This window comes from Bradyrhizobium sp. USDA 4486, assembly GCF_054057995.1.
In genome coordinates this window covers 564869-621364 of sequence record NZ_JBSRZV010000001.1, presented here as the reverse complement: position 1 = coordinate 621364, position 56496 = coordinate 564869, and the positions used below count along the sequence as shown (strand labels likewise).

Sequence of the window (56496 nt, the reverse complement as noted above, 5' to 3'; positions counted from 1 at the left end):
CGAACTGCGCCCTACGTTCTGCGTCGACGAGAGCGGAGGCGACATCCGGAAAGGTATCCGGGGGATAGGCGCCGGCCGAGTGGCGCTGGGCCTCGACGAATATCGCCCAAGCGGAGCCCAGACGACGGACTGCGTTGTTCAGGCGCCCCGCGACTGCGACAAGTTCGGCCGGCACGGCGCTGTCGAGATCCGGTCCCCGAAACCTTGCCGTCCGTTGAAACGAGCCATCCTTGTTGAGGATGATCCCCTCATCGACGAGCGCAGCCCACGGCAGGAAGTCAGCAAGGCGGGTGTTCGAATGGCGATATTCGGAGAGGTTCATCATGGAGAGTTCACGTGTTGAGGAGACCGGGAATGCGAACGTGCCGGCGCACGACCTCGACGAAGTTAGGATCGCGCTTGGCGGCCCAAACGGCCGCTAAGTGGCCGATGAACCAGAGCAGAAGGCCGGCCAGCCAAAGGCGAAGCCCGAGGCCGAGTGCCGCGGCCAATGTGCCGTTGACGATCGCGACCGAGCGTGGAGCGCCGCCCAGCAGGATCGGCTCGGTGAGCGCGCGGTGCACGGTCGCGACAAAGCCTGGTACTTGCTCGTCCATCAGATCACCACGCCGCCGCCGAAGGAGAAAAACGAGAGGAAGAAGCTCGATGCGGCGAAGGCGATTGACAGACCAAACACGATCTGGATCAGCCGCCGGAAGCCGCCTGACGTATCGCCGAATGCGAGCGAGAGCCCAGTCACGATGATGATGATGACAGCGATGATCTTGGCTACCGGTCCTTCAACCGATTGCAGGATCTGGTTGAGCGGCTGCTCCCAGGGCATGTTGGAGCCGGCGGCCCAAGCCGGAACACTGAGCGAGCAGAACGCTGCAATCGCCGTGGCCGAACGGATGCCGAGCCCGGGAAAGGATCGAACGCTCATGACCGATCTCCAATTGCTGAAAGGCTGTAGTCGCCCGACGCCCCTAACCCGGCTACACAGGCGAGTTCGGCGAGGCGGCGCTCGGCACCACGGCCAGCGAGCACGGCAATCACGTTGACGGTTTCGGCGATCAGCGCGCGCGGTACAGTGACGACGGCTTCCTGGATGAGTTGCTCAAGACGGCGCAATGCACCAAGCGCAGTACCCGCGTGGATGGTACCGATTCCGCCGGGGTGGCCGGTGCCCCAGGCCTTAAGCAGGTCGAGCGCTTCAGCCCCGCGGACCTCGCCAATCGGAATGCGATCGGGCCGCAGGCGAAGCGAGGAACGGACAAGATCGGACAGCGAGACCACGCCGTCCTTGGTGCGCAGAGCCACCAGGTTCGGCGTCTTGCACTGAAGCTCGCGTGTATCTTCGATAAGAACGACTCGGTCGCCGGTCTTGGCGACTTCGGCAAGGAGCGCGTTCGTCAGCGTCGTCTTCCCTGTCGATGTACCGCCGGCCACCAGAATGTTCCGTCGCGCCATGACTGCAGTTCGCAAGGCGGCGGCCTGATCTGCGGTCATGATCCCGGCCGCGACGTAGTCTTCGAGCGTGAACACCGCCACTGCCGGCTTGCGGATCGCGAACACTGGCGCGGCAACCACCGGCGGCAGCAAACCCTCAAATCGTTCCCCGGTCTCCGGCAATTCGGCCGAGACGCGAGGCGCCCCAGCATAAACCTCGGCGCCAACGTGGTGCGCGACCAACCGAATGATCCGCTCACCGTCGGAGGCGGTCAGGGTTTCGCCAGTGTCGCTCAACCCGCTCGACAGCCGATCAATCCATAGCCGGCCATCGGGATTGAGCATCACCTCGACAATTGACGGGTCTTCCAAGAATCGCGCGATTGCGGGCCCAAGCGCCGTGCGCAGCATGCGTGCTCCGCGCGAGCTGACCTCCGGCTGAAACGAATGGATTGTCACCCAGACCCCCAAGGAGCTGAGGGTCCCAAAGCGCCCTCAGATGGGGATCATTAGAAAAAGCAGACACTCGATTGGCGCAACAAGGGCGTGCGGTGTTCGCAGGCTAGCGTAGGAAAAGAAAGGTCCGCCAAGATGCGCTGTGCGGGCGCGTGAGCTGCGCCATTGGTGACGATTGTGAACGAGGTAGCGAGGCTTTCCTCACCACTCGCCGCTTTCATGCGGTTCGAACATACCAATCTCAGTCGAGGCAATAAGTGCCTCAACTGGGACTGTGTTACTCACAAGATCGCGAAGAAAGTATGCCCGCGCTCGCCAATCCATAGAACGAAGCCATGGGACCACGAACCAAGCCAATGCCATGATCTGTACAGCAACGCTGACAGCGAATGCGACCTGATAGGCGATGGCGGGATAGTGGCCGTCCTGGGGAGTCCACTGCTCCAGAATGAGCCCGGTTGCGTACTGGACCACGAACGCCCACCCGAAATGAAGCACGTTCAAGCTGCCATTGGCCCGAGCGGCGAGTTCGCTTGGGAAGTATTCCGCCATGATCGCAAAGCTGAGGACTGTTGCCGCGCTGACAATCGAAATGACAAACCACGGCAATTGGGACGGCAACGACAGGCGCACGATCAATGCGAGTTCGGCAATCACAAACAACCCTACGACCGCCGCGAACAAGTTCTCCATCGCTATCCCACGTCTGCGCAATCGGTCAGCTATCGTCCCGAGCAACAAGGCACCGAAACAAATTCCGATTGCCATCAGAAAGAGCTGGATAATCAAGGCTTCGCGGTTGAGACCTTCGACGTCCGTAAGCCAAGGGGCGGCCCACAGGCCCTGCAACGACCAGGCGGACCCGATACAGCTTGCGGAAAGCGGTGCTATTCGCCAGAAGCGGGGATCCCTGTAGATCGCTCTCAGGGGCGGCCGCCGCGTCACTACTGGACGCGCAGCTTCGGGGACCGCCAGGAAGATCAGGAGAGCCGCAGCGAGCGTCGCGGCTGCCGAAAGCTCGAACAGCCCGCGCCAGCCTGTGTGGGCCATTAGCCATTCGGCCGGCGCCGTTGCCGTCACCCCACCCAGTGCGCCCAGCATGATCATGTAGCCATTGATAAGGGGGACGCGTTCTCGTGGGAACCAGGTGACGATAGCCTTGAGCCCGGCCATCAATGCGGCAGCCACCCCAAGCCCGATCAATGCGCGGGCAATCAGAAGCCCCAGAAGGTTCGTTGACGTCGCAAACAGTGCCGCCCCGGCGGCGGCCACAATCAGGAGCATACTCTGTACGCGACGTGGGCCAAAACGGTCCAACAGCGCCCCGATTGGAATCTGAACCGCTCCAAACACCAGAAAGTATACCGACGTCAGCAGCCCAAGGTTGGCTGCATCGAGTCCCAATTCAGCTGAGAGCGACCCAGAGATCAACGTGTTGATCGTGCGGAACAGGTAGGAGAGATAGTACCCCGCGGCGAAAGGAAGAAAGACACACGCGATCAGGCGCCAAGTCGGAAGTCGCTCGCATTCGGGGTGACTTTGCTTGAGCGGTGAAGCCCTCATCGCGGCGCGCGCGATGCAATCGGAAGCGCTCGCCGATTTAGCAGAATGCGTTTGGCAGATGCCGAAAGTTGCGGTTGCTGCCGTCCTCCTCGACGGCAGCGTTCAGGTCGGCAGTTGCGTAGGGGACGGTAGCAGGGGGCGCCTCCTGGTCGCTATGAGCCGACACAAGCGAAGCGTTGTCAATCGGAGAGGCATCAGGTCCAGGCGCATTGACCTGCTCAATCGCCTCCCGCATCAAGGATCTTCCCGACCGAACGCGCCGGTCGACCTGCTCGGCCAAGGCAATGAACCGTTCCTGGCCGACCGCACACGCCTCTCGCTGTTGTGGTTGAGGCATGGTGGGCGTAACGGTCAGGTGATATCGGGCGTGTAGCGAGACCGTTTCGGCAATGGTCCGGAGGTCGCCGTCCAGACGCTCGAGCTGGCTTGTGATACGCGCGAGAGCCTCGTGAATGAGCCCTTCGATTGGTGGGGCCGGATCAAGAAACCGCTCGAGAGCAGCTTCCACCACCATGCTTTTGCCAACGCCAGGACGGTCGGTGGCAGCTTCCAGCCGCTTGATAAGTTGTTCGGTGAGCTTAACCGTGACCTTTTTGGTTACAGCAGGGCTCTCCTGTGCTGGTCGCACGGCTAGAGTGGCTAGTCCCAAACTTGCCCCGTTTATTCCGTCGAGTTCAGCGTCGATACCCACGGTCGACCTCCCCGAATGCACGAAGATCTTGCGCCCGCATGCGAAGCGTGCGCTCGAAACTCGCGACAGATGACAGTGATTGCCCCAGCGACGATGGGACGACAGAAGGAGCAGGAAGGCCGCTACTTCAACTGCAGGAAGTCCGAGGGCGTAGTCTGGCGTAACGAAAGAAGGAAATGGCGGGTTGATCCTTGGCGCGGCGAAGACTTCTTGCCTGCCAAGCAGCTCGCTGCCGAAATCGCCTACTCGGGCGTGCCAGACGCCTGCAAGTCGCTGCTCACTTCCTTCAGGACGGTTGATCCGCTGGAGAGCCGCCGTCCAAGTGCTTCAACAAAGTGATCGTAGCGCTCGGCGCCCTTCGCGCGCGCGGGGGCACTAGACTGCTCGGGCAAGGCTGGCGTCGACGTCAGCCAGAAGCGTATGAACAGCGCGATCGTCTCAAGCGTCACGGTGTCGTTGCGTTCGAGACGTTCGAGCAGCCGCGCAATCCGATCCAGACGCTTGGCAATGGCGGCCTCGCGCCGGTCGGACTCGTCAGGCGAAAGGAATGAGCCGATCGCGGCCTCGGCGACCAGCGACTTGGGTTGGCCACGGCGCTTTGCGAAGGCATCCAGCGTCCTGAAGGTCTCGGGATCGAGGTAGATGCTGAGCTGGACCTTTTTCATCTCGATCCGCTCAAAGCTCCATACCATCATCGGGGTCGAGGCTGACAGCACGCGCGATGCCTTGCATGGACCGGTTCAGCGCCAGTGCCTGCACAGTATCGGCGTCTCCGTCATGAGGGCCGGCGTCAAACTCGTGTTCGGCGAGGGGTGTCTCGATCACGACCTCCTCATGCTGCGGCAATTCCGGCTCGCGGCGAAGACCGCCATTCGGGTCGCCGCCCCTGCCCTTCTGCCGCGTGAGCAACTCCATTGAAGGCAGAATTGGAGGACGGCTCGACCAGTCGTCCTGTCGTGCAGGCAAGATGATCAATTCGGAGCGTGGTGGGTTCAACACCCTTTGCTGAAACTGCGGATCCTCGTAGTAGCGCACCTTGGTGGCGCGCACCGGGTGCACCCCGGAAATCATCACGATGGCCTCTTTGGGTGAGAGCTGCATGACCTCACCCGGCGTGAGCAGCGGCCGAGAGGTCTCCTGACGGCTCACCATCAGATGTCCAAGCCATGGGCTTAAGCGATGCCCCGCATAATTCTTCATCGCGCGCAACTCGGTCGCGGTCCCCAGAGCATCCGACACACGCTTGGCGGTCCGTTCGTCGTTGGTCGAGAAAGCGATTCGAACATGGCAATTGTCGAGGATTGCGTGATTTGGCCCATAGGCGCGTTCGAGTTGATTCAAGCTCTGAGTAATCATGAAGCTGCGAATCCCGTAGCCTGCCATAAAGGCGAGCTGGGTTTCGAAGAAATCGAGCCGGCCAAGCGCAGGGAACTCATCGAGCATCAGCAGGAGTTTTTGCCGGCGCCGGTCGGGATCCAGGCTCTCGGTCAATCGCCGCCCGATCTGATTGAGGATGAGCCGCATCAGGGGTTTTGTGCGGACAATGTCGGACGGCGGCACGACGAGGTAGAGCGAGACGGGTCGAGGTCCGTCCATCAGATCGCGGATGCGCCAGTCGCAGCGACCAGTGACTTTGGCGGCGACGGGATCCCGATAGAGCCCAAGGAAGCTCATCGTGGTTGATAGCACACCTGAGCGCTCGTTCTCGCTCTTGTTGAGAAGCTCGCGGGCAGCCGACGCGACGACGGGATGAACGCTGATCCCAAGATGCGGGGTCGCCAGCATCGCGTTGAGCGTCGCCTCGATCGGGCGGGACGGGTCGGAGAGAAAATTGGCGACGCCGGCGAGCGTCCTGTCGGCTTCGGCGTAGAGGACATGCAGGATCGCGCCCACCAGCAGCGAATGGCTGGTCTTCTCCCAATGATTGCGGCGCTCAAGTGCGCCCTCGGGGTCAACCAGGATGTCGGCGATGTTCTGGGCGTCACGCACCTCGCAGTCGCCGCGTCGGATCTCGAGCAGCGGATTGTAGGCGGCGCTCGCCCCGTTCGTCGGATCGAAGAGAAGCACGGGCCCGAAACGAGCCCGCCAACCCGCGGTAATGGCAAAATTCTCACCCTTGATGTCGTGGACAATCGTCGAGCCGGGCCAGGTCAGAAGGGTTGGGATGACCAGGCCGACACCCTTGCCCGAGCGCGTTGGAGCAAAGCAGAGCACATGTTCTGGCCCGTCATGCCTGATATACCGGCCCTGAAACCGGCCAAGCACGACGCCATCGTTTCCCAAGAGTCCTGCGCGCCTGACCTCGCGGGCATCCGCCCACCGAGCCGAGCCGTAGGTGGTGACGTCCCTCGCCTCCTTCGCCCGCAACACCGAAAGCACGATTGCGATAGCGATGGCGGCGAACCCACCGCTTGCGGCAATGACCCCACCCTGCAGGAAGATCGCCGGAGCGTAGGCGTCGAACTTGAACCACCAGGCAAAGAAGCTGAACGGCTGATATATCGGCCAAGGCCCGATCATGAACCAAGGTGGTCCAAGCTGCGGCTGAAAGGCGAGGCGCCAGGCGGTCCACTCGGTCGCTACCCACAGGAACGTGAACACGACTATCGAGACTGATATCAGCTGGCCCCAGAGGATCTTGGTTGCGGACATGGCGGAGCTGTTGGGGCCATTCGCAAGGGGCGACAAGCATAGCGTCCTCGGCATCGTATTCGCGCGCACCGTAGCGCGGAGATCGGCGGATTCAGAGCGATAGCCCACGTTTGCGCCCAAAACTCCAGTCGACACTGCCGGGACCGGCGATGCCGCTCACCTGTTTCCCCAGTTCGCGCTCGAGCGAAGGCGCCCAAGGGACAAGCTGGAAGCCGAGACCATTGTCGATCATGGCGAAACGGCCAGAGGCCAAGGACAGCCTGCGCTGGTAAACTCCAGACGCCGGCGCGCCGGGCTCGCTTGGCAAGTGCGCAAGCCCCGTCTCCTCGGCCAGACGCCGTCCGACCGCATCAAGCTCACGGCGCCGCAGGGTCTCGATCAGGCTGCGGCCAAGCGTAACCTTTCCACCTGCCCGGCGAGCGAGCCCCTGCTCAGCCAACGCGTCAATCCGCCGGTCGAGCGCGGTGCGGACCTCGGCGCCAAAGCCAGCGCGCGACAGCCCGGCAGGCTCGCGGGCCACGAGTTGCCGGTCCAGCCAGGTGGCGCCCTCCGCCGCGACCTGCTGATCGATGTTCAGGTCCGAGCGCACGGCGAGCGCGATACGTGTTCGGCCGCGCGAGTCCTCGAAGCGCCGAAGTTCCACGATCCCGCCGATCGGCCCGTCGCCGGCCGCGTCAATGTCGGGGAGTTTGAGGTGATGCACGCGCCCGTCGATGCCGTCGACAATGGCAAAGGCGGTGCCCTTGAGCTCGTCGCCGAGCCCGCGCGCGATAAGCCGGCCGATCACCGGCTCTCCATGCCGTTCGCCTTCGAGCGCCCAGGATGAGGGCGCACGGGTCGCACCATCATTGGCCAAGCTCTTGTGCAGCCGCTTGATGATATCACCGCGTTCGCCGAGCGCACGCAGGCGCAGCTCCGCATCCGCGGGCAGCACCCAGCGCGCGGGACCAGCGGGTTCGGCCAGGCCCAATCTTTCAAGTGTCCGCATCCGCCCGATCCGGATCTCCCGGAATGGGTCGCGCGCTGCATCCCGGTTCGGCCTGAAATCGATCACTCCGTCCGCCGCCCCCGCTTCCCGGTCTAATGCCCGGTCGAGCCTGGTCCAGCGCTCAGTAGTCACCTCTGCTTCAAGGCTGCGGCGGACCTCGAGTTCCGACCGTGGGCCGAGTTCGCGGGTAACGAGATCGCCGGCGCGGGCGCGCAAGCCCGTCGCGATATAGTCGCGACTGATGACGAGGTCTTTTCCGTCGTCGGCGCGGCCGTGCACGAGGACGTGGATATGCGGATGCTCAGTATTCCAATGGTCGATCGCCACCCAGTCGAGCCGGGTGCCGAGATCGCGGGAGGCCTGATCCATGAGCTCGCGGGTGAAACTGCGCAAGCTCGTGAGCTCGGAAGCATCGTCGGGAGACACGATAAACCTGAAATGATGCCGGTCACCCTCGCAACGTTCGGCGAACGCGCGGCCGTCCGCATTATCGCCTGCTGCGTCAAAGAGCCGGCCGGGCGCTCCGTCGCGGGTGACGCCGTCGCGCTGGAGGTAACCGATATGGGCCCTTAGTGCGCCTGGCGATCGCATCCGGCGCACCACCCGCCCCTTGACCATTGCGGTCCGGGCGCGGTTGTTGAGGAGCCGGGTGGCGGCAAGGCTCGCCGCGCGACCGCGCCCGAACTTGCTGCCACGGCTGCGGCTCCCCCGTGAGAGGCCGCCGGCCTTCTGCGCGGCCTTGAGTGCCTGCGCCAAGAACGATTTTGCCCGTGGCGCGCGGGTCGAGCGGATGCGGCCCGGACGGATGCGGAAATCGTCGTTACCGGTCATCGTATCTGACGCAAGGTGTCAAAAGCTGAGTAGCAACGACGCGTTGGCGAGGTTCGCAAGTTGTGCCGGCTTCTCGCAATGTTTGTCGCGTCGTAGGAATTTGCTGACGTTTCCTGCGCCAACCGACCGGCCGCACCTTGCGGCTTTTATCCTGCCCTCTTAATCGGTCGTGTCGTCTCTCTGATCTCACCCATTCTCGCTTCCTTTCTCGCTTGCGACAAGGCCCTCTGCGCCACGCTTGAACGCGCTGCGCCACCACAGCCACGAGTCCCGGTGCGCCGTGCACTCTTCCGTGCTCAGCGACGGCATAATCTCGCTGCAGCAGGGCAGCGCGGACGCCGTCGCGGCGCATCTTTCCATCGGCATGACGGAGCCACATCACAGGCAGTCCGGCGTGGTCCACGTTGCACGTCACGTGCGTGGCCACAGGCAAGATAGCGTGCGTTCCGTCGTCGTTGATCTGCACCAGGTCTCTTCCGCTTGTGGCGGAGCTCCGTGTTCAAAGCCTTGCGGTCATCGGGTCATTGATCTGCCACTGGCTCGGGCTGGTCATGCATGGGCTCCGAGCAGCTTGCGGTCCTTGGCGGCGGCACGGGCGCTCACGTCCGCCCTCGATGCGCCCGGATCGCCACAATAAAACGTGCCATCGACCCACATCGCATGCATGATCACCGCAAGCTTGCGTGCCACCGCAACGACCGCCTTGCGGTGGCTGGTGCGCTTGGCGATCGCAAGCCCCCAGGTCTTGATCTTGTCCTTGCGCTTGAAGCGGGTCAGCAACGCACTGGCCGCCTCATAGAGCGCCCGCCGCACGTCGGCATCGCCCGCCTTGCTGATCCGCCCCTGCACGTCGATCGACGTGCCGGACTGCCAGCGCCGCGAGGTCAGGCCAAAATACGCCGCCACATCGCGCGACCTTTTGAAGCGCGAAGGATCATCGACTGCTGTCATGAAGCTCAGGGCGGCCACCGGCCCCACGCCGGGGATCTGCATGAAGCGCCGGCACAGTTCATGGCTCGCCACCAGCTTGACCATGAGATCGTGCAGCCGGCAGTACTCCTTCCACAGCGCCGCGCGCGCGTTCAGCATGGCGTCGATCAGCTCGCTGACCAGCGCATCACCCGCCACCGCCTCGCGCACGGCTTGCGCGAATCCGCCGCGGCCAACATGGCTGAGGCGAATGCCAAACACCTTCAGCGAATGTCGGATCGCGTTCTCCAGATCCAAAAACTTGCGCTTCAGATTGCGCCGGTGCGTCAACAACAGCCGCAGCCGGTAGCACGCCGCGCTCTTGATGTGCGCCTTGCGGAACCAACCGGTGCGCATCAAATGCGCCAGGCCGAGCGCGTCGGTCCGGTCGGTCTTGTTGCGCTGCGCCTTCAGCGCGGCGCGGACGTGGAAGGTCTCCAGGCAAACAGCCGGCAAGCCGAGCTTCAACAGTTCCGGGTGCAGCCAGGGCGACAGCGACCCCGCCTCGTGGCCGAGCCGCCGCAAGCGGCCACGATACGGCTCGAGCGCCGTCTTGATCGCGTCCGGATCGGTCACCACCGCGACTTCCAGCGCCACCTTGCCGGTGCCGTCCACTAGGCAGATTGCCGTCTCGTCCATGCCGACATCCAAACCAAAGAAGAATTCCATCACACGCCTCCCGCGTTGCTCAAGGCGCGCAGTGTGCGCTTCATTCATCGCGCAGACCACTTGCGCTGCGGCCGCACATCCCGCTGCAGACCGATTACGCGCGGCCCTCCTCGGTCGCTGGTTGCCAGGGCCCAACTTCCGCGTTTACGATAGCGATCGTTACCCGAAGGGCCGAGACACCCGCAGGGTGGCTCGGTGAGGAGCGAAGCGACGAGTAGAGCGCGGGCCGAAGGCGTCGCCCATATGCCATCAGCACGTTGATATCGCACTCCTCCGTTGACCCGCCCTGGTCTCTCCGAACCTACGAAGATCCGACAGCACGGACGAACTGCGAGGGTTGGTCAGCATTGCGCGGGGCCACAACAACACGCGTGCGAGACTCCTGCGCGAGAACTCATTGCAGAGGCGTCCCTGGCCTTGCAAAGCATCGAGCCGAATAGTTTCAGTTCGACTGCTATTGCGAGCATGTTCATTCTCCGTCAGTCCATACCGGGATCGCTTGGCCGACAACGGCGGATGCAGGAATGGGTCCGAAATATCGCCCGTCAAAAGAGTCTGCCGATTGCCCGTTCATGACAAAGATTTCGCCGGCACCAAGGATGCGGCAGCCCTGCCAGACCAGCAGTGGTCGGCCGCGGCCATCGCGCTCTCGCGCCTGGCCCATCTCGATGCCGTCGACGGCGATTGTGAGTCCCGTTCTGCAGACGGTTTGTCCTGGCAGTGCCAGCACACGCTTGAGCATCGGAAGACCGTTCGGCAAATAGCCGTTAAGGTCGAGGAAGGTCGCCAACGGCTCGGGTGGCCGAACGGCCACGAGCCGAGTGACATCCAATCTTCCAACGTCTTGCAAGCGATACAGACCGATCGGTACGCTCTCCGACGCGTTCCAGATGTACCACGGTGAGGTGTTTTCGACTGGCCACAGAGCCAAAGCTGTGGCGCCACACATGGCAAGAATGATCACGAGCCGTTGCATCAGAATGCCACTCTTCGCCGCTGCAGCCACGCCCGGTGACGCCCAACGGTGTAGATTCGAGGCGCTTCGTTGACTGACAGACGGTTGTGAACGTGATGCCAATACTCAGGCGCCGCTTCGGCGGGATTGATGCCAAGCGCCTCCACCGCGTCGATCAACTGGAGGACGCGCTCGACCTTTGGCCACCCCGATAAGCGCAGCAGGCTTTCACCGCCGGGATGAACCCAAGGAACGGTCGAATAGCGCTGGCCAGGCCTGGGCGCGCGCAAGATATCGATGCGAGATAGCACCGTCCCGAAGTCATTGGAGGTCCAACGCACAAAGGCGAAGATGCTGCCTGGCGCGAACGAAAGGACACGGCGGTGACGGTCAATGACCCTTTCCGAAGCGGGCTTGCCGAACCGAATTCGGTTCTCGATCCGCTTCTCGAGCCACAATACTTCAACGGTTGTGAGATCGCTCACCGGACCGCTCCGTGTTGTTGAGAGAGATTTGTGGGAAGTGCCAACCGGTGCGCTGTCGCTGCACCTGGAAGGCAATGCATTGCTTGCGAGAGAACAGCTGTGGTGAGCCGTCGACCGGCCGGCATCGCCAAAGCGCATTCCCGCTGACGATCGCGGTTCAACAGACTCCGACCCGTTAGAAGGAATCCGAAGGATTCCTGGTCAGCCGGGGTACTGACCGGTGCCCCCTCGCCGGCCGTGCCGCTGCGAAAATGCCTCGCAACGATTCGCGAACGGAATGCATGGTGTGTTCCGGCGATCGGCAGCGGAGGCGCATGATGGACGTCTATGCAGGGCTCGACGTGTCGCTGGAGGCGACGAACATTTGCGTGGTGGACGGCGACGGCAAGGTCGTCCGGGAGACGAAACTCGAGACCGATCCGGACGCGATCGAGCTGTTCCTGGCGGAGTGGGGAATCCACCTCAAGCGCGTCGGGCTGGAGGCGTTCTCGTACTCGGCCTGGCTGTTCACGGCGCTTTCCGAAAAGGGCCTCCCGGTGATCTGCATCGAGACCCGGCATGCCAAGGCGGCGCTGAACGCGATGCTGAACAAGACCGACCGCAACGACGCCAAAGGCATTGCGCAGATGATGCGGACCGGCTGGTTCCGTGCGGTCCACGTCAAGTCGGAAGCCGCGCAAACGCTGCGGGCGCTGCTGGTCGGGCGCAAGGCGCTGCTTGGCAAGGTGCTCGACATGGAGAACATGATCCGCGGCCTGCTCAAGCCATTTGGCCTCAAGGTCGGCGAGATCTCGGTCGGCCGTTTTGCAACTCGGGTGCACGAGATCGTTGCCGGGAAGAAGGAGTTGGAAGCCATCGTCACGCCGTTGCTGGACGCCCGCAACGCGATGCGGCTGCAGCTGGCAAAACTGCACCGCCTGGTCCTTGTGGCGGCGCGGAGCGACAGCGCGGTGCAACGGATGATGACCGTGCCCGGTGTCGGCGCGCTGGTCGCGCTGACATTCCGCGCCACCGTCGACGATCCGGCGCGATTCAAGAAGTCGACCAACGTCGGCGCGCATTTTGGCCTGACGCCGCGGCGCTATCAATCCGGCCAGACCGATCGGATCGGCAGCATCTCCAAATGTGGCGACGAGCTGACGCGGGCGATGCTGTACGAGGCGGCGATCGCGATCCTCACCCGCATTCCGAAGAACTTTAAGCTGCGGCTGTGGGGCCTGCGGCTGGCCAGGAAGAAGGGTCTGAAGCGCGCGGCGACCGCGGTGGCGCGTGCGCTCGCCGTGCTGCTGCACAAGATCTGGATGGATGGCACGACCTTCCGGTTCGGCGCCGGCGGCAAGCGCGGCCGGGTCGCTGCGGCGATGTAAGGGCCTCCGCGACCCGGCCGCTTCCACGCGCGCCTTTTCCTTCCGCCACGGCGGAGCGGCGTCTCCCGGGGAGACGGGGATTTGGGTGAGATCGCAACTTTTCTTGCCGGCGGCTTCATGACGAATTTTGAAGCTATCAGGCACGGCGCTGGTTAGCCTGACCGCCCATTCTCCAGATTCCGGCTTGTGGTGGCCGTCGTGCCAACCACGGATGTTAGCGAGTTCTCCTCGACGAGCGAGCGGCCGAACAGGAAAGCGACGAGCGTGATGCGGTGATGCCGATGCTGGTGATCGCGTAGATTTGCGCGCGATCGCGCCCGCGCGCGTGCGTTGGCGGCAAGAATCGCATTGCAGCGAAGCGTTGCGCGTGAGAGAGTCGTCGCGTGAGGCGTCCTCGATGCACGCGCAGCCAGCTTGTTCACAATGTACTGATTCACAACAAGAAGTTAGTGTCAGTATGTTAGTAAAGTTACGGGCGTGGAAAATCTTGGCGCAGCAGAGCGTTAGCTCTGATTCCCGTCCCCGATAGCACGTGGATCGGGTCCTCGATGGCACGAGGGTTCTGGTCCCTGATAGCACGATGGAACTCACAGCTTATCCCCCTCAGGAGAGGCAAGGCCACGCTTGCGCAGTCGCCGCGTAAGCGGGCCGGCCGGGACAGGTGCGAAATTCAATCGTTCTGCGCCATTCGGATCGTGCGTGATGACGAGCCGATAACCCGGCAATGTCTGGCAGTGCGCGATCTGGCGCAGGTCGTAGGCAAAGTGTTTGAGCGGCGACAAGCTGCCTGACTTGGCGTGCAGGTGCACACATCAAAACTCCAGCCGCCATGCTGGTGGCCGCCGTGCTTACGTACGAGGCGATACAACCAGCGCTCCAATCCGCCGGTGAGATCGAAATACGCCCGATCAATCGTCAGCACGAGCGCTTCATTGAGAACGCCCGTGTAGAACCAATCGGGCAAGATCAGCTCCAGTCCACGCGGATTGCCGTGGGCATCAGCCGTCTCTTTCCACTCGTTAATCCACGAGAAGCGATGCCGCCGGCGCTCCGTCGGTTGGCGAATCGACGTCATGACGGTCGTCGATTGCAGCCGGTCGAGTGCAGCCTTGAGGCGGTCGTAATCACGCGCGCTGGTGCCACGACCGACGAAGGTCAGGATCTCGTAGGGCGTGGCGGCCATCAGCCGTGACGTCTTCAGGCCGGCGTCACGGGCTTCCACAATCTGCGAAGCGGCCCAGATCAAGACGTCCGCGTCCCAGATCGTCGCCATGCCATGTTCCGGTACTGACTCCACCCGGATCGTTACCGTCCCGGCGTGGAAATCGATGGGCACAATTCGCCTGGATTTAGCCAGCGAGAAGAACGGATAGGCCATTAGGTCTTGCGCGTCGCGCGGTGCCAGATCGCCGGGCAGCGCACGAAACAAATCGAGCTGATCGCGCTCCGATCGACGCCGATTGTGTGCAGGAGAGTTTCCGTCTGCCATCATCAGCGCCGCTCCTTGCCCGCATAGGGGATCGGCGTGTGCCGCTTGGCAGGCAAAACCGTGCCCCTGCCGGGATCGCTCGTCGACGTCTTGGCGCCGCGGTCTACCCAGGCTTTCAGATCGTCGAGAGCATAGACGACGCGGCCACCGAGCTTCCGGTAGGTCGGGCCCGTGCCATAGGTGCGGTGCTTTTCCAGTGTCCGGCCAGACAGGCCGAGAAAGCGCGCAGCCTCGGGCGTGCGCAGGTACCGCGGCGGCAAGCCGGCGTTCGGATCGGGCATTTGAGAGGCTCCGTGGTCGTCTGGCGCGCGAACGAGTTGGAATGCGCGTCGAGGGAGACGATGGCGGAGTAAAAGTGCCTAGGGGGATGCCGAAGATGGGCAGATGATTTTCGGCACCCCTATTCCTTGCGAGATGACGGGCGGAGCAATGCGCGATAGCCGCCGCGCATCAACGCCATACCAGCCTGCACCAGGCGGATCGTCCGGCTGCGCAGCTCGTGAGTTTTCCAGGCGCGCTCAGGGATGCGTTTTCGGCCGAACAGCACCTCGGCGATGACGCGATAGGAGGCGCCCTCCATGTGCCCGTCTAGGGCGCGCAGAGCCAAGGCTATTCGTTGGCGCCTTTGCGACGAAAGCTGATGAAAGGGAGGTCCTGGTGGACGACCGTTGATAGCGCGCCACAGCCGATGTGAGGCATGCGCACGGATCTCAAAGTCCGGATCGAGCGGCAGCTCAGCCGCGTAAGAGGCACCCACCTGCGGGGCCTCTTTCAGCCATAGCTGATGTTGCGCTCCCTGAATGCGCAGCACGGCATGCCAGCCGTCCGATGCCTGTCTAATGCTGCCCGATGCAAGCTCGGTAAGCGGGAGCATCGGGCCGGCGGCTTGTGAGACAGACGCGCTCCGAGCGACCGGCACCACGGTAGGACAGGCCTCGGGCGCCCAGAAGATCGTCTGTTCGTAGAAGGACGCCTTCGGATCATGAGCGAAAGCAGACGCCCCATCTCCTTCGGAATTCGGAGGTCACCTGCCCGGCCTTCGACCGCGCATCCCGGTAGGCGGCTCGATAGCTCGGACTCCGCCGAAGCGACTCCCAAGCGAAATCCGCCATCTCCCCTGACTTGATGGCGTGCTGATACGCTGCCGGCGAGCGCCAGTCGAACTCGGACATTGCTTATGATCCCCTGACGTAAGGCGATAGCGACGCAATGTCTATGAAGCCTTGGGTTGTTAGGGAAGTCACCAATTGTGCATTGCGTGATGCGTCGAGGCGATCACGCTGGCAGAGGAGAAGTCCATTCTCAATTGCGAATTCCCATCGACAGATTCTTGCTATTTTGTCGCACCGCCACGAAGCAAATCGCGATAGCCGTGTTCTGCCATCCATTTTGCGCGCGCCAGATGACTATCAAACGCCTTCCGGGCGCGCGCTGGTTCTCGATCTGCATCGATATGCAAGAGGATCCGAGCCACTTCTTTCCAATCCGCGCCGTCGGCCTCGGCATCAAGAAGCCGCCAATAAGTCACCAGATGCTTCTCGTCATAAGCCGTGAGCGCCGTATCGGTAGGCGCCAGATCTGCGACATCGGGATCGAGCGGCGGTGTCTGCATCGAAATCCTGTTAGAACGGTTGTAAGCGCGAGCCATCGTGCGCTCAGCAGACGTTCGCTGAAAGCCGCACTTTAGCCCTATTCCCATATCAGTCGCCAGCTTGGGAATACATACTATAGGAGATAAACCTCATAGTATGTAAAGACGCAACTTGCGCAGATGGATATGCGCAAGTTGGTGGGCCGTAATTTCGCTAGACTGCGGAAGCAGAAGCGCTTCACGCAGGAGAAATTTGCCGAAGTATCCGGTTTCACCCAACAATATATCAGCGATTTGGAACGTGGTCGGCGCAATCCCACTGTGGTGACGCTGTTTGAACTCGCAGGCACTTTAGGCGTCAGCCACGTCGACCTTGTTTTGCCTGACGAAGAATTCGGCAAGCAGCGCCCGAAAGCTCCGAAGCGAAAATCATAGGCTTAGGAAAAAGCCCGGACCGTCTGGCCGCGTTGGCGTTGTCTTGCTTGAGGGCTCAAAAAAGTACCCCGCCCGAGCAGTTCGGGCGGGGTTTGGCGGAGATGAGTCTCACTCGCCGTTCTTGCGCGGCCGCGACCACAGGAGGGTGTAGCCTTCACCGTCCTCATCGTCGAACAGGTTCGCGTAGATCGGCGCGTTGAACGAGGGGTCATCGAGCTTGAGCGAGAGGTAGTCCCGGCCCTCTTCGGAGCGCTTCGACCAGGCCGCGCCGATCTCCGCCCGACCCACATAGATGCGGTGGCTGGGAGCGTTGTCGTTGGATCGGTTGGTCTCGGCGACGATGCGGACGCCCTTGGCCTTCAGGCTCAGGGTCACGATCTCGCCCTGGAATTCGTTACCGACCTTCTTGAAAGAACCGATGTTAGCCATGTCACTTCTCCCGTTGTGTTTCGAGCCCGCGACCACCGCGGCCTCGATGGCGATCTGAACGCCGAGGACGATCGGCGACGCACCCGCTCGGGCCGGAGCGCAGCGGAGGACGCTGTTGTAGCGACTTTCTTGTCTCGCGAGGAATGGGCGAAGCCCAGGGGAAGAAAGTCGCATCAACGGCGTTGCGGCTCGGACGATCGAGGCGAAGCCGGTCTTCGGCCAGATCACGCCATCAACGAGGCCACGTGTGTCCGCGTGCTGAACCACAATCTTACGGAGAAGCATGGCTATCTCGGTTTTGATGAACAAGAGGTCGGAACGATTCAGCGCGGGAAGAGAAACAATCTGCTGCAAAGGGCGGCATCGTCTCTCAAGAACCGATCGAGATAGGATCGCTCTGGCGCGGTTGCGTGGACCAGACCTTGCCGGCAGCTTGGTCGAGGAGTTCCGAGGAGGACTCTCCCGCGCTCAGGTTTCGATCATCTCCCGTTCGCCGCGCCGATCTACGCGAACCTGTTCGATGAAGGCGAGAAACGGTCATCGCTCGGCCAATGCGGCCGTAAGAAGCGGTTAGGACGGCTTCTCCACCACCCCGCCCGGCTCCAACGGGCGGGGCTCCGCCAAAACCATCAAGCGCGTCCATGACGTGACGCCAATGCAAACCGCGCCTAGGCAAGCGAAGACCTCAGGCCAAGCCAGCGAAGGCCCCCCGATCTGGGACAGGGCGACACCACATGATAGCCAGCGGCGGCGGCGGCGGGAACAGCGAATGCCGTCGCGATCGCGATGCGCAAGAGCAATGACCGGGTAATATCGACGGCGACCTGGCCGAGGACGAGCGTCAGCGAACGCCGGCCGTCGCGATAAGCAGCGCGCCAACGAGGCCGGCGCCGCTCTGAAACGCCGCGATCCCGCTACTCAGTGCGACAGGGCATACACTGCGAGCGCGAAAATCGCCCAGCAGAATAGGCCGATGCCGAGTGTCTTGAGAACAAGCCCAAGGGTGAGCATGGTGGTGGCTCCATGTGCACATATCGACCAGTCGCGCCTTCCACCACCACCACGGCGCAACTCTGGATCTGAGAAAGGAGGCGGAGTTGCGGCGTGAGCAATTTCGCCCCGATGGCTTGGAGTCGAGGAGACGGCGCTCACGCGCCGCCGAACCTCCAGACGGGAATGCCGAGCCGCCTTGCCTTGTCGGCGAGATTGTCCTGGATTCCCGTGCCCGGGAAGTGCATGACGCCGATCGGCAGGAGTTCGAGCATGGCATCGTTGCGCTTGAAGGGCGCTGCCTTGGCATGCTTCGTCCAGTCGGGCTTGAAAGCGATCTGGGGCACCTTGCGGGTCGTCGCCCATTTGGAGGCGATCAGTTCGGCCCCTTTCGGCGACCCGCCATGGAGCAGGACCATGTCGGGATGCTTGGCGTGAACCTTATCGAGACGATCCCAGATCAGGTGGTGGTCGTTGAAGTCGAGCCCGCCGGTGAGTGCGATCTTTGGCCCTGACGGCAACAGGACCTCGGTCTCGGCGCGACGCTTGGCCGAGATGAAGTCGCGAGAGTCAATCATAGCTGCGGTCAGCGTGCGGTAGCTCACCAGCGATCCTGATCGGGGGCGCCAGAATGTGCCGGTTTGAGTCTCAAAGCGCTCGATGGCTTGGTCGCGGAAGAGCTCCAGGCAATTGCGGCGCTCGATCAGTGTGATGCCTTCCGCCGTCACGCGCTCAAGTTCGACTGATCGAACTTCGGAGCCGTCCTGCTCGCGCTGGCTCTTCTGCTGCGCCAGTTCGTTGCCGTCGAGTTGGCGTTCGATGCGGTCGACGGCACGATGGAACAGGTTGACAGTCGACCAGAGCAGATCGTCGAGGTCCGGCTCGAGCCGAGTGTCGCTCAACGCCGCGACCAGGGCATCAAAGATGTCAATAACCGCGCCAGCAACGATTTTGCCGTCGGGAAGCGGCCGTGGATCGGGCTGCTCGTCGAACGGGCGGTACCCCAAGAGCTGCAATTCGGTGATAGCGTGGTCGGTCGGAGATATCGCGTACGGCGGTTCAATATCGTCGTGGTCGGTCATCGGGGAGGTCCTTTGCCGAATTGACCGCGACCATCGCGGCCTTCGTGGCGATCACTCAGACGGCAGGCGGAACGGGCCAGAACCCGGAGCAGAGCGGAGGGCCGAAGCGCAGCGAAGGATGGCGAAGACCGGCTATTTTGCTTCGCGATGCAAAGCGCGCTCCCAGATGGCTTATGTGCCTTCGCGTCTCCGGCGCGCGGCGGAAAATAGCCGAACGCAGCCATTGCCGGCCCGAGCCGCTTGCCGTCCGATCGCCCTCTAGAAGGCCGTGGTCGCGTCTCTCCCGGCATTGACCTCGGCCCGACCGATCTCGAAGCCGGTCGAAGCGCCAGGGCTATTCCCCGGCGAGCGCCGGAGAATGCAGGAAGCGCGCGACGTCCTCTGGTACGAGTTGAAGCCGCAGGCGTGCGCGGAGAGCATCAATCCCGAAGATATGCAGATCTTCGTTGAAGTCGCCCAGTCGAGGCGACAGCGGGATCGCTTCAATGCCGATGGCTTCAGCGCACTTGGTAAGGATAGCCTGTACGGCATCTCCGGCAGCATCGTTATCGCGGGCGATGTAGAGCCGACGCAGGCCAGACGGCAGCAACATGGCTGCGAGGTGATTAGCCGAAAGCGCAGCCGCCATCGGCAAGGTCGGCAACGCGTAACGAAGTGACAGCATGGTCTCGATCCCCTCGCCGGCGCCGAGCACGTCATCGACCACACCGAAACGAACGGCGTTGCCGAGCAAGTTTCCCATGGCGCGTCGCGGCGTCTCGATCGGAGCCTTGCCGAGCCGCACGCGATCAAAGCCGTCTGGATCAAGCCAGGTGCGGTGTACGCCAGTGATCTGTCCATCGCGGCCCGTGACGGAGGCTATCATCGCCGGCCAGGTTTCTGTCGGCGAATGCTCGTCCGGTCGATAGTAGCAACGAGGATGGAAGCGCAAGCTGCCACCATGGTTGATGCGGGTTATCCCCCGGCGCTGCAAGTACGTCTCGGCTAGCGTCCCTTCGATTCGGCTGGATATTGCAAAGAGCCGACGGGCAGCTTGCTGCGATCCGGCCACTACACCTGGATGAAGGGGTTTCGGAGCCAGCTGCGGCTCCAGACGAGGCAGTTTCAGAAACCGCCTCGCCTCCTCGGCGACCTCGCGAAAGTCTCGCAACGTCAGACTCTCGCGGATGACGTCGAGGAGATCGCCATGTTCGCCGGTTGCAGCATCGGTCCACTTGCCGGCGGCGCCCTTCGGCGTTTCCTGGAGACGCACGAACAACGAGCGGCCCGGCGTGTTGTGGACGTCGCCGACCACCCAATACCGACCCGCCCGCTTGCCATTGGAGAGATAGTGTCGGCACACCGCCTCGGCCTCGCGCGCGAGGCGGCGTGCCAGTTCGGAAGGCTCGCGGGACATCACGCCGCCTCCCGCTCACTGATGCGGGCGACGGATAAGTGTCGAGCACCTTCGAAAAGGTCTCGACGCCGCCGGCACCCGTGGCCACGAACATGCGCAGTGATCTCCCCGAAGAGGCCGTAAGGCCGGAGACGGTCGCGCATCGTGAGGTCGCGCGCCAGCACCTCCATGGCCGCGACGCCGCCCTGCTCGATCGCTTCGGCGAACTCGACGCGTGTGGCGAACGGGAAGTCGGCGCCGCCCCAAAGGCCGAGGCGTTGGGTATAAGCGAGGTTATAAACCGTGTTGAGCCCCGTCGCCGACACATAAACCACGCCTGCATTCGGCAAGCCGTGCTGAAGCCTCAAGCCCGCGCGCCCCTGCTGAGAGGCCGCTTGGTCGCCGCGCTCGCCCCCGCCTCCGACCGCATTCTGCATGGCGTGGCTCTCGTCGAAGACGATCACTCCGCCGAAGTCCGAGCCCAACCATTCAACGATCTGTCTGACACGCGAAAGCGTTTCGCCGCGCTCGTCGGTCCGTAGCGTGGCGTAGGTGGTAAATAGGATGCCTTCCGAAAGCCGGATCGGAGTGCCCTTGCGAAACCGGGACAGGGGTGTGACCAGCAACCGCTCCATTCCCAGCGCGGACCAGTCGCGCTGCCCATTCGCCACCGCGGAGAACGGCGGGTTCATCAGGACGACGCTCCGCACATCGCTGGCCTCGAGGTGATCGTTGATCTGCGCGGCGTCGAACCGCGTAACCTCGACGTTGACAAACAAATCATCCAGCAACGCCGCGCGGCTTTCGGCCAACTCGTTCAACATCAGAGAGCCGCCCGCGAGCTCGGCTAAGATGGCGAGCAAGCCGGTCCCCACGGAGGGCTCCAGAATGCCGTCGGCAGTCGTAGTATCGGCTGCGGTGCATGCGGCCAGTCCAAGCGAGATCGGCGTCGAGAATTGCTGAAACGCCTGGATGTCCTCGGAACGCCGCGTATGCGTCGGCAGACAGCTTCCGATTCTCGCGAGCAACGGCAGCATGGCGGCCGTCGAGCTTGCCTTGGCGCGCTTGGCTGGGCCGAACTTGCGAAGAAAGAGAACGGTTGCCGCCTCGCAGACGTCATAGGCGGTCTTCCAATTCCAGCCGCCTGCCGCGTCGGAGGCACCAAATGCAGCTTCCATGGCGCCACGCAGGACGGCGGCATCGATGCGGCAGCCGTGTTCGATATCGACCAAAAGCTGTCGGGCGGCCCTGACGGCGGCAGAGGTGAGACTTGCAGCGGCACGCATCGAAAGCGGCGCGGCGGCGGCGCCGCACGCGAGAGATTCGGTCATGACAGGATTTCTCGGGAGAGCAGGAGCAGGTCGAACCGCGCGGCGCTCTCCTTAAGACCACGGCGATTCAAACCCTTCCCGCCCCCCTCTCCCTCTCAGCACTCGCCCATAAAAAGGGGGCCCGGCGTTACGCCGGTCCCCCAGCAACTGCGGGACGGCCGGAAGCGATCCCGCCCTGTGTCACTCAACGACGTCTTCACCGCCGCGGTGCCCCAGGGCTGCACCCACGGCACTCGGCCGTCCTCAAGTTCAGCGATGATCTTGTTGGTGATTTCGTGGTAAAGGCTTGTCCGGTCCCCACCGGTGCGCGCCCGAGGATAGTGTCTGGACATCGCGGGTGTCCGCGACGGGCGCCACGAGCCTCTCTCGCAGCCTGCAACCCGTTGCGGCAACATCCTGCCGAACCTCTTACTCTCAGCCTCTTCAGGGCTAGTCGACGCCGCGTGATTTGCGAGAGCGCTGCACGCACACAATTGACAGAATGCAGAATCTGCGACGCGCTCCGTCTTCGATTCGCCGCGACTTGGCCTTAAGGTGCCTTAGGACCGCAGGCCCGACCAGGCGTGCGCCAAAGGCGCATCGCCTCAACGCGAAATGGCACCCGCAGGAGCGTGAGCATAGCGACGCCGAAGGCGGCACGCGGGACCGAGTGCAGCGACGAGATCGGTTAAGAGGGCACCCGGGAACGGGGCAGTGATAGCGATCGCTGCAGGCGAGCCCCTTTCCCGAGTGCCCCCGGCGAGGAGCTCCGCATCTCCTTGCGCGAGGGATCGAAGCCGTATGGCGTGCGCCGTTGAGGCGTGGAGAAGAAGGGAGTGTTCGAAAGAATGGAGCCTGCTGGTTATGGCTCTTACTTGCCCGGCTTACCGGTGTCGGAAACGACTGAAACTCCGAAAGGAGAACGGGACCAAAGCATGCCGGGAAACGTCTCGAAATCGAGCGCCGCAGCCTGATGGAGAGCACAGAGTAAGGTGTGCATGGTGAAAGCTGTATTGCCTGAATCCCAGTTTCCAGTTGCCAAAGGGCTGGCCGTAGCGAACGCGGCTGACACGCTATGCCACGCGGGGCAGATCGCACCGGCCAGTGCGATCCGCCACCAGTCCGCGTGGGACGACCACTATCCGTGGGTCAAGGAGACGAAGGGGACACCTAAACACACCGCAACTTCCTACACACGCAACTACGGGATCGCCTGCAGCAGGCTCTTTCAAGAACCTGTATGGCGACGGAGCCGTCATAGTACTCAAATGCCCGGCGTAATGGCTGGGACAGCCACCGCAAGGTGGACGATCATGCGTATAAGGCCGGGTGACCGGACCGAAAGCGCCTCCGATCGGGGGAAGGACGATGCCGCTAAAAACGGCATTTGCAGTATGCGTAGAAGAGATTCTTCGACGGAGAGGTTCTGCTGATGCAGGCCGCTACCATCCAGAGAAGAATTGAATCACTGCCGACTTTGTCGCGGTCGGGTAAGCGCGTAAATGGCCTTCACCGCCTGATGAGATCTCCGCATCTCTTCGAGTGGGCCTACGAAAAGGTCTCCCGCAACAAGGGAGCCCTGACGCCCGGTGTAGATGGCAAGACCTTCGACGGCATGTCGCTGGCGAAGCTCGCTGACATCGCCAGGCGCGTAGCGGATGGCACTTATCGCTTCCGACCAGTCCGGCGGGTCTATATCCCAAAGGACAACGGCAAAACACGACCGCTGGGTATCCCAACGGTGGAAGACCGGCTCGTTCAGGAGGCGGTCAGGATTCTGCTCGAGGCGATCTACGAACCTGTGTTCCTCGATGAGTCGCATGGGTTCCGCCCGAGACGATCCTGTCATACCGCACTCAAGTCCATCAAGAAGACCTGGACGGGCTGCAAGTGGCTGGTCGAAGTGGATGTGCGTGGGTTCTTCGACAACATCGACCATGACATTCTTCTTGGGCTTCTAAAGAATCGGATCGATGACGATAGGTTCATCGCTCTGATCGAAGGAATGCTCAAAGCAGGTTACATGGAAGATTGGGTCTACGGACGCACTTACAGTGGCACGCCACAGGGCGGCGTTGTCTCGCCCCTGCTCGCTAACATCTATCTGCACGAGCTGGACCAGCACATGCAGACGATGAAGGCGGACTTCGACAAAGGCCGCGACCGACGTCCATTCCCGCGCTACGCGGCGCTGGAACGGCGCGTCCTCAGTCTCCGCCGGAAAATTGAACGGCTCCGTGCCGACGGCGCGGAACAGGCCGAGATCGACGCTGCATTTGCAGAGATCAAAGCCGTCAACAAGGAGAGACGGAAAGTGCCGTCCGTCGATCCTATGGACCCCAACTTCAAAAGGCTCCGTTACTGCCGCTACGCCGACGACTTCCTCATCGGCGTAATCGGGAGCAAGCGGGAAGCGTGTGAGATCATGGCTCGCGTCGAACAGTTCCTGACGCAGGCCTTGAAGCTCGCCGTATCGCCCGAGAAAAGTGGAGTTCATGCCGCTTCAAAGGGAGTGACCTTCCTCAGCTATCGCATCTCGACATACACATCCTATGGGGCTGGACGCAAATCCAACCGCACGGGGCCGGATGGGCGGGCATGGCGCGTGGTACGCCGGCCGACCACCGGTAATGTCAGTTTGCGAGTGCCGCGCAGGGAGGTTACCGCGTTCTGCAAGCGACACGGCTATGGCGATCTCACCAGAAAGACCGGCCGTCCTCGCGAGCAGTTCTTGGTCACAAGCGATGTCGCAACCGTCCTCGCCTATAACTCAGAGTTCCGTGGTTTTGCGAACTACCATTCGTTTGCCGATGACTTCAAAAGCGCCTTGGGACTGTTGGAGCTTGTTGTGTTCCGCAGCCTTGTGAAGACGCTCGCGATGCGACATCGGACGACGAGAGCGAGAACCATGGCACGTCTGTGGAAGGGTACGGACTACGAAGTCAGCTCCGTGGTCCGTGGTAAACTTCGCAGTATCAAGCTGTGGAGACTGAAGCATCTGACCCAGACCTACTGGACGAGTCCTGTGGTGGACTACGTCACGGCAGGGGCGTGGTGGGTCAAAAGCCCAAATGATCTGATCGATCGCCTCAACGCTCGCAGGTGCGAAGCGTGCGGTGATAGGACCGGACCATTTGAGATGCATCACCTCCGCCGCGTTGGAGACCTGCGAGGCGGATCGCTGACGGTTTGGAAACAGTCCGGTTGGCGGCGCAAGACCATCGTCCTGTGTCCGTCATGCCGCGCAACAGTCTCCGGTCGAGCGCATGCGCGTATGGAAAGCCGTGTGCATTGAAAAGTGCCCGCACGGTTTGGGGGGAGGCGTAGGGATATCCTCGACGAGGTATCCCGCGCCTACCCTACCGAGACGCAAAGCGGCTCGGTTCACGAGAGCCCGGTGCGGCGGAAGCGGCACGCGCGAAACAGAAAATCCGCAAGTCCGACGATCTAGATTTCCTCGCGCGCATGCGTCTGCGCGTCATAAATCCTGATTTGAAGCATGGGAAAACGCTTCTTTAGTTCTTCTCCACCTGCCCTGGCGCCGTCTCTGGTTGCAAATTCGGCTTTGAATCGGCCGTCCACTTCAAGTGCGTAGCCAGAGGCCGGCAGTTCACGATTGGCTGCAACCATTTCATTCCCATTGAGCAGTGTGGCGGTTGGGGATGATGGGTACCGTGAGTCGCCCAAACCGCGCCAGACCCACCTGGCCGAGTGCGGTACTCGGCGATCGCGCGTTGTGGATTGACACCCCGCAGTGGGGCGCTTCAGGGATGGGCATTTGCATCGTCCGAACATGCGGACGGGTTTCCGCTGGCGCGGATGCATGCTCGATAGAGCCACGGTTCGACGAAGCTGCCCTTCCAGAGCCCTTGGCCCGCGCGCTCAGCTTCGCGCTGGGCTTCGTGATATCTGCCCTTCGAGTATTGAGGCCAATCCAGCGCGAGACCATTGCGCACAAGCCATTCCGCCAGATCCTTGCCCGCGACCGAACAGGTCGCGACCGTGCGCCCATAGCGGTCGAGGCTGAGCGGGACACAGTTGACGGGGCGACCGGCAATGTAAGCGTCGAGGTCGTTCGCGGCCTTCGAGCCGCAGCGGTACTGTAGACTGTCCTCACCGCGACACAGCTGAGTGCCTTCTGGAGCATCGACACCCCAAAGGCGGATCCGCGCTCCACGGATTTCCAATGTGTCGCCATCGATGATGCTGGCCTGACCGACAAAAGTGTCGGCAAGCGCCACGTTCGATAGCAGCAGCGTCAATATAAGGACTCGGCGTTCGCTCATGGCGTTGAGTAACAGAATTAGCGAAGACTGCGGGAGTTGAATTTCGGCCAGTTCTCAAGCAGCTTCAGCACCGGCAGGTCTCTTGCCGCTCGCGATAGTGAAACTCCGTGCCACGAAGCCATCTGCCCTCGAAACGGTTCCAGAACAGGATCGCATCCATTCGCCAGGTAAACTCATAGACCTTCCAAACGCCGTCGCCTGACTTCCCAGTTGCATTAAAGGGCGGGCTGTTGAGCCTGCAGAGAGCGTAGATCTCATCCCAGTGCTCGCGGCATAGCGATCCTCCAGAGCTACGCGCCAGCGCGGCCCCGCCCCCACGCCGATAAAAGCCTTGGCGCGGCATTATCAATTGGGGGATGCGCGCGGTCGTCTTGCCGATCCGGCGCGCCTCTTCCGACGAAAACTTGCCGACGCCGAAGCTCTAGCGCTGCGCATCATCGCAATAGAGCCACGCAGGGGCTACACCGTTGGAGTCCCTGACCACGTAGCACTCAGAATTTTCCCGGACTAAGGTCCAGGGCGGCTCGAAACGGCGGCTTGACTCCATAAGAACACAATAAGAACACACGTCATCGACGGTCAACCTCGAACAGGACCGTGTCCTCCACCTCTGAGCCGACCGAACAGGACGACGGGCTGGACGCCGCTGTCGGACAGGCGGTTGCCGTTTGCGGCAATATGCGTGCGGCTATTTGCGCGCTGATCGTTGCGAACAAGCGGTTTCGCAGAGCGCGGCGTCGTCGCCGCCGCGAGCCATGTAGCCCGCAAATTCGGCGTTCGGTCTGCCATGGCGTCGGTCTCAGCCAAGCGGTAATGTTCCGACCTGATCTTCGTCAAGCCGCACTTCGCATAGCGGCCCGACGGGCACGCGGGTCCGAGTGCAGCGACGAGACCGGTTCAATAGGTATCCAGCAACGGAGCAGTGATAACGATCGCCGCCGGCGACCCCCTTTCCCCAGTACCTGCGGCGCGGAGCACCGCAACGTCCTTGCACGAGAGATCGAAGCCGCATGGTCGAGGCGCAAAGCAAGGCCGTTCACGAGAGCGCACCATCGCGAAGCGGCAGGTGCGAAAATGACAAATTCCACATTTGGAGCAACCGAGTTTCCCTCGCATGCACTCGGCTGTCGCCATAAGTCACGGGTTCGAAAACGGCGCGCTTACGGCGCCCTTCAAATCGACCACGTCATTCCGACAATCGAAGCTCCATAACCGTACCGTTCATGCGGGTTGAGTGACGGTTTGTCGGAATAAGCGCTCTTAGCTAAAGGAAATCACGTGACTCTCAATCAGCGGGTCCCAGGTTCGAGCCCTGGTGCGCCCACCGTCAAGCACTTAGCAGCAAGCGCAACGCGGTAAGGTGGCCTCATTTTACAGTTTTGTTCTCGCTTTGAGCTTCAGCACCGCAGCTTCGGCGAGCTGAACATCGCCACCCAAGTAATGCGCGTCGAGAATGGCTTCGACGTCCTTCGAGTGGCCGGTGACTGCAGCGATCTGCGGTACGCTTGCGTCAGCAATCGCCAACCGAACCACGGCCGTGCCACGCAGGTCATAAAACGTGAGACGGCTGATGCCGGCGCGCTCGCAGGCCTTTGACTACGACGTGCGAAAGCCGTCGGACGTCCACGGCCGGCCTAGCGTGTTCGTCAGGATGGGACCCCGACGGTCGGTCGCGTCGAGCAGTGCTCTCAACGGGGCGCCGGTCGGCATCGCGAGGCGCCGGCCGCCTTTCGATTGACGCAGCCGGATGTACGGACTCTCGTACGCCGAGCAGGCAGGCGCAAGAGGTCGCCCTGCCGTTGACCGCTCCACAACGCCAGCATCAAGGCGAGTTGGATCTCGGCCGACGCGACCGACAGGACCGCAGCGATGTCCTGCTCCGACCATATCTTGTCTTTGCGCTCGGCTGCATAGAGGCGACCGCCTCGCTCGCAGAGGTCGCTAGAGATGATGCCGCGGTCTTTTGCGAACGACATGAGCCGCGCCAATATCGTCCAGCCGTAGTCGGCTTTGCGCGACCGGCAGGGCGTCACATTCAAGTGGAAGGACTACCGCGTCGAGGGTCGGCAATCGATACAAGCATCAAACTTCCTCGAGGATGAATTCGGTGACTTGCCAATTATGCGAATGGGCTATTGCGATTTGCGAGAGCCTTCGCCACAGGCTTAATGCTGTCACGGCCTAGCATTGCATCTAGCACAGCCACGTCGAAAACCGCGCTATTGGCGTGCTCCAATGCCGAAGACAAGTCTCCAGCTTCGGCCGCGACCGTATGGCCAAGATCGATCACCATGTCGGCAACCATCATACGGATGAGTACTTCATCCTCCACCAAAAACACCAAAGCCATACGCGCCCCGCTCAATTACTGCCGCGTGATTTTGCGTGCGGGTCCACTGGCGGCACGAGGCTTTCCTAGATTTCAGAATCTGCGGGAGGATCTTCGATCGCCATAGGCGGCCGATAGCGTGCAATTTTTGTCAGTTTCTCCGAAGAGCTCCACATGACGCGTCGTGCAGACGCAGCCTCCAAAATAAGCGTCTGATGAGCCAAACGGAGCTTCTCAATGTTTTCGAAGAGGGCGTTCCTCGGCCGGCGCAGCTTTGCGATAGCTGCCCGACTTTCGGCTCGCTGCCGGCGAGCCTCTGATATAATCGTTGCGGCGCGATCAAAGAGGTTATGTCCTTCATCCCGCGCTTCGAAACGATGGGGTGCACTAGAACAAAGGAGCAAGAAGAGCGCGCGATCCGCTTTGTAACGTGCTCCCGCTCGAGTATGCTCCGAGCCTGACATAAGAATTTGCCCCGCTGCTGCGTTAACGGCCCATTTCCAGCGGCTTCGCCCGCACTTCTTCAGCACGACCGAGAAATGTGCGAACGACGGATATTCTCGCATGGCATCGCCCCCAAGGACTGTTCAGGAGAGCAGTTTATCGGACCGATCTGATCAGGCAAGGTCGACCCTTGCAGACGTCACCTTGTGGCCGCGACGGTGGACCGAGCCGCGCGTCGGAAACAGCACGCCGGCAGCCATTTGAAGCAACGTGCTCTTGCCACAGGCGCTGGGCCCGATCACCGCAATGAACTTACCCCGATCGGCCTTGAAGCTGATCCCGTCCAGCACTCTGACCGGCGTGCGCTGCGCCGGCGACGAAAAGTCCTGCCAACGCCGTCAAACACAAGCACGCGATCGTCCATGCCCGCTAACCCTCAGACAGACGGCACAGTCAGGCACGATCGGGTCGTATTCAGGGAGAAGACCTCCTCAAGTTCAAGACGCATGGTGCCGTGACATTCGCACGCTGCCGCCACGAGCTTTAATCGGTCGATCTCTATGTGGCCTCGTCGATCAGATCTGATCGCTCCAGAGGCGCGCAGATTGCGCATCAGTAACGTCACCGTTGTCCGCCGCACACCGAGTATTTGCGACAGCGCCTCCTGGGTGAGCGGGAGGACATCGCCGTCCATGCGATCGCGAATGTGGAGAAGCCAGCGAGCCATCCGAGCCTGCACCGGATGCAGAGCATTGCAGGCTCCTCCGCGTTGAAGCTGTACCAGCATTGCCCTAACGTGAATCTGGATCGCGTGCCGGATCGCGGAGCTCTGGCAAAATGCGGCGTGAAATCGCGGTGCCGGGATTCGCGAGGCGAGGCCTCCCGCACGGACGATCGCAGTGAGCGCCGAAGGTGCCGGTCCAAACACGGATAGAGTACCTATTGCTCCCTCCCGCCCGACTACGGCGGTAGCAGCAGTCTGACCGTCGGCAAAGCCGACCATCAGCGAGATGGCGCCGCTATGAGGGAATAAGACGTGGCCGACTCGGTCACCCTCCCGCGAAATCACCGCATCCTGATCGAGCGCGACCGTCTCCAGCGCGGGCGCCAGCAAATCGAAGTCAGTTGGCGGCAGCGTTGCCAAAAGGCAGTTGCCGATTCCGCCGGCGCGCGTCACTTCGAGTGGTCCGCCGCGATGCATCCGCCTTCTTCATTTCGCACGGTGCGGAATGGGGACAGCCTTAGCATGCGATTAGATTCGCGACGAAACGATGATCCACTTCCCTGACAAGTACTCTCACCTGACAACAATAATCTCCTGGCAAGACGACATTTTCCGTCCGCGTCAAATCAAGAGTTAGATGCAAGCCCGCGGCCGAGTACACAAATGCAAAATAGGTATTGGTAACACCGTACGCTGCGACGAGCGCGCGCAGGGAACTCCAGATGAGGTTCATTCGAGGCCGATATGAAACAGGAAACGAAAGCGAGCGCAATGCACGCTGAACCGCGCTGCTGTCGGAATGGATATAAACACGACGCTTGCAACCCATCGCAGCGACGAGCGGGGCAATGTAACCACTTGGTTCCATACACTGCCCGCTGCCTCCTTGAATTAGCCAGCCCCGTTATCCGCAAACAGCGAAATTGGGACCGAGATTACGCTCATACGCTGGGGGCATGCCACCGCCGCAGCGCACAGGCTGGACCGCCAGTCACCAACATTCGCAATCCGTCAACGCCGCATTGGCGCGGCTGGGTGGGGCCTGAGAACCAATGTCTCGTATGCCCGTGCACGGGCGCGCTGGAGTAACTGCGCTAGACGCGCGCCCAGTTTGGCGATGGTTCGAGCTGCATCGCTTCGTTCCCAACCCGGAACGCGGCGAAGCAAAGGGCGCGGGCGTTTGCAGATTACAACCCGCACAGCCATTCCAGATACTGCTAGTCCGTTGAGAAGACCGAAAACTCTTTCATATTTGCCTCATACGAGCAGCGGGGACGCAAAGTGTTTGATGTCTATCGCAATGACAAGCGCGAGTTGCTCGTTCTAACCAATGGCTTTGCAATACCGGCTGTTTGCTCTCGGAATAATGGCAAGAGCAGAAAACGAGTTCTCAAAGTCAGCGACGAGACCAAGTCAGCCGTTCAGAGACAGGGCTATTACGTCCGCAGCTTGCGGGTCACCAAGGCGGATGATCTAGTTGGAGCAGGTCGGCGGCTTGGTCGCCGGCCGCCATCCAATTGCGCCGGCCCCGTCGCCGATTAGATCATCGATTATCTTTTCATGCACGTCCATCGCTTCAACCTAAGAAAGAGAACCCAGGCATCGCCGCTCGCGCTTGCTTCCCGGCATCCGGCGCAGGCCAATTGCTGTAGTAGCTGTCATGTTGTGTCTAGTCGAAAGCCGACGATCTGGATGCACCCTCGCGCAGCTTTGGCCCTGCGCAACCGCATGCTGAATTGCGGCGAGGCCGTTTTTTCTCCGACCGAGCAACCCGACTGTGCTAATGAGATGGCGTTTCGCGCGCAGAAATGGAGCGCGCCCCGTAGGTCAACCGAGTGATCCAGGACAATGCGGGCCGAGATCAACATCGCGAGAAGTCGATCTTGGCTAGTGCTTCACCCGGGTTACGAATGGCGCCGCCGTTGCCGCGGTGGTCGGATGGCTCGGTGGTGCAATCGTGCTTCTTTAGCTGGCTGCCGTCTTGGCTGGCAGTCGTCGCCAACATGCTTGGAGTGGTCCAACCGGCTGTCCTTCGAGTAGTTGTCCGTCCCGGCATGATGCGCGTTATCGCGCGTGCGGCCGTGATCGGAGCAGGCATCGTGGCCCTCGCCGGCCGATGCGGCCTCGGCCGATCTTGCACCCTCTACGGCAAGCCTGGTGGAACCAGCATCGCACGCGGGAGCCGCCGCTGGGCTGGGGCTTGCAATCCTGACTTGGGACGGCTCACTCGCCGAGGTAAGATGGATGATCATATCCGCTCCCTCGGTAATTTCGGGCCGGTGCGCTACGCTCACCCGCGTCATGTTCAGCTGCCGGAGATTCGCATTGATTTCTTTTTCCTTCTCGGTGTCGAGATGTGCCGTGCCCTCATCCAGAAACAGGATCTTTGGTCGGCGATAAAGCGCGCGCGCAAGCAGTACTCTCTGCTTCTGCCCGCTAGACAACGAGCTCCCCATGTCACCGATGAGGCTGTTGTAGCTCATCGGCATTGCCATGATGTCGTCGTGAATGCCGGCAATCCGCGCGCACTCGATCATCCCTTGCAGATCGAATGTTGTGTCAAAAAAGCAGATATTGTCGGCAATCGATCCCGATAGCAATTGATCCTCCTGCATCACCGCGCCAATTTGCTCGCGATAAGCCCGCGGTCCGATCTGGCCCAGCGGAAGGCCGTCGATCAGAACTTCTCCGCTCGTTGGCTCGAGCAGTCCAAGCATAATCTTGACAAGAGTTGACTTGCCGCAGCCCGACGGTCCCATGATCGTCACGAATTGTCCGGGAGCGACGCACAGATTGACATTACTAAGAATCAGAGACTCTCCTTCTGCATAGCGGAAGCACACGTTGCGCAGTTCGATCGCGCCGCGAATCTGTCGGAGATACGACAGGTCTCGATCGTGCCCACGCTCCAGCGGAGTGAGCGCAATGTCTGCGAGACGCTCCAAATGCAATCCGAGAATGCGGACATCCACCAGCTTCTCTATCAGCAGCGCTGTCCGCTCAGCGAACTGCAGCTTGTAGCTGACAAACGCGAATATCATCCCAACCGTGAAGAGGTTGTCCAGTGCGAGGCGAGCCGCGAGGTAGATTGTGATGACGTTTTCCAGGCCGAAGATCGTGTCGTTCATCGCTTTGAAGCTGATCCTCGCGCGACCAAGCCGCACGACGGCATTTATATACGCAGCATAGCGGTTCAGCCATTGGCTTTCCCGTTCGTTCTCTCGGTTGAGCAACTTTAGGCTTTGTACCGCACGCACGGTTTCGATGAAGGTGGAATTCTCGTCTGCCTTACTGTGAATGGCCGCTTCGCTTCTTTGTCGGAACATTCCGAAAAGTGCGAGCCGCAAGCCGGCATACAGCGCGAACGCGAGCAGGACGACAAGTCCGAGCTGGACGCTGTAGGTGAACATCAAGGCCAGCATCAACACCGACATGAGCCCGTCGATCAAGCCCGTGATCAGTCCCTCCGCGAGCACGTTGCGGATCGGCTCGATCGAGTTGAAGCGAGAAAGGATGTCGCCGATGTGCCGCTTTTCGAAGAATGAGAGTGGCAAACGCACCAGATGATGAAACAGGCGGGCGCCGATTTGAAAGCTCAAGGTGTTCTGCAGAACAAGAATAATGAACGAGCGTGTCGCGGCTGACGCGACCCGTATCAGGAGAAGGAACGCGAATCCTAGCCCGAGTACGACCAGGAAATCGACGTCCCCTCTGGCATCAAACATCTGACTCTTGAGCGGCGGGCAAACACCACCCTGCCGAAGGATCACCCAGAGCGGATGCCCCGCTCTTGAACTGATTTGCGATCGATTTCGATCACCTTTTTTCAAGCAGCTCTGTGTGCACTCTCCTGCGCTAGTCCCGATCTTGTCGCGCGCGCATTCCAGCCCAATTTCCCTCAAGGCCACGCGATTGCCGCACGAGCTATCGCTCCGGCTTGTTTCTCAATTGGTTTTAGCGTTCGGATTCGAGCAGCTGGTCAACTAGAGCTAGACGGAGCCCCGAATGGCGGATACCGAGACAAACAATTTGGCATCCTTATGCGCGCGGCAGCGAGAGAGGACGGCGAAGAAGCTTGAAAGCTTAAATCTGTGGCGAACTATCCGTGCGGATAGAGCCTAATGGGATCTCGCACTGCACTTGCTGCTCGTTACCCGCCAGTTGGCGCATGGCCAGCCATCATGCGGGCGGATATGGTCGCAGCCTATTTAGATTACCGCAATACAGTCGAACTTGTGCGCGCGATAGTCCGCGGGGAAGCTCCCCCGCCGACGCATTATCATGGAACTGGTCGCTCCCGCGAGCCAGCTTGGTCGAAGGCAGCTATTGATGACTTCGCGGCAGCGTGCAGCGTTACAAACCCCAATAAGCTAGACCGACAAGACCTGACCTCGCTCGTATGAATTTGTCCAACACTACACCTGGACTTCCTCGTTACTGTCGGCGGAAGGCATTGAAGCATGGCGGTTGGGCCTATTTTTTCGAACCGCCCACCTGGGCACGCAGACAAGGCTGTACCATCGAACCTGAGGCACTCGGCGAAGATTGTGACGCGGCTGTAGACCGGGTCAAGAAAGTCTTGTTACCCGCTTTTGACAGCTGGCGTTCTGGGGGGCTAACCGACCTGTCTCCTACTACGCCTGCACCTGGCACATTCGATTGGCTCGTATGGGTCTTCAAGACGCACCAGAAGTGGAGAGAAGTCGATCACAAAACGCAGCGACTTTACGACCAGGGCTTAGCGCTATTTGCTAATCACGAGCTAAAGGACGGCAGTCGGGCGGGCTCGAAACGGATCACAGCCTTTACCAGAGGATTTGTCGATGCCATCTATGCGAAGTTGCTGGTCGTAGAACGCAAGGAAGCGGACGGCAACACCGTCAAATACGAACGCCGGCGCTTCGCAAATGCTGCCATGACGGCTTGCAGGCGCGCTTGGTTTGTTGGCCAGCGCACTCACGAAAAAGAGGTACCCGAAATAAACCCGTTCTCTCGGATGGGGCTAAGGTCTCGAGCCCCTGGTCAAGCGAAGCGCGAGACGCCCACTGCAACCTGGGACGAGCTTGTCGCGTTCAGGCGCAGCGCCAAGAAACTCGGGTTTTACTCCATCGCTACAGCCGCTTTGTTGAGCTGGGAATGGCTGCAGCGCGAAGAGCATGTCTTCGGCATTTTCGAACTTGCGCACTACCGCCCCGAGGAACGATCAGATAGCGTAAGGATTATACATCCGAAAAATGGGGAGGAAGCATGGTGGCCTCTCTTTGACGAAAGTGGCATGGCGCTTTTTCCCGAGCTAATGACAGAACTGGACGCTATCAAAGCAAGGGATAGTTCCGGATTGGTTTTCCGCCGCGACCATCCTCATAGACGATCAAGCGTGCCAGTCCCGTGGATCACCCAACGCAAAGACCTGCGCTACCTCCGATTTGTCGTAAAGAAGATCATCGCCGTAGCCGGGCTTCGCGACGAACTTTCATTCACATCATTCCGCCATGGCGGCTTCACGGAAGGCGCGGACAGCGATCTCACGGATGCTGAACTGCGCACCGCCGGCCGTCATCGCTCAAAATACCAATTGCCAACTTATGCCAAGCGCACGCGGAAGCAGCTAATTGCGGCTACCAAAAAGCGCCGATTGCAGCGCTCTGGAACAGTCTACTTAGACGATCAGCTCGTGCCCCGAACGAGATAGACGTCGTTTGGCCGGCTGCCTCTCTGAGCTTGTTCCGACATCGTGCCTACCGCCCGGTCCAGACCGGCTTGCGCTTTTCGCCGAACGCCTTCAGCCCCTCCTTGGCGTCCTCGGTCATTGCGAGCAGCGCGATCTGGCTTTCGGTGTAGGCGATGCTCTCGTCGAACGACATCGCGGCGATGGCGCGCATGGCGTATTTGCCGCGGCGGATCGCGGTCGGCGACTTGTCGACGATGCGGCCAATCAGCCAGTCGATCTTGGCATCGAGCTCGGCGGCCGGCACGGCATAGTTGAGCAGGCCCGCAGCCTGCGCGGCTTTGGCGTCGAACGGCTCGCCGGTGAGCGCCCATTCGTTGACGAGGCGTCGCGGTGCCATCTCCTGCAACAGGCTCAGCACCTGCATCGGAAACACGCCGACCTTCACCTCCGGCAGGCCGAAGATCACGTGATCGGCCGCAACCGCCATGTCGGTCATGCACAGGAGGCCCATGCCGCCGGCCATGCAGACGCCACCGACGCGCGCGATCGCAGGTTTCGTCGCGTTCTGCGACAGGCGCAGCAGATCGGCATAGTCGACATTCGGCCTGGAATGATCCATCGCGAACGCCGCGCCGGAGTTCTGCAAGTCGGCGCCGGCGCAGAACGCCTTGTCGCCCGCACCGGTCAGCACGATGACGCGGACGTCCTTGTCCTCATGAGCGTCGCGATAACCCTTGCTGATGCCGGCAATGACCTCGCCGTTCAGCGCGTTGCGCTTGTCCGGCCGGTTGATGGTGATCCAGAACGCCTGCCCGCGCTTCTCGGTGATGACGGCTGTGGTGTCGGTCATGGCGTCGCTTCCTTGCTGTCCCTTTTTGCAGCCATTTGCGGCAGGGCGGGCGGCAGGTGCAAGGGCAATCTGCAGCGCGGCGTCGCTTTAGCGCCTCGACACAATTGCTCACGACGGAGCCGCGCGCTCAGGCCGCGGCGGCTTTCCTGATCCAGACCTTGTTGTCGTGGAACGCGGCGCCGCCGATCGGCGCAACGGCCTCGGCACCAGTCAGCATGTTGATACCGCGGCCGCCGATATGGTTCTTGTTGGGATGAACGGACTCCGCGATCAGCACGCCGCGCTGCACGCCGTCGAACAGCGTTGCGATCAGCGTGGTCTCGCCGCGTGCATTGCCGAGCGTCACCGCATCACCATCGGCGATGTCGAGGGAGGCTGCATCCAGCGGATGGATCATCACGCTCGCCCTACCCTCGCGGGCCTGCGAGGACGGCGTCTCGTTGAAGGTGGTGTTGAGAAAGCTGCGCGACGGGCTGGTCGCGAGCCGGAACGGATGAGCCTGGTCGGCCTGCTCGATCACCGCCCAATGGTCCGGCAGATCGGGCATGTTATCGATATCGCCCATGGTCTGGCCGAACGGCGGATGCGCCCAGTCCGCCCTGAAATGGAATTTCTTGTCGGGATGAGCGAAGCCGTCGAGAAAATGCGAGGTGCGGAAATCCGGCTGCAGATCGCGCCAGATGTCGGCTTCGAGACCGGCGATGTCGCCGTGGTTGCTGAGCTTAAGCGTCGCATCGATCAATTCGCGCGGCGACATCTCGAAACCGCGGTGCTTCGCACCAAGGCGCGATGCCAGCGCCTGCAACACCTCATGGTTGGAACGGCATTCGCCGGGCGGGTCGATCAGCTTCGGCCCGACCGAGATGTGCTGATGGCCGCCGCCGTAATAGAGATCGTCATGCTCCATGAACATGGTCGCCGGCAGCACGATGTCGGCCATCTGCGCCGTCTCGGTCATGAACTGCTCGTGGACCGCGACGAACAGATCCTCGCGCGCAAAGCCCTGACGGACCAGCGCCTGTTCCGGCGCCACCGTCATCGGGTTGGTGTTCTGGATCAGCATCGCCTTGACCGGGCCCTTGCCGCGCAAGGCCTCGGCATCGCCGGTGAGGATGCGGCCGATCTTGGACTGGTCGAGCGCGCGGACGCTTTGATCGATCGCGTCGTGGCCTTCGATGATGGATTCGTTGAAGTGCCACAGTGCATAATTGTTGAAGAAGGCACCGCCGCCTTCGTATTGCCAGGCACCCGTCACCGCGGGAATGCAGGTCGCCGCATGCATCTGTGTCGCGCCGTTGCGCGAACGCGTGAAGCCGTAGCCGAGGCGGATGAAAGTCCGTTTCGTCTCGCCGACCGCCTTGGCAAAGGCCTCGATCTCCGCCACCGGCACGCCACAAATCGCAGACGCCCATTCCGGCGTGCGCGTCTTCAGGTGCGCCTCGAGCTCGGCGGGGCAATCGGTGTATTTGTCCATGTAGGTGCGGTCAGCATAGCCGTCGCGGAACAGGACATGCATCACGCCGCAGGCGAACGCGCCGTCGGTGCCGGGCCGCAGGATGATCTTGATGTCAGCCTGCTTCATGGTCTCGTTGTCGTAGATGTCGACCGCCGCGATTCTGGCGCCGCGCTCCTTGCGGGCACGCGCGGCGTGCGTCATCACGTTGACTTGGGTGTTGACGGGATTGGTGCCCCAGATCACGACGAGATCGGACAGCGCCATCTCGCGCGGGTCGACGCCAGCGATCTTGCCGGTACCGATCGCATAGCCGATGCGTGCGACATTGGCGCAGATGGTCTGATAGAAGCGCGAATATTTTTTCACATGCGTCAGGCGGTTGAGGCCGTCGCGCATCACAATGCCCATCGTGCCGGCGTAGTAATAGGGCCAGATCGATTCCGCGCCGAACTCTCGTTCGGCCTGATTGAAGCGCTCCGCGATCTGGTCGAGCGCCTCGTCCCAGGAGATCCGCGCAAACTGGCCCGAGCCTTTCGCACCCGTGCGGCGCATCGGATACATCAGCCTTTCGGGGTGATGGATGCGTTCGGCATAGCGGGCGACCTTGGCGCAGACGACGCCGGCCGTGTAGGTCTGCTTCTTCGAACCGCGTACGCGGCCGATGCTGCGGCCTTCGACCACCTCGATGTCGAGCGCGCAGGCCGACGGGCAATCATGCGGGCAGGTCGAATGGCGGATTTCGATCTTGGCGTGCTGGTTCATGTTCCAGTTCGTAACATCAAAATTCCGGCCCGCCGAGCGCATTTTGCCGGCATTGCCCATGCGATTTGCTCAAACCGCGCGCGCTGTCGGTTCCTATCGCGCCTGCGAAATGGGGAGGGGCGACAACGAAAACCGCCCGATATTCCCTAATACTATCGGCTTTGTGAGGCGTCGACAGCCCGCCTCCCCTGCCGCTAGAGTGCCGGCCAACAAAGACCGTATCAGGGAGGTGGGCGTGACGGCCCGACAATCCATGCTGGCGCTGGCCGCCGGCCTGCTCGGCGCATTCGCCGCAGCCGCCTCATTGGCGCAAGATTATCCCAATCACGCGGTCCGGATCGTCGTGCCCTTCGGCGCCGGCGGGCCGGCCGACGTCGCGGCGCGGCTGATCGGCAACGTATTCCAGGAGAGCTTCGGCCAGCCCTTCGTGATCGAGAACCGCACCGGCGCCGGCGGCGTCATCGGCACGGTCGAGGCGGCGAAGTCGCCCGCCGACGGCTACACGCTGCTGATGATGTCAAACACCCAGACAGCGAATGAATCGCTGCTGACACAAGCGCAGCGCAAATACGAGCTGATGCGCGATCTCGCGCCGATCGCGCCGGTGAACTATTCCGACCTCGTCATCGTGGTGAACCCACAAGTCCCGGTGAAGACGCTGGCCGAGTTCATCGCGCTCGCCAAGGCGCAGCCGGGCAAGCTGAACTACGCCTCCTCAGGCCAGGGCACGCCCTATCACATGGCCGGCGAGCTGTTCAAAGCCATGGCCGGCATCGACGTCGTCCACGTCCCCTATCGCAACAGCGGCGAGGCGCGCAGCGGCGTGATCGGCGGGCAGGTGCAGATGATGATCGACGCGGTGCCGGCGATGGCGCCGAACATTGCCGAGAACCAAGTCCGCGCGCTCGCGACCACCGGCAAGCAGCGCTCCGCGGTGCTGCCGAACGTGCCGACCGCCGTCGAATCCGGCCTCGCCGGCTATGAGGCGACGATCTGGCTCGGACTGATGGCGCCGGCCGGCACGCCAAAGCCTGTCGTCGACAAGCTCAACGCTGCCGTCAACGCAACGGTGAAGCGGCCGGACATCGTAAAGCTCTGGACCGAGCAGGGCGCCGTACCCATGTCAATGACACCGCAGGAATTCGAAAAATTCCTGCGCGGCGACATCGAGAAATGGGCCGACGTTGTCAAGAAATTCGACAAGTCCTGAGGCGGTACCGCTCATGCCCACGGTTCAATTCCGACTCAATGGCGCAGCGATCGCCGTGGATGCCGATCCGGACCAGATGCTGCTCGATGTGCTGCGCAGCCGGCTCGGCATCACCGGTGCGCATTTTGGCTGTGGAGCCGGTGAGTGCGGCGCCTGTCACGTCATGGTCGACGGCAGCGCGATGACCTCGTGCGACATGCCGATAGGGTCCGTCGCGAACAAGGACGTCGTCACGGTGGAAGGCCTCGGGACAGTGGAGCAACCCCATCCACTGCAGCGTTCCTTCATTTCCGAGCAGGCGATGCAATGCGGCTATTGCGTTTCGGGAATCCTGATCAGCGCGGCGGCGCTGCTCAAGCGCAATCCGTCGCCGACGGAGGCCGAGGTCAGAGCGGCGCTGGATCGCAATCTGTGCCGGTGCGGATCGCATAACCGCATGGTGCGCGCGGTGCTGCGGGCAGCTTCGGAGATGGCCGCGCCATGACGTCCCCTGCCCCAAAGCTGCCGGTCAGCCTGGCATCCAATCCAAGGCTGTCGTCCTGGGTGCGGTTCACCGATGAGGGCCGCGTGGCGATCTCGCCCGGCAAGGTCGAGATCGGCCAGGGCATCGTCACCGCGCTGGCGCAGATCGCGGCAGATGAGCTGGATGTCGAGATCTGGCGCATCGACATGATCCGCACCTCGACGGCGACGAGCCCGAATGAGGGCGTCACTTCGGGCAGCCTCTCGATCCAGCAATCCGGCCGCGCGCTGCGCCACGCCTGCGCCGAGGTTCGCCAGCGCTTCCTTTCTGCTGCATCGGAACGTCTCGGTGTCGATGCGGCGTTGCTCAATGTCGACGACGGCACGATCTCGGGTCCCGGCAATATCAGGACCAGCTATTGGGAGCTGGCCGGCGACGTCTCGCTCGACCACGACGCCACACCAGGTGCGACAGCGAAGATCGCGACCAAGCGCGCTGTCGCCGGACATTCCATCCAGCGCCTGGACGTTCCCGACAAGGTGTTTGCCCAGCCGCGCTTCATTCACGACCGGGCATTGCCCGGCTTGCTGCACGGACGCGTGCTGCGGCCGGACGTCTCGGGCGCCAAATTGACCGCGCTCGACGAAGCGGCCGCACGCATTGTCCCCGGCCTCATCACCATCGCCCGTGACGGAGGATTTGCAGGCGTGGTTGCCGACAGCGAAGCAGCGGCCGAAGCGGCCCTGACGGCCTTGCGCAAGGGCGCGACATGGTCGGCCGGCGAGGCGCTGCCCGACGAAGATGATCTCGCGGGCTTCCTGAAGAGCCAGCCGGTCGAGACGACCGTCATCGACACCAGAGCAGCGGCGAGGACAGCGAAAGCTGCGCACACGCTTCGGCGGCAATACACCCGCCCCTACATCGCTCATGCCTCGATCGCACCGTCCTGCGCGATGGCGCGATGGGATGGCGATCGTATCCACGTCTGGACCCACAGCCAGGGTGTCTATCTGCTGCGCGCCGATCTCGCGATCGTGCTCAAGCTGCCCGCCGACAACATCGTGGTCGAGCACATGGAGGGCGCGGGCTGTTACGGCCACAACGCGGCCGACGACGTCGCGCTCGATGCCGTGCTCCTCGCCAAGGCCGGCGGCGGCCGTCCGGTCCGGGTGCAGTGGTCGCGCCACGACGAAATGTCCCACGCGCCGTTTGGCGCGGCGATGGCGATCGAGATCGAAGCCGACCTCGACGCGGATAACGAGATCGTCGGCTGGCGCCATGCGATCTGGAGCAACGGCCACGCCGCGCGGCCGGGGCGCGCGACGCAGCCTGCGCTGCTCGCCGCTACCGAGATCGCAAGTCCCTACCCGCGCATGATCTCGACCAATCCGCCGACAGCCAATGGCGGCGGTGGCGATCGCAACTCCGTTCCGCTCTACGACCTTCCGGCCTGGACGATCACGAGCCACCGGCTCTTGAGCATGCCGATTCGCACCTCGGCGCTGCGGACGCTGGGCGGACAAGGCAATGTGTTCGCCATCGAATCCCTGCTCGACGAGATCGCGACCTTGCGGGGAGAGGACCCGATCGCGTTCCGCCTGCGGCACCTACGAGATGAGCGGGCGAAGGACGTCATCCGCGCCGCGGCGCGACGCGCGCAGTGGAAGCCGCGGAAACAGCCCAGTGTCGGCCACGGCATCGGCTTTGCCCGCTACAAGAACACAGGCGCCTATTGCGCCGCGATTGCCGAGATCGAAGGCGACGACGACATCCGCGTCAAACGGTTGACGCTCGCGGTCGATGTCGGCGAGGCCATCAATCCGGACGGCGTGATCAACCAGATCGAGGGCGGCGCGATCCAGGCGACGAGCTGGGTGCTAAAGGAGCGCGTTCGCTTCGACCGGACCCGCATCACTTCGACCTCATGGACGGACTATCCGATCCTGACCTTCAGCGAGGTGCCGGCCGTCGACGTCGAGATCATTCAGCGGCCGGAGATCGAGCCGGTCGGCGCCGGCGAGGCCGCGCATGGCCCGGTAACTGCGGCGATCGCGAATGCGGTGTTCGATTGCCTCGGCGTGCGCGTGCGCGATCTGCCGATCACGCGCGACCGGATCATCGCAGCCATGGAGCTTGCATCGTGACGACCTTGACCATTTTGAGCGGCGGCGCGGCGCAAGGCCTGGTGCGCGGTCTCGCCGACGCTTTCAAGACAATGACCGGCCTCCGTATCGACGGTGAGTTCGGCGCGGTCGGTATCATGGCTGACAAGCTGCGCGCGGGAACACCAGCCGATCTCGTGATCCTGACGCAGGCCCTCCTCGCAAAGCTTGCCGAGGAGAAACTCGTCATCCCCTCCTCGATCGCGGATGTCGGCCGGGTCGAGACCGCACTCGCAGTCCGCAGCCGCGACCCGAAAGTTGCGGCGAAGACCGAAGCCGAATTGCGCGAGCTGCTGCGTTCCGCGGATGCGATCTACGTCCCTGATATCAAGGCGTCCACGGCGGGACAGCACGTCGCAAAAGTGCTGGATCAGCTCGGCATCGCCTATGAGGTCGCTTCGCGCCTCAAGATATTTCCCAACGGCGCGACCGCGATGCGGGAGCTTGCAAGCTCCACCGCGCAAAGGCCGATCGGTTGCACGCAGTCCACCGAGATCATCGCCACCGAAGGCATCGCGCTATCTGGCTCGCTGCCTCCCGGCTGCGAGCTCGTGACCATGTACACGGCGAGCGTGACCGCAAGGGCATCGCATCCAAACGGAGCAGCCGCGCTGGTCGCGCTGCTGACTGGCGCAGATCACAAGGAGCTACGCCAGCGCGTGGGCTTTACCGGCTAAAACGGATGAAATGAGGCTCGATAGCTGTGGTGGCGGCGGCAGGCTCCCTCTCCCGCCTGCAGGAGGGGGTCGGGAGAGGGTCTCTCGGCAGCCCAAGACGAGAAAACCCTCACCCGTATCGCATTTTCGACGCGAGACGACCTCTCCCGCAAACGGGAGAGGTGACCGAGCCTGCGGCAATCGATTCAACCCAAAGCCATTCCGCTTTAAGACGCTCCCTCTATTTGTGCAGCTGGGTGAGGCCGGTCGGTGGACCATCCACCGCGGTCCAGCCGCCATCGACGAACAGCGTACTGCCGCTGACATAGCTTGCGGCATCCGAAGCGAGATAGGCCACGGCGGTCGCGACCTCGTCGGCGCTGCTCCAGCGGTTGAATACGGTGTGGCCGGCATAGAGATTGTAGATGTCGGGCCGCTGCTTGAACGGACCGGTCAGGGCGGTCTCGGCGATGCTCGGCGCGATCGCGTTGACGCGCACGCCGGCATGGCCGACTTCGGAGGCAAAACCCTTCACCAAGAGGCCGATCGCCGCCTTGGTGGAGCCGTAGACGCCGAGGCCCGGCTCGATGGTCACCGCGCGGACCGAGGAGCAGGCGATGATGCTGCCCCCCTTCTGCGCGACCATGATGCGGCCGAAGGCCTGAAAGAACCAGACCGTGCCCTTGACGTTGAGGTTGAGGACGCGGTCGAGATCGTCCTCGGTGTAGTCGAGGATCGTCTTGCGGATGTTGAGCCCGGGCGTCGTCACGGCGATATCGAGCCGCGGGAATTTCTCCATCACGGTTTTTGCGAGCGCGTTGACGTCCGCAGCGCTGGCGGCATCGCAGCTGGCAGCTTCCGCCCAGCCGCCCTTGTCGCGAATGCCGGCGGCGGCCGCTTCCGCCGCGTCAAGCGCACGATCGGCGCAGATGACGCGGGCCCCTAATCCGGCCAGCGCCTCGGCCGACGATTTGCCGATCCCTGAGGCGGCGCCGAGCACCACGGCCGTCTTGCCGGTGAGATCGAAGAGCTTGCGATAGTCGGTCACGGACAGATTCTCCCTGTTGCTGTGGCGCAAGCTACGCAAGCGCGATGCGCCGGCCAAGTGCCGGCGCACGCACGGCTACTATCCCTTGTATCCCATCAAGAGGCGCGGCAGCCACAGCGAGAAGGCGGGAACGTAGGTGACGAACATCAGCGCTGCGATCAGCGCGGCGTAGAACGGCAGGATGGTGCGCATCACCGCGCCGACCGAGATGCCGCCGATGGCGCAGCCGACGAACTGGGTCGTTCCGACCGGCGGGGTATTCAGTCCGAGCGCGCAGTTGATCAGCATCAGCATGCCGAACTGCACCGGATCCATGCCCGCCTTCATCGCTATCGGCAGGAAGATGGGCGTGCAGATCAGGATGGTCGCCGCCATGTCCATGAAGGTGCCGAGCACGAACAGGATGACGTTGATGAGCAGGAAGATCATCCAGGGCTGCGTCGAGACCTTGCTCATCAGGTCGCCGGCGAAGTCGGCCACCTCATAGAGACCCATCAGGTACTGGAACATGGTGGAGACGCCGATCAGCAGCAACACCACGCCCGTCGTCTTCACCGCCTTGGCCGCCGCCCGCAGGAAGTTCTGCAGGGTCATGGTGCGATAGATCAAGAACGTCAGCAGGATCGTGTACGTGACCGCGACCGCTGCGGATTCCGTGGCGGTGAAGACGCCTGAGAGGATGCCCGCCAGGATGATGCCGACGATCAGAAGGCCGGGCAGCGCGGCGGCGAGCGATCGGAACACCTCGGCCCAGCCCGGGAACTTGCCTGCGGGATAACCGCGCTTCACCGCGACCGCGTAGGCAGCGACCAGCATGCAGACCATCAGCACGAGGGCTGGCAGGAGACCCGCGGCGATCAGCGCGCCGATCGAGACCTTGCCGCCGGCGGCCAGCGCATAGATGATCATGTTGTGGCTGGTCGGCATCAGGGCGCCGACCAGCGAGGCATGGGTGGTGACGTTGACGGCGTAGTCGGTGTCGAACCCTTCCTTTTTCATCATGGGGATCATCACCGCGCCCATGGCCGACACGTCGGCCACGGGCGAGCCGGAGACACCGCCGAACAGCGTGCAGGCGACCACGTTCGACATGCCGAGCCCGCCGCGGATATGCCCGACCAGATTCTTGGCGAGCTTCACGATCTTGTCGGCGACGCCGCCATGCAGCATCAATTCACCGCTAAAGACGAAGAACGGGATGGCGAGGAACGAGAAGATGTTCATCCCCGACATCATCTGCTGGAAGATGACGGCGACCGGCAGACCTTCGTAGAGGATGGTGCAAATCGCCGAAAGGCCGATCGCGAAAGCGACGGGAACGCCGAGGATCAGGAAGCCGAAGAAACTGGCGCCGAGGATGATCAGTTCCATGAGGGGACGACCTCTTCGCCGCGCAGGAGAGCAATGATGTGCTCGATGGAAAACGACACGATCAGGATGCCGGAGGCGATCAGCGGCACGTAACGGATCACCTCGGGCAGTCCGAGATTGGGAATCTTGACGGTTCCGACCGACGCACCGAGGATCCAGCCGTTATAGGCCATCGCAATGCCGAACACGGCCACGAGAACGTGGATCACGATCTCGATCTTCTCGCGCAGATGATCGGGAAGCATGACCAGCAGACTGTCCATGCCGATGTGTCCGGCATCGCGCACGCCGACGGCGGCGCCGATCAGCGTGACGTAGAGGATCAGAACCAGCGCGAGGTTTTCGGTCCAGGTCGGGCTGGAATTGAGCACGTAACGCCCGAACACTTGGTAGAACACGATGGTGACGATGACGAGCAGCCCGGTCACCGACAGATACATGCCCAGGCGAGCGACGGGAGCATTGATCCGCGACAGCAGCCCGGTCGATGGACGTCCGGCGACCTCCTGCTCGTGGCTTGCGACGTGTGGGTCTGTCATTCCCGCGTCTCCTTCGCGCGTCTGCTCGCGAGGGTGCGGTGTCACCTCGCAGGCAGCACCGGACCCGATGCCCTGGCCTTACTTCGTGTCCTGGATGCGCTTGACGAGGCCCTTCAGCTTCTCGTCGCCGGCGAACTTGTCGTAGACCGGCTTCATCGCGTCGACGAACTCCTGCTTGTTGGCGATCGTCACGACCTGGACGCCGGCCGCTTCGACGGTCTTGCGGGAGGCCTGCTCACGGTCGTCCCAGAGCTTGCGCATGACCGGCACCGACTCCTTGGCCGCCTTGCGGATCATCGCCTGATCCTCCTTGCTCAGCGTATCCCAGACCTTCTTGGACATCACGAGAACTTCGGGCGCCAGCGAGTGCTCGGTGACATTGTAGAACTTGGCTGCCTCGAAATGGCGCGAGGACTCATAAGAGGGCCAGTTGTTCTCGGCTGCGTCCACGAGGCCGGTCTTGAGCGCGGTGTAGACCTCGCCATATGGCATTGGCGTGGGGTTGGCGCCGAGGCTCTGGATCATGCCGACCCAGAGGTCGGATTGCTGCACGCGGATCTTCAGGCCCTTCACGTCGGCGAGGGACTTGACCGGCGCCTTCACAGTGTAGATGGAGCGGGCGCCGCTGTCGTAATAGGCAAGACCGACGAGGCCCGCGGGCTCCATGGCCGCCAGGATCTCGTCGCCGATCGGCCCGTCGAGCACGGTGCGCATGTGCTGCGTGTCGCGGAAGACGAAGGGCAGGCACAGCGCAATGGTCTCAGGCACGAAATTGTTGAGCGGCGATGCGTTGATCCGCATCATATCGAGCGCGCCGATCTTCAGCTGCTCGATGGTGTCCTTCTCGGAGCCCAGGGCGCCGTTGGGAAACACCTTCACGCCGAGCTTGCCGCCGCTCGCCGTCGCGAGCTGCTTGCCCATGAACTTGACGGCCTCGACAGTCGGATAGTCGGCGGGGTGGATGTCGGCGGAACGGAAATCGCGTGCGGTCGCCAGCGGCGCTGAGATCGCCAGCACGGCGGCTGCGATGATACCGGTCAGTGTCTTCATCTGGGCTTTCCTCCTGGGGTGATTATGTCGTTGTCGGGCAGGTTGCGGGCCGCTTTGGGTCGCTCCACTTCAGGTGCGAAGTCAAGCGCCATTGTCGTCCCTAGGGCGGGCGGCATTCTCTGTCCAAGCCAAATCCGGCATCGATCAATGCTGGAGTTGCATCGATCGGTCGCGGTGCTCCCGGGGGCCGGTCGGCGGGGGGTCACCGTTTCTCCGAAGCGTCCGCACCGCTCTCGTTACTTGACGCCGCAGCAAGAGCCCGCTCAAGATGCTGCGCAGCAGAACGGAGCATTTCGAGGACATGCCCATGCCGCGGAAGCTGATCGATATTTCGGTGGCACTCGGGAACGACGTGACGGCCGACCCGCCGGGCAATCACCCGACGATCCAGTATATCGATCACCAGCAGGGCTTGCCCCGCATGCTGCAATTTTTCGACGGTTTGAAGGCCCAGGATTTGCCTGACGGACAGGGCTGGGCCGTCGAGCAGGTTTCCTTGTCCACCCATAACGGCACGCATCTCGATGCGCCCTGGCACTTCCATCCGACCATGAACCGCGGCGAGCGGTCGTGGACCATCGACGAGGTGCCGCTGGAATGGTGCTTTCAGCCCGGCGTGAAGCTGGACTTCCGGCACCTGCCTGACGGCTATGTGGCGACCGCTGCCGACGTCGAGACCGAACTGAAGCGGATCGGCCACACGCTGTCACCGCTGGAGATCGTCGTCGTCAACACCAGCGCCGGCGCCAGGTTTGGCCAGGCCGACTACGTCAATTCCGGCTGCGGCATGGGCTACGAAGCGACCATGTACCTGCTCGAACGCGGGGTGCGCCTGACCGGGACCGACGGCTGGAGTTGGGACGCGCCGTTCGTCTACACCGCGAAAAAATATGCTGAAACAAAAGATGCCGGCCTGATCTGGGAGGGCCACAAGGCGGGACGGCACATCGGTTACTGCCATCTCGAGAAGCTGCACAATCTCGATCAATTGCCGTCGACCGGATTCACCGTTTCGTGCTTCCCGGTGAAGATCGAGCGCGCCTCGGCAGGCTGGACCCGCGCGGTCGCCATTATCGACAATTAGGTCGAGGTTGTCATTCGCCGTCGAGGCCGCTCTCAGCGAGCTCGCGCAGCGCGTCGGTGTCGAGCACGACGATGGCGCCATGCTCGAGGCGGACCCAGTTGCGACCGGCCCAGGCGCGCAATTGCTTGTTGATGCTCTCGCGCGTCATCCCGACCATCTCGCTGATCTCCTGCTGCGTGATGGCGAGCGTGCCGCTGCCGGAATCGAGCTTGCGCTCCTCGGTGAGACCGAGCAGGGCGCTGGCAAGCCGGCCCGGAAGATTCTGCAGGATCACCTGCTCGACCTGCTGGCTGGTCCAGCGCAGCCGCGCGCAGAGCAGCTCGATGAATTTCATCGCCAGCGCCGGTTGGCTCTTCACGAACGGCAGGAAGTCCCTGCGGTCGATGATGTAGAGCTCGCAATTGGTGTTGGCGGTCGCGTCGGCCGATCGCGGCGCACCATCGAGAACGGCGATCTCGCCAAAGATTTCTCCAGGACCGATCAGATTGAGAATGGCGTTCCGTCCGTCAGGCGACGAAGAGGAAATCTTCACTGTCCCCGAGATCACCGCGAACAGATTGTTGCCGGGATCGCCTTTGGCGGCGATGGTCGCACCGCGCTTCACGGTGGTGTGCTTGGCATAACGGCAGAGCTGATCGAGCGCGTCCGGCTCCAGATCCGCGAAGATCGGGTGCTTGCGCAGGACCGATAATTTGTTGCCCGCCGACTGTCGGGGGTCGCCGGTCTTGTCCTGAGGCACGCCACGGGGCTCCTAAGACTGCGAGGCACTGGGGTTCCTGCGTAGTCAACGTTATCAGGCTTTTCAACCGGAAAGCATGCGCTTGGTTTGAGGCAAATGCCGTAAAAATGCCGGAAGCCCGCATCCGAAGGATGCTCGATGCATTGGGATCGATGCAGAGTTGCAAGCCGCGCAAGCCGCTGTTGCGTTGAGGCGCTACCGGCCAGCCGAGAGCCGGCCGTTGAGCATCGGACGTCGGTCCATCCGCTCTGACGATGATCTCAGGAGCTTTGGCGCCTGGACTCCCGGGCGAGCCGGCCTGCACTGGTCTGCCGGTCCGCCCAGGCCAGAGCTGCGGCGAACGCGACGAAGATCGCGATGACGACGATGGTCATCAGCAGCGCGTCAGTCGGCATCATGCTTCTCCCGGGATTGTCGGAGGCATTATTTGCCACCGGCGGCCGGCGTCATTGATCGGGATCAAAAATCTGAGAGCATCGTGAAAGCGAAATCAGGCGGCGGCCAGAGCCTGGACGCGCGCCGGGTCGCGCAGGCCGATCCCCCCTGAATGATCTCGATCGCGCCGTGGCGCTGCAGCCTGGTGAAAGTGCGGCTGACGGTTTCGATGGTCAGGCCGAGATAGTCTGCGATGTCCTGGCGGCGCATCGAAAGGGGAATCGTGCCGGATGTCCCCTTGAGCGCGAACAGCCGCTCGCGCCAGCCGAGCAGAAATGTCGCGACCTTCTCGTCCGCAGAGCGGCGGCCGAGCAGGACCATGTGGTCGCGGGCCTGGCTCAGCTCGCGAATCGCCAGCTCGTTGATCCGCCTGAGCAGGTACGGCCGGTCCTCGATGAAACGGCCGAAGGGCGTCTTCGCGAACTGGCACACGGTCACCGCACCGACATCGGCTGAAAAATTGTGGCGGCCGGAGATGTTCATCCCCAGGAAATCGCCAGGCAAGGGAAAGCCCACGATCTGCCGCCGGCCGTCCGGCAGCAGCTTGTAGAGCCGCATGACGCCTTCGAGGACGTTGTAGAACTCGCGATGTCCTCCTTGGAAAACACGGTCGCGCCCGCGGCGAAGTGGACGCGGCGGCCGAGATGCTCGAATTCCCGGAGCTCAGCCGTATCCAGCGACGAGCACACCGCCGCTCGCGTACGGCACAGTCGCTGCAGAAATGCCCGTTCGGTGTGTCGCGGCTCCGAATATTGACCCCTTTCGGCTTCCAACATTGACCCTGGCTCACTGCTCCAATTCGAAATGGATCCAGGCGTTTACTGCATATCAGGTGGGGGCAATGTTGGGCGCCGGTCGGGGGGTCAAAAGCCGCGCCGATCGACAGGCCAGACTAGGGATAGGCGCCAACGATGGCGCCAAAGCATCATCCGACGCCACTGTCCGGCGGAGACCGCAAGGCGCTCGCCAAGGAGCTCGGCCGCGCCCGCGCCATGACTACGATTCTCGCCGCCCAGTCGGCCGATGCCCGCGCCAAGGGCGAGGCGCTCCTTCGCCAGGCCGACAAGCTGCTCTGCGAGTCATGGAACGAGCGCATGTGGACCGATGGCGGCCCGATCGCCCGTCGCCGACCGTCGACCAGGCCATCGACGGCGCATACGCCTGGCTTGAGATCGAGTGCTCGCGGTGCAAGGCCCGCCGGGACGTCCATTTGACGTCGTTGCGCCACCCGCCGACCACGTTCGTCCACGACCTGGCGAGCCGCCTCCGCTGCAGCAAGTGCGCCAAGGCAGGTCGCCGACCGCCGGCGACGCTGCTACAGCTGTCGCAGCGAGCCCGCCATCCGGATTCGGAAGCCTGAATGTGTAACCTCTACTCGATCACCACCAATCAGGCCGCGATCAGCGCGCTGTTCCGCGTCGTCAACCGCTACGTCGGCAACTTGGCGCCGATCCCCGGGGTCTTTCCCGACTACAAGGCGCCTATCGTACGCAATGGCGCCAATGGCCGGGAGCTCGCGACCGCACGCTGGGGCATGCCGTCGTCCCAGCAAGCTCTCCTGCAGGCAACCAAAAAACGCGCCGAGAAGCTGCAGGCCAAGGGCAAGACCGTCGATTTCAAGCAGCTGCTCCGGATGGAGCCAGACGGCGGCACGACAAACATCCGCAACGTGAAGAGCAAGCACTGGACGCGCTGGTTGGGACTTGAGAACCGCTGCGTCGTGCCGTTCAACTCGTTCAGCGAGTTCAACAAGGCCGAAGGCGGCGACATCTGGTTCGCTCTCGACGAGAGCCGTCCCCTCGCCTGCTTTGCCGGCATCTGGGCCAACTGGACCTCGGTAAGGAAGGTCAAGGAAGGCGAGACCACCAACGACCTCTATGCGTTCCTGACGACGGAGGCGAACGCCGAAATCTTCGCCATCCATCCGAAGGCGATGCCCGTGATCCTGACGACGCCCGAAGAGGTCGAGACCTGGATGACCGCGCCGGCCGACGAGGCGCTGAGGCTGCAGCGGCCGCTTCCAGACGGGGCGCTGCGGATCGTCGCCCGCGGCGTGAAGGAAGATCCCGCGCCGTCCTCCTAGGAAAGAAGCGAGTCCTTTCTCACAAAATTCGGCGCGCGTGCCTTACTGGACTCAAGGAATTCAGTCCTCACCAAATACCTAGTGATCGACATCCGTTGGCCGTATGGTCCCATGCATGGACCTGCGGCTGATCCGAGAACACCTTGCTCAAGCTGAGCGCCACGTTGCGCTCAGCGATAAGCATATCGCCCGTCAGATCGAGATCATTGATGGGCTGGAACGTTCCGGCCGCCCGACCGGCTTGGCCCTGGACCTGCTCGCCACGTTTCGGCTGCTTCGGGCTTCTCATGTCGACCACAGAGATACGATCCGCAGAGAATTCGGGATCTAGGTCTACTCGGTTGGCGTTGCGAAATGATCTGCGTCAAGTGCAACGAAATTGCACGGCAGACCGTAAGGCATGCCCGACTCCGACCAACAGACCGATAACAGGGATGTCAGACCCTCGCGCTTGACCGAGGCGCGCCGGGTAATCGAGCAGTACGCCGCCGAGCTGCGTGAGATCATCAAGAAGCTCGGCGGCAAGTTGCACTAGGGCCACGGTGAGCGGATTCCTTCATCCAATCCAAGAGGCTTCCCTTCAGGCGTTGTTCGATCGTTTCTGGCGATCGCGCAGGCGCTGGACTCGATCGGAGACACCTGCCCCGAGTGCCTCTCCGGGTCGACTAGACGGCCTCTTCTCTCTCGATGGGCTCGCGACCAAGCGGCACCCGCAGGCGAGTGAGTTCGATCCACGCCAGTGCGGCGTTGATCCATCTCTGCCGTTCGGCTCCGCCGGCTTCGGCGGCGAGCTTCATTGCCGCAAACGCCTCGCGCTCGGGGTCGTACTCGACGTCCATGGGGCGAAATATAATCGCGGACGGTAAACGATCACGCATCGATGCGACCGTAGGAATCCGGGGCCGGCCGGGCCGACGGCGAACGCCGCGCGCGCGTCGGGCCGGTGCCGAGATATAGGCTTCTTCAGAAGATGCCGAGGAGAGCGAAAACCGCGACTTCCCCCAGGAAGGCCAACGTCATGATCGCGACCGTGAGAAGCACATCTCCATCGGCATGAGGGGCATGGGCAAGGCCTCGCGTGTCCTGCGCCGCCGTCGTGAACACATGAAGCCAGGGAAAAAGTTACGGTTCCGCCTGCCGGGTTCCGGTTATAGGGTCGCCGCAGGCAGGCCCTTTCAACCGGCGCAGATTTTGCGAGTCCGCGGCAGAGTTGCCCGGCGAACGCTGTTGGGGACGACTTGCGACTTCCAGACGTCGGCCTCCCCGCGCCACGCACACGACCGGAACTCATCGCGTAGATTCTGCGGGGGAATGGGGCAACGCGCCGGGTGTCATCCCCTTATCGATTAGCCTCGGCCACGGAACCATGGCAGACGCGCAACATTTATCCGACTCAACCCTCGGGAGAGCAGAGATGTTCATCGTGATCGGGGCAAACGGGCGTGTCGGATCGGCCGTAGCGTCGACGTTGCTCGATGCAGGTCGGCCGGTTACGGCCGTGCTTCACCGCAGCAACAGCGTTGCGGGCTGGCGCAAGCGCGGCGCACACACTGCGGTCGTTGACGTACGCGACCGCGATTCCTTGCGTGCGGTGTTCAGGAGCGGCACGCGCGCTTTCCTGCTCAACCCGAGCGCCGACGTCTCGACCGACACCGATCGCGAGGAACGTGCAACTGTTCGGAGCATCGTCGCGGCGCTTGAAGGATCCGGGCTCGAGAAGGTCGTGGCCGCATCCACCTATGGCGCCCAGCCGGGCGAGCGCTGCGGCGATCTCAGTGTCCTCCACGATTTCGAGCAGGCGCTTGCCGCGCAGCCGATACCGGCGACCATCCAGCGAGGCGCCTACTACATGAGCAACTGGGACGGACTGCTCGATGCGGCGAAGGGCGGCGTGTTGCCGAGCATGCTGCCGGCGGGCATGAAGATCCCGATGGTCGCGCCCGCCGATCTCGGCAAAGCGGCCGCGCGCCATCTGCTGGAGCCGACCCGCGATCGGGATGTCCATTACGTCGAAGGACCCGAGCGGTATTCGCCGCAGGATGTCGCTGACGCCTTCGCGGCCGAACTCGGCAATCCGGTGAGAGTCGAGATCATACCGCGCGACCAATGGATCGCGGCCTACAGGAAGCTGGGCTTCTCCGCCGCGGCGGCCGAGTCCTATGCGCGAATGACCGCGGTCAGCGTCGATAGCGGCTTCGCCATGTCGGAGCCGTTCGAACGCGGAGAGACCACGCTCGAAGACTATGTCGGAGCACTCGTTGCGAAGTCGCGCGGCTCGCGCGATCTGCAAGGCGCGTAGCGTCACGCGAAAGTCGGTTGGCGACTGTACAGGATGCGGTTGGCGCGGTCACGAAAGTGCCGAACGGCTTCGGCGACACCGGCCGGAGTGCCCGTCCGATAAGAGCTAACGCTTCGCGATTATTGTTCGGATCCTATCTGCCTGCCCGTTTGTCGCGCGAGCTTTGCCGTTGCCGATGCAATCGGATGATGTGTTTCGCGATGGCTGGCGCATCGTAAGGTTTTTCAAATCGTTTCACTTCCCAAAAGCGGCTAGGCAGAGCCTCTCGGCTGTAGCCGGTGGCGAAAACGAACGGAATGCGCTGCTGCATGAGCTTGTCGGCGATCGGATATGCGGATTGGCCGTGCACGTTGATGTCGATCACGGCCGCGTCGAAGCCGTCTTTCTCGACCTGCGCCAGCGCTTGCGAGAATTCGCAGATCGGACCGACGATCTCCGCGCCTTCCGACCGGAGCGCCTCTTCCAGATCGGCCGCAAGGAAATACTCGTCCTCGACGATCAACACGCGACAGGAACCACTCATCACGCCACCTCGTGGACGGGGATGATGGTCCGAAACAGGCTGTTTCGCAATCGAGCAGCTCGGGCACTCTTCAGCCGGCGGGACGAAGACGCGCGCCCCCGGGATTTGCGGCCCGTTCACGGAAACCACCGCAGCAGCCGTGGTTCGCGCCGGCCGTCGGACGCACATCCGTCAACGGCGTGACCACCATCGGGTGGTCTGCACGGGAGAATGTGACGTCCGCGCTGCCGCGGCCTTACTGCTCTCGTCGCCCGGGAGATCGGGAACGGTCGAAGGCGCCTCTCCATCCAATTCACGAAGCTGATCGATCTGACGTCTGAGGCCGTCCGGCAGTTCTCCGTCCTGGCCGAGGCACGCTTGCAGTCTTTCGCCGATTTCTCGGACGATTGCACGGCTGTGCGTGTGGTCGATATCGATGCGGTCTCGCATGGCGAACCTCCTTGCGAAAACCCCCACGAACGAGGTCCCCGGCGCGACAGGCCTCGCAGACCGCGCAGAGACCGCCGCCTTTGGCTATCAGTCGCAAGCGCTTGTGGAACAGCGGGCCCAAGGGGCCTTTGGCTACCCTAGGGCGCTGCAACATCGACTTAAATGCGGTTCCGCCTATGTCAAAGGTTGGGATACCTCCTCGGGTCCTCTGCTAGGGACTTACCCTTTAGCGGCCTGCGGAAAACCATGAAGGACATGCAAGAGCACTTGGAGAGGCTTCGGGGCCTTTGGGGCGAGGAGTTGTCGTTGCTGCATCGCGAGTACCGAGTTGCTTTTTGAACGTTCCTTCAGATTTCCCGATTTCCCTTTTTCTGTTGTCCGTGAACGAGGCTCCGGTGGAACGGCAATGGCTTATTGCTCGTTGGCTCGGCAGGGCAGAAGGAGGAGAAAGCCAAATGAAGCTTGCAATTGTTGTGCTGTCGGCCGCCGCTCTTACCGCGTCTGCGACTGGGGTATTCGCACAGAGCAGCGTGTCGAGTAAGACCCCTGGTCATGAAATGCAAAGCAAGGGTTCGAAAATGGGCAGCCCAGGCGCCTCCGGCTATTCGCCGGGACATGAGATGCAGGCGAAGGGCGCGAAGAAGGGATCGCCGGGTGCCTCCGGATATGCGCCGGGTCAGACCACTGGCTCGACTTCTGGCGCAGCTAGTTCGAGCACGAAGCGATAGGTCGAACCGAACCAATCGCCCGCTGACTTGAATCGGCGGGCTTTTTCTTTTGCCGGTTTGTCCCAAACTCAATCAACCGTAAACCGCTTCTCAGCTAACGGTTGCCAGATGGATGATGACGTTCATCACGAACCATCTTTGGGCGCATGGCAGCGGAGCCTCGAGCGTCTCGCGGCTTGGATGGTGCGCGGAAACCGGGTTCACGAGCCGCCGCGCCAGACGACGGTGACGAGGCTCGCAACGCCAGCCAGAACCGAACCTCCGTCGCGACAGCCGCTCCCGCCACGTCCTTAGATCGCCCGAACTTGCGCTCCTCCAGGCATTCTCGTGCATGGATCGAGATCGGGAAAAATGGCAATTCAGAAAAAGCTGGAGCGCTGCCGCCAGTTCGCGAAAGATTTTTCGACGGGGGGCGCCCTCCTTGCGTCGATAGTCGCCCTGTTCGAGAAATCCGCTTGATCGCAAGCGGTTAAGATGGCGCTAGGCCGCCTCAATGGTTGGCGCCCCTCAGCAGCCGCACATAAGTCCCGCTCTCGTGCAGCTCGAGCCAACCGTGCTCGATGGCGTACTTGATGCCAGCCCCGAATTCAGCGCCGCTTGCCTTCAGAGTGAAGAGAAACGGCGCGTTGATCTTCTCGATATGGATCCGGCCGTCCTGGACCGCCTCGACGCTCGCGGCGAGCTTGAGGAGCTTGCGCGCGGCGGCTTCGGGATCTGCATAGGGCGGGCGTCAGCGTGTTTCACCAGGAGAACCTTCCGGCCGCTTGGGCGGCATAGATGTGGCGGCGGCGGCGCTCGAAGTTTTCCGCGGGCTTCCAGGTGTCAAACGTAGCGCCGCAGGAGCAGAGCATCATATCCGAACGGCGCGCGGCCTGTGCCCGAGCATTGGAGCAATTCGGGGATCCGCGTTGACGCCCGCAGGGTTGAAGCGAAACAAGCGAAGTTGCTAAAAGAGATTGGCGCCCACTTAGACAGCTATCGCTGATGGCCTAAGCCTATACCCAACATGATAGCCTTCTGACGTAGCGCGCCTTCGGTTCGCTTCGTCATCTTGGATATCTTCGCAACCGGCGTCCGAGCCTTCGAGTGCGCCTTCAATTCTTTGATGTCTTCCTTCGTCCACTCGCGGCGGACAGGTTTCTTTGTGTTCTTAGCCACTCGGCGACTCCGTCAACGTTGAGATCGCCGTTTAGCATATGACGCGCGACACGCAAGGTGCCCTTATGTTCGTTCGAAAAACTGAGGCAGGAACACGTCGTTTCTAGCCGCGTTGAGCTCTCCAAATAGGGAGGACAGAAAGTGACTGATAATCTCACCAAGCGAGGTCAGCCCGACCGCAGCAAAATAAACATGCATGAGGCTCACGAAGTGAAGTACTGGACCCATGCGCTCGGGGTGAC

The 56496-nt window shown here is 62.2% G+C and carries 53 protein-coding genes and 7 pseudogenes (2 of these 60 only partly in view); 17 read left to right on the top strand and 43 right to left on the bottom strand.

From position 1 onward, the window contains the following. The 12 genes from trbE to ACVWY3_RS02975 form a co-directional block, all read right to left on the bottom strand. Nucleotides 1-325: the 5' portion of a conjugal transfer protein TrbE gene (gene trbE / locus ACVWY3_RS03030; RefSeq protein ID WP_456837125.1), read on the bottom strand. Its footprint begins 2114 nt before the window's first position; the window shows 325 of its 2439 coding nt (coding positions 1-325); the start codon lies at nt 323-325; the stop codon falls past the left edge of the window. A gap of 7 nt (nt 326-332) precedes the next feature. After that, nucleotides 333-596, bottom strand: a complete 264-nt coding sequence (locus ACVWY3_RS03025; RefSeq protein ID WP_456837124.1) for a VirB3 family type IV secretion system protein — start codon at nt 594-596, stop codon at nt 333-335. Next, nucleotides 596-922, bottom strand: a complete 327-nt coding sequence (locus ACVWY3_RS03020) for a TrbC/VirB2 family protein (protein WP_456837123.1) — start codon at nt 920-922, stop codon at nt 596-598. The genes ACVWY3_RS03025 and ACVWY3_RS03020 overlap by 1 nt, the downstream gene beginning before the upstream one ends. After that, a complete protein-coding gene (gene trbB, locus ACVWY3_RS03015; RefSeq protein ID WP_456837122.1) occupies nt 919-1839 on the bottom strand; it encodes a P-type conjugative transfer ATPase TrbB in 921 nt (306 codons plus the stop codon). Before trbB ends, ACVWY3_RS03020 begins: the two co-directional genes overlap by 4 nt. A gap of 246 nt (nt 1840-2085) precedes the next feature. Next, nucleotides 2086-3447: an MFS transporter gene (locus ACVWY3_RS03010; protein WP_456837121.1), complete on the bottom strand. Its 1362-nt coding sequence runs from the start codon at nt 3445-3447 to the stop codon at nt 2086-2088. Nucleotides 3448-3484: 37 nt separating this feature from the next. After that, a complete protein-coding gene (locus ACVWY3_RS03005) occupies nt 3485-4138 on the bottom strand; it encodes a hypothetical protein (RefSeq protein WP_456837120.1) in 654 nt (217 codons plus the stop codon). A gap of 242 nt (nt 4139-4380) precedes the next feature. Then, a complete protein-coding gene (locus ACVWY3_RS03000) occupies nt 4381-4803 on the bottom strand; it encodes a CopG family transcriptional regulator (protein WP_456837119.1) in 423 nt (140 codons plus the stop codon). A 10-nt stretch (nt 4804-4813) separates the two neighbouring features. Next, nucleotides 4814-6790, bottom strand: coding sequence for a conjugal transfer protein TraG (locus ACVWY3_RS02995; RefSeq protein ID WP_456837118.1), 1977 nt, complete (start codon nt 6788-6790; stop codon nt 4814-4816). Between the two features lie 91 nt (nt 6791-6881). Then, nucleotides 6882-8609, bottom strand: coding sequence for a relaxase/mobilization nuclease domain-containing protein (locus tag ACVWY3_RS02990; RefSeq protein WP_456837117.1), 1728 nt, complete (start codon nt 8607-8609; stop codon nt 6882-6884). A 549-nt stretch (nt 8610-9158) separates the two neighbouring features. Beyond that, complete coding sequence (locus tag ACVWY3_RS02985; protein ID WP_456837116.1) at nt 9159-10247, bottom strand: IS110 family RNA-guided transposase; 1089 nt, start codon at nt 10245-10247, stop codon at nt 9159-9161. Nucleotides 10248-10716: 469 nt separating this feature from the next. Beyond that, nucleotides 10717-11223 carry a S26 family signal peptidase gene (locus ACVWY3_RS02980; RefSeq protein ID WP_456837115.1) on the bottom strand — a complete coding sequence of 169 codons (507 nt, stop codon included), beginning with the start codon at nt 11221-11223 and terminating at the stop codon, nt 10717-10719. After that, the gene (locus ACVWY3_RS02975; RefSeq protein WP_456837114.1) at nt 11223-11687 is read right to left on the bottom strand and encodes a DUF2840 domain-containing protein; all 465 of its coding nucleotides are present in this window, start codon (nt 11685-11687) and stop codon (nt 11223-11225) included. Before ACVWY3_RS02975 ends, ACVWY3_RS02980 begins: the two co-directional genes overlap by 1 nt. A gap of 317 nt (nt 11688-12004) precedes the next feature. Between ACVWY3_RS02975 and ACVWY3_RS02970 the strand changes: the two genes are divergently transcribed. After that, a complete protein-coding gene (locus ACVWY3_RS02970; protein WP_456837113.1) occupies nt 12005-13054 on the top strand; it encodes an IS110 family RNA-guided transposase in 1050 nt (349 codons plus the stop codon). Nucleotides 13055-13641: 587 nt separating this feature from the next. Here the strand turns inward: ACVWY3_RS02970 and ACVWY3_RS02965 are convergent. The 5 genes and pseudogenes from ACVWY3_RS02965 to ACVWY3_RS02945 all read right to left on the bottom strand — a co-directional run bounded on the left by ACVWY3_RS02965 (nt 13642) and on the right by ACVWY3_RS02945 (nt 16155). Beyond that, a pseudogene (locus ACVWY3_RS02965) lies at nt 13642-14543 on the bottom strand (replication initiator protein A). 2 nt (nt 14544-14545) lie between these two features. Then, nucleotides 14546-14824: a helix-turn-helix transcriptional regulator gene (locus ACVWY3_RS02960; protein ID WP_456837112.1), complete on the bottom strand. Its 279-nt coding sequence runs from the start codon at nt 14822-14824 to the stop codon at nt 14546-14548. Between the two features lie 119 nt (nt 14825-14943). After that, nucleotides 14944-15417, bottom strand: coding sequence for a DUF2285 domain-containing protein (locus ACVWY3_RS02955; RefSeq protein WP_456837111.1), 474 nt, complete (start codon nt 15415-15417; stop codon nt 14944-14946). Between the two features lie 106 nt (nt 15418-15523). Beyond that, nucleotides 15524-15655 (bottom strand): transcriptional regulator domain-containing protein, encoded by a 132-nt coding sequence (locus ACVWY3_RS02950; protein WP_456843275.1) that lies wholly within the window; start codon nt 15653-15655, stop codon nt 15524-15526. A gap of 221 nt (nt 15656-15876) precedes the next feature. Next, the gene (locus ACVWY3_RS02945) at nt 15877-16155 is read right to left on the bottom strand and encodes a DNA -binding domain-containing protein (protein WP_456843274.1); all 279 of its coding nucleotides are present in this window, start codon (nt 16153-16155) and stop codon (nt 15877-15879) included. A gap of 159 nt (nt 16156-16314) precedes the next feature. On the opposite strand from ACVWY3_RS02945, the gene ACVWY3_RS02940 reads away from it, so the two are divergent. Further along, nucleotides 16315-16569: a helix-turn-helix domain-containing protein gene (locus tag ACVWY3_RS02940; RefSeq protein WP_456837110.1), complete on the top strand. Its 255-nt coding sequence runs from the start codon at nt 16315-16317 to the stop codon at nt 16567-16569. Nucleotides 16570-16677: 108 nt separating this feature from the next. Here ACVWY3_RS02940 and ACVWY3_RS02935 read toward each other — a convergent pair whose 3' ends face one another. The 5 genes and pseudogenes from ACVWY3_RS02935 to ACVWY3_RS02915 all read right to left on the bottom strand — a co-directional run. Continuing rightward, entirely contained in the window at nt 16678-16998 is a 321-nt protein-coding gene (locus ACVWY3_RS02935; protein ID WP_456843273.1) for a DUF736 domain-containing protein, read from the bottom strand. Nucleotides 16999-18146: 1148 nt separating this feature from the next. Then, nucleotides 18147-19070 (bottom strand): DUF2493 domain-containing protein, encoded by a 924-nt coding sequence (locus ACVWY3_RS02930; RefSeq protein ID WP_456837109.1) that lies wholly within the window; start codon nt 19068-19070, stop codon nt 18147-18149. A 334-nt stretch (nt 19071-19404) separates the two neighbouring features. Continuing rightward, the gene (locus ACVWY3_RS02925) at nt 19405-20466 is read right to left on the bottom strand and encodes a DUF7146 domain-containing protein (RefSeq protein WP_456837108.1); all 1062 of its coding nucleotides are present in this window, start codon (nt 20464-20466) and stop codon (nt 19405-19407) included. A gap of 146 nt (nt 20467-20612) precedes the next feature. Continuing rightward, nucleotides 20613-21776 (bottom strand): annotated as a pseudogene (locus tag ACVWY3_RS02920) (strawberry notch-like NTP hydrolase domain-containing protein); the annotation flags it as partial. A gap of 182 nt (nt 21777-21958) precedes the next feature. Further along, a pseudogene (locus tag ACVWY3_RS02915) lies at nt 21959-22108 on the bottom strand (ArdC-like ssDNA-binding domain-containing protein); the annotation flags it as partial. Between the two features lie 1079 nt (nt 22109-23187). On the opposite strand from ACVWY3_RS02915, the gene ACVWY3_RS02910 reads away from it, so the two are divergent. Beyond that, complete coding sequence (locus ACVWY3_RS02910) at nt 23188-25050, top strand: reverse transcriptase domain-containing protein (protein ID WP_456837107.1); 1863 nt, start codon at nt 23188-23190, stop codon at nt 25048-25050. A gap of 152 nt (nt 25051-25202) precedes the next feature. On the opposite strand, the gene ACVWY3_RS02905 is transcribed toward ACVWY3_RS02910, so the two are convergent. The 6 genes from ACVWY3_RS02905 to ACVWY3_RS02880 all read right to left on the bottom strand — a co-directional run bounded on the left by ACVWY3_RS02905 (nt 25203) and on the right by ACVWY3_RS02880 (nt 30015). Next, on the bottom strand, nt 25203-25385 hold the full coding sequence (locus ACVWY3_RS02905; protein ID WP_456837106.1) for a hypothetical protein: 183 nt from the start codon (nt 25383-25385) through the stop codon (nt 25203-25205). Nucleotides 25386-25519: 134 nt separating this feature from the next. Further along, nucleotides 25520-26041, bottom strand: a complete 522-nt coding sequence (locus ACVWY3_RS02900; RefSeq protein ID WP_456837105.1) for a thermonuclease family protein — start codon at nt 26039-26041, stop codon at nt 25520-25522. 1371 nt (nt 26042-27412) lie between these two features. Beyond that, nucleotides 27413-27565 (bottom strand): hypothetical protein, encoded by a 153-nt coding sequence (locus ACVWY3_RS02895; protein ID WP_456837104.1) that lies wholly within the window; start codon nt 27563-27565, stop codon nt 27413-27415. 595 nt (nt 27566-28160) lie between these two features. Then, entirely contained in the window at nt 28161-28391 is a 231-nt protein-coding gene (locus tag ACVWY3_RS02890; protein WP_456837103.1) for a hypothetical protein, read from the bottom strand. Between the two features lie 596 nt (nt 28392-28987). Beyond that, nucleotides 28988-29164: an ATP-binding cassette domain-containing protein gene (locus ACVWY3_RS02885; protein WP_456837102.1), complete on the bottom strand. Its 177-nt coding sequence runs from the start codon at nt 29162-29164 to the stop codon at nt 28988-28990. Nucleotides 29165-29250: 86 nt separating this feature from the next. Then, nucleotides 29251-30015, bottom strand: a complete 765-nt coding sequence (locus tag ACVWY3_RS02880) for a Crp/Fnr family transcriptional regulator (RefSeq protein WP_456837101.1) — start codon at nt 30013-30015, stop codon at nt 29251-29253. A gap of 460 nt (nt 30016-30475) precedes the next feature. On the opposite strand from ACVWY3_RS02880, the pseudogene ACVWY3_RS02875 reads away from it, so the two are divergent. Next, nucleotides 30476-30600, top strand: a pseudogene (locus tag ACVWY3_RS02875) (SOS response-associated peptidase); the annotation flags it as partial. Nucleotides 30601-30819: 219 nt separating this feature from the next. Next, a complete protein-coding gene (locus ACVWY3_RS02870; RefSeq protein WP_456837100.1) occupies nt 30820-31080 on the top strand; it encodes a hypothetical protein in 261 nt (86 codons plus the stop codon). Nucleotides 31081-31442: 362 nt separating this feature from the next. On the opposite strand, the gene ACVWY3_RS02865 is transcribed toward ACVWY3_RS02870, so the two are convergent. Next, nucleotides 31443-33263, bottom strand: a complete 1821-nt coding sequence (locus ACVWY3_RS02865; RefSeq protein WP_456837099.1) for a peptidase domain-containing ABC transporter — start codon at nt 33261-33263, stop codon at nt 31443-31445. Nucleotides 33264-33991: 728 nt separating this feature from the next. Here ACVWY3_RS02865 and ACVWY3_RS02860 point away from each other — a divergent pair. Then, nucleotides 33992-35230, top strand: a complete 1239-nt coding sequence (locus tag ACVWY3_RS02860; protein WP_456837098.1) for a hypothetical protein — start codon at nt 33992-33994, stop codon at nt 35228-35230. A 46-nt stretch (nt 35231-35276) separates the two neighbouring features. Here ACVWY3_RS02860 and ACVWY3_RS02855 read toward each other — a convergent pair whose 3' ends face one another. Together ACVWY3_RS02855 and ACVWY3_RS02850 are read right to left on the bottom strand one after the other, a co-directional pair. Beyond that, nucleotides 35277-36059 (bottom strand): enoyl-CoA hydratase/isomerase family protein, encoded by a 783-nt coding sequence (locus ACVWY3_RS02855; RefSeq protein WP_456837097.1) that lies wholly within the window; start codon nt 36057-36059, stop codon nt 35277-35279. A 127-nt stretch (nt 36060-36186) separates the two neighbouring features. Further along, complete coding sequence (locus ACVWY3_RS02850) at nt 36187-38277, bottom strand: molybdopterin oxidoreductase family protein (RefSeq protein ID WP_456837096.1); 2091 nt, start codon at nt 38275-38277, stop codon at nt 36187-36189. A 253-nt stretch (nt 38278-38530) separates the two neighbouring features. Here ACVWY3_RS02850 and ACVWY3_RS02845 point away from each other — a divergent pair, with 253 nt between their 5' ends. Genes ACVWY3_RS02845 through ACVWY3_RS02830 form a run of 4 tightly spaced genes read left to right on the top strand, consistent with a single transcriptional unit; the run spans nt 38531 to nt 42789 of the window. Continuing rightward, on the top strand, nt 38531-39487 hold the full coding sequence (locus ACVWY3_RS02845; protein WP_456843272.1) for a tripartite tricarboxylate transporter substrate binding protein: 957 nt from the start codon (nt 38531-38533) through the stop codon (nt 39485-39487). Between the two features lie 13 nt (nt 39488-39500). Beyond that, a complete protein-coding gene (locus tag ACVWY3_RS02840) occupies nt 39501-39971 on the top strand; it encodes a (2Fe-2S)-binding protein (RefSeq protein ID WP_456837095.1) in 471 nt (156 codons plus the stop codon). Next, entirely contained in the window at nt 39968-42094 is a 2127-nt protein-coding gene (locus ACVWY3_RS02835; protein WP_456837094.1) for a molybdopterin cofactor-binding domain-containing protein, read from the top strand. The genes ACVWY3_RS02840 and ACVWY3_RS02835 overlap by 4 nt, the downstream gene beginning before the upstream one ends. Continuing rightward, complete coding sequence (locus ACVWY3_RS02830) at nt 42091-42789, top strand: molybdate ABC transporter substrate-binding protein (protein ID WP_456837093.1); 699 nt, start codon at nt 42091-42093, stop codon at nt 42787-42789. Before ACVWY3_RS02835 ends, ACVWY3_RS02830 begins: the two co-directional genes overlap by 4 nt. A gap of 220 nt (nt 42790-43009) precedes the next feature. On the opposite strand, the gene ACVWY3_RS02825 is transcribed toward ACVWY3_RS02830, so the two are convergent. The 4 genes from ACVWY3_RS02825 to ACVWY3_RS02810 all read right to left on the bottom strand — a co-directional run bounded on the left by ACVWY3_RS02825 (nt 43010) and on the right by ACVWY3_RS02810 (nt 46776). Beyond that, the gene (locus ACVWY3_RS02825) at nt 43010-43816 is read right to left on the bottom strand and encodes an SDR family NAD(P)-dependent oxidoreductase (protein WP_456837092.1); all 807 of its coding nucleotides are present in this window, start codon (nt 43814-43816) and stop codon (nt 43010-43012) included. A 78-nt stretch (nt 43817-43894) separates the two neighbouring features. Next, a complete protein-coding gene (locus tag ACVWY3_RS02820; RefSeq protein ID WP_456837091.1) occupies nt 43895-45187 on the bottom strand; it encodes a TRAP transporter large permease in 1293 nt (430 codons plus the stop codon). Beyond that, nucleotides 45178-45726 (bottom strand): TRAP transporter small permease, encoded by a 549-nt coding sequence (locus tag ACVWY3_RS02815; RefSeq protein WP_027562513.1) that lies wholly within the window; start codon nt 45724-45726, stop codon nt 45178-45180. Before ACVWY3_RS02815 ends, ACVWY3_RS02820 begins: the two co-directional genes overlap by 10 nt. A 78-nt stretch (nt 45727-45804) precedes the next feature. Then, nucleotides 45805-46776: a TRAP transporter substrate-binding protein gene (locus ACVWY3_RS02810; RefSeq protein WP_456837090.1), complete on the bottom strand. Its 972-nt coding sequence runs from the start codon at nt 46774-46776 to the stop codon at nt 45805-45807. 307 nt (nt 46777-47083) lie between these two features. Between ACVWY3_RS02810 and ACVWY3_RS02805 the strand changes: the two genes are divergently transcribed. After that, a complete protein-coding gene (locus tag ACVWY3_RS02805) occupies nt 47084-47860 on the top strand; it encodes a cyclase family protein (protein ID WP_456837089.1) in 777 nt (258 codons plus the stop codon). A 10-nt stretch (nt 47861-47870) separates the two neighbouring features. On the opposite strand, the gene ACVWY3_RS02800 is transcribed toward ACVWY3_RS02805, so the two are convergent. From ACVWY3_RS02800 to ACVWY3_RS02790, 3 genes and pseudogenes are all read right to left on the bottom strand, one after another. Beyond that, a complete protein-coding gene (locus tag ACVWY3_RS02800; RefSeq protein ID WP_456837088.1) occupies nt 47871-48599 on the bottom strand; it encodes a Crp/Fnr family transcriptional regulator in 729 nt (242 codons plus the stop codon). A gap of 260 nt (nt 48600-48859) precedes the next feature. Next, nucleotides 48860-48997 carry a hypothetical protein gene (locus ACVWY3_RS02795; protein WP_456837087.1) on the bottom strand — a complete coding sequence of 46 codons (138 nt, stop codon included), beginning with the start codon at nt 48995-48997 and terminating at the stop codon, nt 48860-48862. 92 nt (nt 48998-49089) lie between these two features. After that, nucleotides 49090-49785, bottom strand: a pseudogene (locus ACVWY3_RS02790) (helix-turn-helix domain-containing protein). Between the two features lie 160 nt (nt 49786-49945). Here ACVWY3_RS02790 and ACVWY3_RS02785 point away from each other — a divergent pair. The 4 genes and pseudogenes from ACVWY3_RS02785 to ACVWY3_RS02770 all read left to right on the top strand — a co-directional run bounded on the left by ACVWY3_RS02785 (nt 49946) and on the right by ACVWY3_RS02770 (nt 51652). Next, nucleotides 49946-50394 (top strand): annotated as a pseudogene (locus ACVWY3_RS02785) (hypothetical protein). Further along, complete coding sequence (locus ACVWY3_RS02780) at nt 50395-51117, top strand: SOS response-associated peptidase (RefSeq protein WP_456837086.1); 723 nt, start codon at nt 50395-50397, stop codon at nt 51115-51117. Nucleotides 51118-51232: 115 nt separating this feature from the next. Beyond that, nucleotides 51233-51448 carry a hypothetical protein gene (locus ACVWY3_RS02775; protein ID WP_456837085.1) on the top strand — a complete coding sequence of 72 codons (216 nt, stop codon included), beginning with the start codon at nt 51233-51235 and terminating at the stop codon, nt 51446-51448. A 69-nt stretch (nt 51449-51517) separates the two neighbouring features. Further along, nucleotides 51518-51652, top strand: a complete 135-nt coding sequence (locus ACVWY3_RS02770; protein WP_456837084.1) for a hypothetical protein — start codon at nt 51518-51520, stop codon at nt 51650-51652. 130 nt (nt 51653-51782) lie between these two features. On the opposite strand, the gene ACVWY3_RS02765 is transcribed toward ACVWY3_RS02770, so the two are convergent. Continuing rightward, nucleotides 51783-51956 carry a hypothetical protein gene (locus ACVWY3_RS02765; protein WP_456837083.1) on the bottom strand — a complete coding sequence of 58 codons (174 nt, stop codon included), beginning with the start codon at nt 51954-51956 and terminating at the stop codon, nt 51783-51785. Nucleotides 51957-52531: 575 nt separating this feature from the next. Between ACVWY3_RS02765 and ACVWY3_RS02760 the strand changes: the two genes are divergently transcribed. Next, nucleotides 52532-53416, top strand: a complete 885-nt coding sequence (locus tag ACVWY3_RS02760) for an NmrA family NAD(P)-binding protein (protein ID WP_456837082.1) — start codon at nt 52532-52534, stop codon at nt 53414-53416. 133 nt (nt 53417-53549) lie between these two features. On the opposite strand, the gene ACVWY3_RS02755 is transcribed toward ACVWY3_RS02760, so the two are convergent. The 4 genes and pseudogenes from ACVWY3_RS02755 to ACVWY3_RS02740 form a co-directional block, all read right to left on the bottom strand. Next, nucleotides 53550-53921: a response regulator gene (locus ACVWY3_RS02755; RefSeq protein WP_456837081.1), complete on the bottom strand. Its 372-nt coding sequence runs from the start codon at nt 53919-53921 to the stop codon at nt 53550-53552. A gap of 189 nt (nt 53922-54110) precedes the next feature. After that, the gene (locus ACVWY3_RS02750) at nt 54111-54368 is read right to left on the bottom strand and encodes a hypothetical protein (protein WP_456837080.1); all 258 of its coding nucleotides are present in this window, start codon (nt 54366-54368) and stop codon (nt 54111-54113) included. A gap of 1218 nt (nt 54369-55586) precedes the next feature. After that, nucleotides 55587-55820 (bottom strand): annotated as a pseudogene (locus ACVWY3_RS02745) (hypothetical protein); the annotation flags it as partial. A 251-nt stretch (nt 55821-56071) separates the two neighbouring features. Further along, a complete protein-coding gene (locus ACVWY3_RS02740; RefSeq protein ID WP_456837079.1) occupies nt 56072-56254 on the bottom strand; it encodes a hypothetical protein in 183 nt (60 codons plus the stop codon). A 141-nt stretch (nt 56255-56395) separates the two neighbouring features. Between ACVWY3_RS02740 and ACVWY3_RS02735 the strand changes: the two genes are divergently transcribed. Further along, a protein-coding gene (locus ACVWY3_RS02735; protein ID WP_456837078.1) for a DUF3606 domain-containing protein crosses the window boundary here: on the top strand, nt 56396-56496 show its 5' portion. Its footprint extends 91 nt past the window's final position; 101 of the gene's 192 nt are visible here — the first part of the coding sequence; its start codon is at nt 56396-56398; the stop codon falls past the right edge of the window.

Coding starts and splice junctions, on each gene's coding strand:
- ACVWY3_RS02775 (WP_456837085.1), top strand. CDS start 51,233: ATGGACCTGCGGCTGATCCGAGAACACCTTGCTCAAGCTGAGCGCCAC.
- ACVWY3_RS02835 (WP_456837094.1), top strand. CDS start 39,968: ATGACGTCCCCTGCCCCAAAGCTGCCGGTCAGCCTGGCATCCAATCCA.
- ACVWY3_RS02845 (WP_456843272.1), top strand. CDS start 38,531: ATGCTGGCGCTGGCCGCCGGCCTGCTCGGCGCATTCGCCGCAGCCGCC.
- ACVWY3_RS02760 (WP_456837082.1), top strand. CDS start 52,532: ATGTTCATCGTGATCGGGGCAAACGGGCGTGTCGGATCGGCCGTAGCG.
- ACVWY3_RS02990 (WP_456837117.1), bottom strand. CDS start 8,609: ATGACCGGTAACGACGATTTCCGCATCCGTCCGGGCCGCATCCGCTCG.
- ACVWY3_RS02770 (WP_456837084.1), top strand. CDS start 51,518: ATGCCCGACTCCGACCAACAGACCGATAACAGGGATGTCAGACCCTCG.
- ACVWY3_RS02985 (WP_456837116.1), bottom strand. CDS start 10,247: ATGGAATTCTTCTTTGGTTTGGATGTCGGCATGGACGAGACGGCAATC.
- ACVWY3_RS03025 (WP_456837124.1), bottom strand. CDS start 596: ATGGACGAGCAAGTACCAGGCTTTGTCGCGACCGTGCACCGCGCGCTC.
- ACVWY3_RS02930 (WP_456837109.1), bottom strand. CDS start 19,070: ATGACCGACCACGACGATATTGAACCGCCGTACGCGATATCTCCGACC.
- ACVWY3_RS02810 (WP_456837090.1), bottom strand. CDS start 46,776: ATGAAGACACTGACCGGTATCATCGCAGCCGCCGTGCTGGCGATCTCA.
- ACVWY3_RS03000 (WP_456837119.1), bottom strand. CDS start 4,803: ATGAAAAAGGTCCAGCTCAGCATCTACCTCGATCCCGAGACCTTCAGG.
- ACVWY3_RS02780 (WP_456837086.1), top strand. CDS start 50,395: ATGTGTAACCTCTACTCGATCACCACCAATCAGGCCGCGATCAGCGCG.
- ACVWY3_RS02935 (WP_456843273.1), bottom strand. CDS start 16,998: ATGGCTAACATCGGTTCTTTCAAGAAGGTCGGTAACGAATTCCAGGGC.
- ACVWY3_RS02960 (WP_456837112.1), bottom strand. CDS start 14,824: ATGCCCGATCCGAACGCCGGCTTGCCGCCGCGGTACCTGCGCACGCCC.
- ACVWY3_RS02850 (WP_456837096.1), bottom strand. CDS start 38,277: ATGAACCAGCACGCCAAGATCGAAATCCGCCATTCGACCTGCCCGCAT.
- ACVWY3_RS02855 (WP_456837097.1), bottom strand. CDS start 36,059: ATGACCGACACCACAGCCGTCATCACCGAGAAGCGCGGGCAGGCGTTC.
- ACVWY3_RS02950 (WP_456843275.1), bottom strand. CDS start 15,655: ATGGCGGATTTCGCTTGGGAGTCGCTTCGGCGGAGTCCGAGCTATCGA.
- trbB (WP_456837122.1), bottom strand. CDS start 1,839: ATGCTGCGCACGGCGCTTGGGCCCGCAATCGCGCGATTCTTGGAAGAC.
- ACVWY3_RS02865 (WP_456837099.1), bottom strand. CDS start 33,263: ATGTTTGATGCCAGAGGGGACGTCGATTTCCTGGTCGTACTCGGGCTA.
- ACVWY3_RS02945 (WP_456843274.1), bottom strand. CDS start 16,155: ATGCAGACACCGCCGCTCGATCCCGATGTCGCAGATCTGGCGCCTACC.
- ACVWY3_RS02805 (WP_456837089.1), top strand. CDS start 47,084: ATGCCGCGGAAGCTGATCGATATTTCGGTGGCACTCGGGAACGACGTG.
- ACVWY3_RS02765 (WP_456837083.1), bottom strand. CDS start 51,956: ATGGACGTCGAGTACGACCCCGAGCGCGAGGCGTTTGCGGCAATGAAG.
- ACVWY3_RS02750 (WP_456837080.1), bottom strand. CDS start 54,368: ATGCGAGACCGCATCGATATCGACCACACGCACAGCCGTGCAATCGTC.
- ACVWY3_RS02955 (WP_456837111.1), bottom strand. CDS start 15,417: ATGCTCCCGCTTACCGAGCTTGCATCGGGCAGCATTAGACAGGCATCG.
- ACVWY3_RS02795 (WP_456837087.1), bottom strand. CDS start 48,997: ATGATGCCGACTGACGCGCTGCTGATGACCATCGTCGTCATCGCGATC.
- ACVWY3_RS02995 (WP_456837118.1), bottom strand. CDS start 6,790: ATGTCCGCAACCAAGATCCTCTGGGGCCAGCTGATATCAGTCTCGATA.
- ACVWY3_RS02900 (WP_456837105.1), bottom strand. CDS start 26,041: ATGAGCGAACGCCGAGTCCTTATATTGACGCTGCTGCTATCGAACGTG.
- ACVWY3_RS02820 (WP_456837091.1), bottom strand. CDS start 45,187: ATGGAACTGATCATCCTCGGCGCCAGTTTCTTCGGCTTCCTGATCCTC.
- ACVWY3_RS02815 (WP_027562513.1), bottom strand. CDS start 45,726: ATGACAGACCCACACGTCGCAAGCCACGAGCAGGAGGTCGCCGGACGT.
- ACVWY3_RS03020 (WP_456837123.1), bottom strand. CDS start 922: ATGAGCGTTCGATCCTTTCCCGGGCTCGGCATCCGTTCGGCCACGGCG.
- ACVWY3_RS02890 (WP_456837103.1), bottom strand. CDS start 28,391: ATGGCTTTGGTGTTTTTGGTGGAGGATGAAGTACTCATCCGTATGATG.
- ACVWY3_RS02905 (WP_456837106.1), bottom strand. CDS start 25,385: ATGGTTGCAGCCAATCGTGAACTGCCGGCCTCTGGCTACGCACTTGAA.
- ACVWY3_RS02840 (WP_456837095.1), top strand. CDS start 39,501: ATGCCCACGGTTCAATTCCGACTCAATGGCGCAGCGATCGCCGTGGAT.
- ACVWY3_RS02970 (WP_456837113.1), top strand. CDS start 12,005: ATGGACGTCTATGCAGGGCTCGACGTGTCGCTGGAGGCGACGAACATT.
- ACVWY3_RS02880 (WP_456837101.1), bottom strand. CDS start 30,015: ATGCATCGCGGCGGACCACTCGAAGTGACGCGCGCCGGCGGAATCGGC.
- ACVWY3_RS02910 (WP_456837107.1), top strand. CDS start 23,188: ATGCAGGCCGCTACCATCCAGAGAAGAATTGAATCACTGCCGACTTTG.
- ACVWY3_RS02980 (WP_456837115.1), bottom strand. CDS start 11,223: ATGCAACGGCTCGTGATCATTCTTGCCATGTGTGGCGCCACAGCTTTG.
- ACVWY3_RS02940 (WP_456837110.1), top strand. CDS start 16,315: ATGGATATGCGCAAGTTGGTGGGCCGTAATTTCGCTAGACTGCGGAAG.
- ACVWY3_RS02925 (WP_456837108.1), bottom strand. CDS start 20,466: ATGTCCCGCGAGCCTTCCGAACTGGCACGCCGCCTCGCGCGCGAGGCC.
- ACVWY3_RS03010 (WP_456837121.1), bottom strand. CDS start 3,447: ATGAGGGCTTCACCGCTCAAGCAAAGTCACCCCGAATGCGAGCGACTT.